Origin of the sequence: Streptomyces sp. BE20, assembly GCF_036322525.1 — a bacterium.
Classification (GTDB): domain Bacteria; phylum Actinomycetota; class Actinomycetes; order Streptomycetales; family Streptomycetaceae; genus Kitasatospora.
Window position 1 is genome coordinate 1 of the sequence record NZ_JAQYWW010001016.1, and the last position, 56713, is coordinate 56713.

Here is a 56713-nt window from a genome sequence, read left to right on the forward strand (position 1 = left end):
GTGGCGCCGGTGACGGCGTCGCCGACCGCGACCTCGACCGGAACCGACTCGCCGGTCAGCATCGAGGCGTCCACGGCGGAGGCGCCCTCGACCACCACCCCGTCGGTGGCGATCTTCTCGCCCGGGCGGACCACGAAGCGCATGCCGACGGCGAGCTGCGTCACCGGCAGGCGGACCTCGCGGCCCGACTGGAGGACGGTCACGTCCTTGGCGCCGAGGTCCAGCAGCGCGTGCAGGGCGGCTCCGGCGCGGCGCTTGGAGCGGGCCTCCAGGTAGCGGCCGAACAGGATCAGCACGGTGACGGCGGCGGCCGTCTCCAGGTAGAGCATGGAGGAGGCGTCGGCGTCGCCGACCGAGAACGAGAACTCGTGCCGCATCCCGGCCATGCCCGCGTCGCCCCAGAACAGGGCCCAGAACGACCAGCCGAAGGCGGCCAGGGTGCCGAGCGAGACCAGGGTGTCCATGCTCGCCGCGCCGTGCTTGAGGTTCGTCCAGGCGGCGCGGTGGAACGGCAGTCCGCCGTACACCACCACCGGGCCGGTGAGGGCGAACGCCAGCCACTGCCAGTTGGTGAACTGGAGCGACGGGATCATCGACAGCATGGCCACCGGCACGGTGAGCACGGCGCTGATCAGCAGCCGGTCGAGCAGGGGATCGGCCGGGGGCGGTGCGCCGGCCGCGGACGCCCCGGTCCCGGTGGTCGGGGTGGCGGGGGCGGCCACCGGCGGCGGGGGGAGCTCGGCGGTGTAGCCCGTGTTCTCGACGGTGGCGATGAGGTCGGCCACGGTCACTCCGGGCGCGTAGTCGACCCGCGCCTTCTCGGTGGCGTAGTTGACGGTGGCCTCGACGCCGTCCATCCGGTTGAGCTTCTTCTCGATCCGGGCCGCGCAGGCGGCGCAGGTCATGCCGCCGATCGACAGTTCGACGCGCTCCCGGACGTCTGCCGGGCCGTCCTGACCGGCTATGGCGGTGGCCGCGTCCGGGGATGCGGAGCCCGAGGTGGAGGTGCTCATGTGCTGATCAGCTCCTTGGGGAGGGGCGCGGCGGGGGAGCGGGGGTCGCCCGCCGCGCGGCGGGGGCTCAGACGGACCGGCCGACCAGTTCGTAACCGGCCTCGTCGACGGCGGCGCGTACCAGCTCGTCGTCCAGCGGGGAGGCCGCGGAGACGGTGACCGTGCCGGCCTTGGCGTCGGCGGACACGTCGGTCACGCCGGCCAGGGTCGAGAGCTCCTTGCTGACCGAGTTCTCACAGTGGCCGCAGCTCATGCCGGTCACGGAGTAGGTGATGGTGCTGGACATTCGGGGCCTCCGAAAGGTTCGTTACGGCCGCGAGCGTACGCCCGGGTCCTGCTTCTGATGACACCATACCCACAGGGGGTATTCCGTAGGGATACGGATAATGTGGTGTGGATCGCATTCGGGATCTTCCCGGAGTGCGGTCCGAGAGCAGAGCGTAGGCGTCCGGGCACGCTGTGCCCGAATCCGCGCCGCGACGTGGGCGGATTCGAGTGCCGTGGGCCCGGGTGTTCGAACCGTGGCGTCGTCGGGGCGCCGCCGGCGTGCGCGGCCGTGGCCGGCCCGTCGGGTCAGCCCCTGGTCGGGGCGGCCGGGTACTGGGCGGGGATCGGGCTGGGTCGCTCGCCGCGGACCAGCAGCCGCAGCCAGAGCAGCCCGCCGAGCGAGACCGCGACCAGGCCGGCGGTGTCGTAGAGGGTGTAGAGGTGGGCCTGCTCGCCGGTCGGGGCGGGGATGTGGCCGAGGTCGAACAGGGCGCGCTGCCAGTCGGCCGCGGTGGTCTTCGCGACCAGCCAGACCGCGATGCCGCTCATCGAGTCCCAGAGCGCGTGCAGCAGTGCGACGCCCAGGTAGGTGAGCGCGACGGGGGTGGTGAAGCGGAAGCGCCCGGCGCGCCGCTCGCGGAAGAGCACCCCGCCGAGGATCGCGGTCCAGAGGATGTGGCCGACGGGCGCCAGGACGCCGCGCAGGATCTCCGTCTCCACCAGGTTCCTGAGGGAGAGTCCCTGGATGCTGAGCACCGCGTTGAACGCGTAGCCGGCGCTCTCGAAGGCGGCGAAGCCGGCGCCGACGGTGGCGCCCAGGACCAGGCCGTAGCGCAGGCCGCTGACCCGCAGCCGTCGGCTGACCATGATCAGGGCGCCGAGTTTGACCGCCTCCTCGATCAGGCCGACGCCGACGTACATCCAGACCGACGGGGAGAGCAGGTACGTCTCCAGGACGGAGGCGCCGAGCACGCCGATGACGCCGCCGATCCCGAAGCAGGCGAAGATCCGGTCGGCGCCGAGGTCGGCGGCGTACCGCTCGTACGCCCAGACCGCCACGGTGGCGGGGACGAGGAAGCTGCCGAGCAGGACGACGGTCGGCACCAGGTTGCTGTTGCCCGTGAGGAAGGTGACGGCGACGGTGGCGATCCAGAGCAGCGCTCCGACCAGGAAGATCCTGGGCCACTGGGCGGGGCGGGCCGCCGAGCGGGCGGGGGGTGCGGAGGTGCGGGGGGTGTGGCGGTATCCGGACACCGGTGGAGGCCTCCCTTGCGTGAGCCGCTTTCGTCGCACTGTATGACAAATCGGACTCTTTGGTACCTTTTGGACGAGTGGGAGGGGTGCGGTCGGGCTAGCCGGGGCCCGCCGGGCCGGGGTGCGCAGGTGGGGTTGTTGATCGTCCGTTATGTTCGATATGTGTCTCCGTACCGCCGAGCCCAGTCGCCCTCCGTCCCGACGGGCAGCGGGCTGTCCTGGGCCCGACGACGCGGCGTCCTGCTGGCGGTCGACCTCCAGGACATCCCGTTCTGGCGCCGCGCCTCGCCCGCGCTGATCGCGATCCTGCTGGTCGGGCTCACCGACCTGATCTCCGGCCGGGACCGCTACCTCGCCCCGCTGATGACGGTCGTGCCCAGCATCGCCGCCCTCACCCTGCGCCCGCTCGAACTGCTCGCCGTCTGCCTCCTCGGTCTGCTCGCCGTCTTCGGCCTCAGCCACTACGACGAGGTCGACACCCTCAACGACGCCCGCTTCCTCTGGGGCGCGATGATCAGCTACCTGCTCCTCACCCTCTTCTCCGCCCTGGTCGCCAAGATCCGCATGAACCGGGCGGCGGCGTTCGCGGCCGTCAGCTCCGTCGCCGAAGCCGCCCAGCGGGCGCTGCTCCGGCTGCCCGGTCCGGTCGTCGGACCGCTGCACCTCGCCGTCCGGTACGTCTCCGCCGCCGACGCCTCGGGGATCGGCGGTGATCTGTACTCGGTGCTGGAGACCCCGCACGGGACCCGGGTCGCCGTCGGCGACGTCCGGGGCAAGGGACTCGGGGCGGTGCAGACCGCCGCCGTCGTGCTCGGCGCCTTCCGCGAGGCCGCGTACGACGAGACCGGGCTGCGCGGCGTGGCGGCCCGGGTCGAGGCGAGCGTCGACCGGCACGTGCCGGACGGTGAGTTCACCACCGCGCTGTTCGCCGAGTTCCGCACGCCCGGGGTGGTGGAACTGCTCCAGTACGGTCACGTCCCGCCGATCCGGGTGGACGCGGACGGCGGGGCGCACGTCCTGGACGCGCCCGACCCGTGGGTGCCGCTCGGCCTCGGCCGGCTCGCCACCGGTGAGCCCGCCAGCTGGGGGCAGCCGTTCGGCACCGAGGACGTGCTGGTGCTCTGCAGCGACGGCGTGATCGAGGCCAGGCATCGTCGCAACGGCGAGTTCTACCCGCTGGCGGAGCGGGTCGGCCCGCTGGTCCGGGGCGCGGCCCGCTCCTCGGCGGAGCTGGAGGCGGCGGTCGGCCGGGTCTACGCCGACCTGCTGGAGCACACCGGCGGGGAGCTGCGGGACGACGCGCTGCTGCTCCTGATCACCCGGACGGACGGCGGGTAGGCCGGTCCTGCCGCCCGCCGTCCTGCCGCCCGCCGTCCTGCCGCCCGCCGTTCGTCGCCCGTGGTTCGTCGCCGGCCGTCCTAGCCGGCGCGCGAGGCAGCCTCGGCCAGCGCCCGGAAGACCAGCGCGGTGGAGGTGGCACCCGGGTCCTGGTGGCCGACGCTGCGCGGGCCCAGGTAGGAGGCGCGACCCTTGCGGGCCTGGAGCGGCACGGTGCCCAGGGCTCCCCGCTCCGCCCCCTCGGCCGCCGCCGCGGCGGCCTCCGGCAGACCGGCGCCGCCGGCCACCGCGTCCCGGTAGGCGGCCAGCGCGGGCGTCCAGGCGTCGACGATGGTCTTGTCGCCGGGCTCGGCCTTGCCGAGGTCCCGCACCGCGCGCAGGCCGGCGGCCAGGGCCTCGCCGAGCGCCGCCGCGTCGACCGAGCCTCCGCCGGGCCCGGGCAGCGCGGCCCCGACCGCCCGGAACGCCTTGCCGTACAGCGGGCCGGAGGCGCCGCCGACCTTCGAGATCAGCGTGGTGCCGGTCCTGGTCAGCACCGCGCCGGGCCCGGCCGGCTCCAGGCCGTCCAGGGCGGGCAGCACGGCGGCGAAGCCACGCTGCAGATTGCTGCCGTGGTCGCCGTCACCGATCGCGGAGTCAAGCTCGGTGAGCCGACCCTGCTCCTCCTCGACCGAGGCCGCGATCGCGCGGATCCACGCCTCGGCGAGCGGGGTGTCGAATTCCATGCCGGGCATTCCTCCTCTTCCTTCCCCCGTGCCGCGGGTCAGGCGCGCTTCAGGGCCGGGGTGTCCACCGGGGCGTCCCACAGATCCAGCAGTTCCTCGTCGGCCTTGGTCAGGGTGACCGAGAATCCCGCCATGTCCAGGCTGGTCACGTAGTTGCCGACCAGGCTGCGCGCCACCGTGATGCCGTGCTCGGCCAGCCTGGCGACCACCTCGCCGAAGACGATGTACAGCTCCAGCAGCGGCGTCCCGCCCAGGCCGTTGACGAGGGCGATCACCTCGTCCCCGGCGGTCAGGTGGCGGTCGGCGAGGATCGTCTCCACCACCTCGGCGGCCAGCTCGCGGGCCGGGCGGAGCTTCTCCCGGCGGCGGCCCGGCTCGCCGTGGATGCCCACGCCGACCTCGATCTCGTCCTCCGGCAGGTCGAAACCGGGCTTGCCCGCCGCCGGGACGGTCGCCGCGGTCAGCGCGATCGCGAACGAGCGGGAGGCCGCGTTCACCCGGCCGCCCAGGGAGGCCACCTCGTCCAGCGTGGCACCGCGCTCGGCCAGCGCGCCGGCGATCTTCTCGACCAGCACCGTCGCGCCGGTGCCGCGGCGGCCGGCCGTCCAGGTCGAGTCCTCGACCGCGACGTCGTCGTCGACCAGCACGGTGCGGACCTCCAGGCCCTCCTCGGCGGCCAGCTCGGCGGCGAGCTCGAAGTTCATCACGTCGCCGGTGTAGTTCTTCACCACGAGGACCACGCCCGCGCCGGAGTCCACCGTCCGGGCGGCGGCCAGCACCTGGTCGGGGACGGGGGAGGTGAAGATCTCGCCCGGGCAGGCCGCGTCCAGCATGCCGGGGCCGACGAAACCGCCGTGCAGGGGTTCGTGGCCGGAGCCGCCGCCGGAGACCAGGGCGACCTTGGACGTGCCCGGCCGCGCGGCGCGGGTGATCACCCGGTTGGCCACGTCCACCGTCAGCTCCGGGTGCGCGGCCGCGAATCCGGTCAGCGCGTCCTCCAGGACGGTCTCCGCGGAGTTGATGAGCTTCTTCACGGCGTTGCGCTCCCCTCGGTAGACGGTGCTGACCCGACGCTACGCCAGGCGGGTGGTGCGGGCACGGATTCCGACACGCGGGGGAACGGCCGGTCCGGCTCACCCGGGTGGAGCAGCGCCGTAGGGTCGGGCCATGAGCGACTACGTGGGCATCGTCCTGGTCTCGCACAGCGCGCGGCTGGCCGCCGGGCTGAAGGAACTGCTGGGGGAACTCGCCTCGGACACGGTGCGGGTGGTGGTGGCGGCCGGCACCGAGACGGGCGGGCTCGGCACCAGCTACGACCTGATCGCCCGGGCCGTCGCCGAGGCGGACGCCGGGGCCGGCGTGGTGGTGCTGCCCGATCTCGGGAGCTCGGTGCTGACCGCCGTGACCGTGCTGGAGGACGACCCGCGACCCGGCGTCGTCCTGGTCGACGCGCCGTTCGTGGAGGGCGCGGTCTCCGCCGCGGTGACCGCCTCGACCGGCGCCGCGCTGTCCGAGGTCGTCGCGGCGGCCGAGGAGGCCCGCGGCTTCCGCAAGCTCTGACGCCCGCCCCGGGCCCGGTCGCCCTGCCCGCCCCGGGCTACTTCGCGTCGGCGTAGCACTCGACCACCGCGGTGGTGAGCGGGAACCGCACCGGCGTCTCCCCGAAGACCAGCCGCCGTGCCTCCTCCGCGGCCTCGCCGACGGCGGCGGCCACCTCGTCGGCCAGGTTGGCCGGGGTGTGCACCACCACCTCGTCGTGTTGGAAGAAGACCAGGTGCGGCCGGTCGCCCGGACCGGCGACCGGCAGGGCGTGGAGACGGCGGCGCAGCGCGGCCAGCAGGGCGAGGGCCCAGTCGGCGGCGCTGGCCTGGATGACGAAGTTGCGGGTGAACCGGCCCCGGGCGCGGGCCGAGCGCCCGCCGGCGTCGCCCGCCGTCTCCGGCGCCTCGGTCAGGTCGAGGAAGTCCGCCGAGGGCGGCGGGCAGGGCCGGCCCAGCCGGGAGGCGACCACGCCGCCGTCCTCGCCGGTGCGGGCGGCCGCCTCGACGTAGCCCATCGCGGCCGGGTAGCGGTGGTGCAGCGTGGCGAGCAGCGGGCCGATGTCGCCGCTGGTCTGGCCGTACATGGCGCCGAGCAGGCCCAGCTTGGCCTTCTCGCGGTCGCCCTGGAAGGCGTTGGCGGCGAGCGCCTCGTACAGGTCGCCGCCGGCCGCGGTGCGGGCCAGCCCGGCGTCCTGGGAGAGGGCGGCCAGGACGCGCGGCTCCAGCTGTGCGGCGTCGGCGACGACCAGCAGCCAGCCCGGGTCGGCGACCACGGCGCGGCGCAGGATGCGCGGGATCTGCAGCGCGCCGCCGCCCCGGCTCGCCCAGCGGCCGGAGACCACGCCGCCGACCACGTACTCGGGGCGGAACCGGCCGCCGCGCGCCCAGGCGTCCTGCCAGGCCCAGCCGTGCGCGGCGTGGATCCGGGAGAGCTCCTTGTAGCGGACCAGCAGGCTCGCGGCGGGGTGGTCCACGGCCTTCAGCTCCCAGGACCGGGTGGAGCCGAGCTGGATCCCGGCGTCGGCGAAGGCACGCAGCACCTGGCTGTGCGAGTCGGGGTTGAACGGGCGGCCGCCGAGCGCCTGCTGCAGTTCGGCGGCCAGCTCGGCGAGGAGCCTCGGCCGGCTGCCGGGCACGGCGGGGCGGGGGCCGAGCAGTTCGGTGAGCAGCCGGTCGTGGACGTCGGCGCGCCAGGGCAGACCGTCGTGCGCCATCTCGGCGGCGACCAGGGCGCCGGCCGACTCCGCGGCGATCAGCAGGCGGAACCGGGCCCGTGCGACCGGATCGGCGATCGCGGCGAGCCGGCGCTGCTGCTCGGCGTGCACGGCGACCACGGCGGCCAGCGGGTCGGCGCCGGGCGGCAGTTGCAGCCGGTCCGGGGCGAACAGGGTGTCCTGGCCGTCGCCGGCCTCGGCGGAGCCGGGCTCGGGCAGGTCGGCGGGGACGGGCCGGCCGAGGAGCCGGGCCCAGGCGGCGCCGAGCGAGCGCGGCGCGCCGAACCGGCCCTCGTGGGCCAGCAGCAGGGCCTCGACCAGCCGCAGGTCGTGACAGCGGGCGAGCCGGTCGGGCAGCTGTGGGAGCAGCGGCGCGTAGCCGGAGTCGGTGGCGGCCCAGACCCAGCGCGGGTGGTCGGCGGCCTCCCGTGCGGCGACGGCGGCGGCGAGGTCGGGCGCGGGGACGGGCGGGCCGAGCGGGGTACCCGCGTCGTCGAGCGGCTGGAGCCGGCCGCCGCGGCCGTGCGGGTCGGGGACGAGGGCGATCCGGGGCGTCACGGGGGGCTCCTTTCGTCGGGACGGGTGCTGTACGAGGGGCGTACGGCGGGCGGAACTCGACGGTAGCGGGTGGGTGTGACAACCGGAGCGAGGCGGTCCGGGGCCGGTTCCCGGGCGTGGCCCCCGGACGATCCCGCGGCCGGCCGCGGGATCGTCCGGGGGCCACGGAGGAGGGGAGCGGCGGGTCCGGGAGGTGCTTGCGCGGGCCGGCCCCGGGGGTCCGGGCGCACGGCGGGAGCGGTGCGCCCGGCGGGCGGGCGGGGACGTAGGCAGGGCCGATGACACCGCGTAGGGTCGGCGGAATGACCGAGAACCCGTTCTTCAGGCCGAGCACGCTGGCCTACGAACTGCCGCCGTTCGCCGAGATCCGGCCGGACCACTACCTGCCCGCCTTCGAGCGCGGGATGGCCGAACAGCTCGCCGAGATCGCCGCGATCACCGCAGACCCGGAGTCGCCGACCTTCGACAACACCCTGATCGCGCTGGAGCGCTCGGGGGCGCTGCTGCGCCGGGTCCGCGGGGTCTTCGACAACCACTCCTCCGCCGACACCACCCCCGAGGTGGACCGGATCGACGCCGAGATCAGCCCGCGGCTGGCCGCGCACCGGGACGCCGTCCACCTGGACGCCGCGCTGTTCGCCCGGATCGAGGAACTGCACGGGCGCCGCCACGCGCTCGGACTGGACGAGGAGTCGCTGCGCCTGCTGGAGCGCCGGCACACCGCCTTCGTCCGGGCCGGCGCCCGGCTCGGCGCCGAGCAGCAGGACCGGCTCCGCGAGCTCAACGCCGAACTGGCCGTCGGCGCCTCGGCGTTCCGCCAGAACGTGTCGGCGGACTCCAAGGCCCGGGCGCTGGTGCTGGACTCCGCCGATCAGCTGGCCGGCCTCTCGCCGGACGCGGTCGCCGCGGCGGCGGAGAACGGCCGCGCGCTCGGCCTGGACGGCACGTACGTGCTCAGCCTGAAGAACTTCTCCAACCAGACCGAACTCTCCTCCCTCACCGACCGCTCGGTGCGCGAGCGCCTGCTCGCCGCCTCGCTCGGCCGCGCGGTGGACACCAACGGCCCGCTCGCGATCCGGATGGCCGCGCTGCGCGCCGAACGCGCCCGCCTGCTGGGCTTCGACACCCACGCCGCGTACGTGGTGGCGGACGAGACGGCCGGTTCGGTCGGTGCGGTGGACGCGCTGCTGGCCCGGCTGGTGCCGCCGGCGGTCGCCAACGCCCGCCGGGAGGCGGCCGAGCTGGGCAAGCTGGCCGCCGCCGACGGCATCGAGGAGATCGCCGCGCACGACTGGGCCTACTACGCGGAGCAGGTGCGGCAGGCCTCGTACCAGGTGGACGCGGGGGCGCTGCGCCCGTACTTCGAGCTGGAGCGGGTGCTCCGGGACGGCGTCTTCTTCGCCGCGAACCTGGCCTACGGGGTGACCTTCACCGAGCGGCCGGACCTCGTCGCGTACCACCCGGACGTCCGGGTCTTCGAGGTGTTCGAGGAGGACGGGGCCCCGCTGGGCCTCTTCCTCGGCGACTTCCACGCCCGGGAGTCCAAGCGCGGCGGCGCCTGGATGGACGAACTGGTCACCCAGTCGCACCTGCTGGGCCGGCGGCCGGTGGTGTACAACAACCTGAACGTGGCCAAGCCCGCGCCCGGGGAGCCGGTGCTGCTCTCCTGGGACGAGGTCCGCACGCTGTTCCACGAGTTCGGGCACGCCCTGCACGGGCTCTTCTCGGACGTGCGGTACCCGTACTTCGCGGGGACGGCCGTGCCGCGGGACTTCGTGGAGTTCCCCTCGCAGGTGAACGAGATGTGGATGGTCCGGCCGGAGGTGCTGGCCAACTACGCGAAGCACCACGAGACGGGCGAGCCGCTGCCGGCCGAGCTGGTCGAGCGGATCGGGGCGGCCGAGTCCTTCGGACAGGGGTTCCGGACCGTCGAGTACCTGGCGGCGGCGCTGCTGGACTGGGCCTGGCACACCCTGCCGGAGGGCCAGGAGGTGGCCGACGCGGAGGAGTTCGAGGCGGCGGCGCTGGCCGAGGCCGGGCTGGCGGTGGCCGCGGTGCCGCCCCGCTACCGGACCAACTACTTCGCGCACATCTTCGCCGGCGGCTACAGCGCGGGCTACTACGCGTACATCTGGTCGGAGGTGCTGGACGCCGACACCGTGGAGTGGTTCGAGGGGAACGGCCGGAGCGTGCGGGAGAGCGGCGAGGTGTTCCGCCGGGAGCTGCTCGCGCGCGGGGACGGCCGGGACGCGCTGGCCTCGTTCCGCGCGGTGGTCGGGCGCGACCCGGAGACCGGCCCGCTGCTGGCGCGGCGCGGGCTGGCCTAGGAACGCCACCGGGGGCGCTGCCCGGCGGCGGACCCGCCGCCGGGCGTCAGCGCCCTTCGAGGGTGACGGTGACCGCGGTGCCCGGCCGGGCGCCCGGGAGGCGGATCCGGGCGGTGCCGGCCCGCTCCCCGGTGGGCTGGTCGAGCGCGACCAGTGCGCCGGCCGGTCGCACGGTGATCCGCACGCCGGCCGGGAACGCGGCGGCGGGCAGGACGAGTTCGGTGGCGTGGCCGGTGCCGTCGGCGGCCCACCGGACGGTGTGCGCGGCGCCGTCCGCGGTGGTGCGCGCGGCCGTCCCGGCCACCGCGGCCGGGTAGGGGCCGAAGGCCGGTCCGTGGCCAGGGGCCGGCCGCCCGGCCGGATCGAGGGCGCAGTAGCCGCCGTCGCCCCGGCACCAGTACCACATCGCCCAGCCGGCGGCGAAGCCGTCCATGGCGTCGACCTGGCGGCGGACCAGCAGGGCGTTCCCGGGCCTGCGGGCGTCGGGCGGCCCCCACTCGCCGACCAGCACCGGCAGCCGGTGCGCGGCCGGGTACGCGGCGATCGCGGCGGTGTAGTCCTCCACGAAGCCGCCGGCCGGGTCCCAGTCGGCGCCGGACTCGACGGCGGTGTCGTAGAAGTGCGGCGCGTAGCCGAGCCGGGGGGCGCCGGTGCGGGGGTCGGTGAAGCCCGGCAACCGGGTCGGCACGCCCTGGCCGACCAGGACGGTCGGTTCGACGAACAGCCAGGCGCGCCGGTCGACCCGGCGCACGGCGGCGATCAGCCGGCGGTACATGTCGGCGAGCCGGCCCTGCTCCAGCGCGGCGGAGGCGGCGGCGAGCGCCGCGGGGTCGGTCGGGTCGCCGTCCACCGGGCCGAACGGTTCGTTGAACAGGTCGTAGCCCAGGAGCGAGCGGTGGCCGCGGAGTTCGCGGGCCAGCCGGGTGTAGAAGTCGGCCTGCCAGGCGCGGAGGTCGGGGTCGTCGTAGAGGTGGCGGAAGGCGGCCTGGACGGCGGGCTGGAAGTAGCCGGCGAACCAGTCGTCGGGGTCGGCCTCGAAGGGCAGGCCGTCGTCGCGGGTCGCCCAGAGCGGGATGCCGCGGTCGCCGCCGCCGAACTTCGGTCCGTAGACGTCCTGGTGGAAGTCGACCAGGGCGAGCACGCCGTACCGGTCGGCCCAGTCGAGGAGCCGGTGCAGGCGGCCCAGCTCGGCCTGGTCCGGCCGGCCGCGGCGGGGCTCCAGTCTGGTCCACGAGACGGCCACCCGGATCAGCGTGAAGCCCTGGGCGGCGAGGGACTCGACGTCCTGCTCGGTGGCCTCGGCGTACTTGTCGAGGTTGAAGCCGCGCAGCCGGAGCCGGCGGCCGTCGGCGTCGACCGGGTCGGTGCGGCCGTCCGGGCCGGTGACGGCGGCGGTGGGGAACGCCGCCTGACGGTGCGGTGGCCGGGCCGCGGCGGGTGGGGCGGACAGCGCGGTGCCGGCGGTGGTGGCGGCGAGGAGGAGGGCAACGGCGGTGCGGCGCAGGCGCATCGGGACCTCCGGAGCGGGGGAGGGTGGGGCCCGATGATGCCGGGGCCGGCACGTCCGGCACAAGGGTGCGGTGGGGAGTCGGCGCCGGGCCGGCGGGGTGTGGCGGAGGCGGGGCGGAGGCGGGGCCTCAGCCGGCTGTCGGCTCCGGCGCCGCCGAGCCGGTGGACAGGGCGGTCGGCAGGTCGGCCGCGGCGGCCAGCCGGCCCCAGAGCAGGTCGGCGAGCGCCTGGACCATCCGGGCCCGGGAGCAGGGCTTGGACTCCAGCCACCAGTCCCCGGCCGCCAGCACCATGCCGGTGATGCCCCGCCCCCAGGCCTCGGCGAGGAGTTCGCGGTCGGCGCCGAGGTCGACCTGGCCCGCGACGGCCCGGGTGATCTCCTCGGCGATCTGGCGCAGCGCCGGCGCGAGCGCGTTCCCGGCTCCGCTCGGGTCGCCCGGCTCGGGGTGGGTGAGCAGCCGGTACACCTGCGGGCGGGACTCGATCCCGGCCAGGTAGGTGTCCAGCACGTGTTCGACCCGGTCGCGCCGCTCCAGCGGTTCGGCGAGCGCGGCGCGGACGGCGGCCAGCAGCCCGCCGGTGTGCCGCTCGGTCAGCGCCCTGATCAGGCCGTTCCGGTCGCCGAAGTGGCGGTAGAGGATCGGTTTGGTGATGCCCGCCTCGGCGGCGATCGCGTTCATGCTGGCGCCGGGCCCGTCGCGCTGGACGACCCGGTCGGCGGCGTTGAGCAACTGCTCCCGGCGGGGCTCTGGGGACATGCGCTGTTCCTTCGCTAGGGCGTTGACACCGGTTACCAAGCAGTAGCAGACTCCGACGATGTTACCCGAGGTAACACCCCGGTCGGCCGCACCCTTCTCCGGAGGCACGCACCCATGAGCACCTTCTCGCTGGACCCGGGCGAGGACCAGCTCGCCGTACGCGACTGGCTGCACGGCTTCGCCGCCGACGTGATGCGGCCCGCCGCCGCCGCGTGGGACGAGCGCGAGGAGACCCCCTGGCCGATCATCCAGGAGGCCGCCAAGCTCGGCATCTACTCGCTCGACTTCTACGCCCAGCAGTACTTCGATCCCTCCGGCGTGGGCATACCGATCGCCATGGAGGAACTGTTCTGGGGAGACGCCGGCATCGGCCTCTCCATCGTCGGCACCACACTGGCCGCCGTCGCCGTGCTCGCCAACGGCACCGACGAGCAGATCGGCACCTGGGCGCCGCAGATGTTCGGCACCCCGGACGACGTCAAGGTGGCCGCGTTCTGCTCCTCCGAGCCGGACGCCGGCTCCGACGTCTCCGCGCTGCGCACCCGGGCCGTGTACGACGAGGCCACCGACGAGTGGGTGCTCGACGGCACGAAGACCTGGGCGACCAACGGCGGGATCGCCGCCGTCCACGTGGTGGTGGCCACCGTCGACCCGGCGCTCGGCGCGCGCGGGCAGGCCTCCTTCGTGGTGCCGCCGGGCACCCCCGGGCTGAGTCAGGGCCAGAAGTTCAAGAAGCACGGCATCCGGGCCTCGCACACCGCGGAGGTGGTGCTGGACGCCGTCCGGGTGCCCGGGCACTGCCTGCTCGGCGGCCGGGAGAAGCTGGACGAGCGCCTCGCCCGGGCCCGGGAGGGCGTCCGCAAGGGCGGGCGGAACGCGGCGATGGCCACCTTCGAGGCCTCCCGCCCGGCCGTCGGCGCACAGGCGATCGGCATCGCCCGGGCCGCGTACGAGGTGGCTCTCGACTACGCGAAGACCCGGGTGCAGTTCGGCCGTCCGATCATCGACAACCAGGGGGTGGCCTTCCAGCTGGCCGACATGAAGACCCGGATCGACGCCTCCCGGCTGCTGGTCTGGCGGGCCTCCTGGATGGCCGCGAACAACCTGCCGTTCACCTCGGCCGAGGGCTCGATGTCCAAGCTGTACGCGGGTGAGACCGCCAAGTGGGTCACCGCGCAGGCGATGCAGATCCTCGGCGGCAACGGCTTCACCCGGGAGTACCCGGTCGAGCGGATGCACCGGGACAGCGCGATCTACTCGATCTTCGAGGGGACCAGTGAGATCCAGCGCCTGGTGATCGCCCGGGCGGTCTCCGGACTTCCGATCCGCTGAGCGGCGGGGTCCGCGGGGTCCGCCGGTCCGCGGGGTCCGCTGTGCCTGCGGGGTCCGCGGTGCCCGGTGGGGCGGACCTCAGCGGGCGGCCCAGAAGGCGAGCCCGGCGGACAGCGCGCCCACCACCGCGCCGACGACGGTCTGCGCGGTGGTGTGGTCCCGCAGCACCACCCGGGACCAGCCGATCGCCGCGACCAGCGGGTAGAGCAGCAGCCACCAGGGCCCGAGCGCGATCGCCAGGCACACCGTCGCGCCGCTCGCCACGGCGGTGTGCACCGAGACCTTCCACCAGACGGTGATCACCAGGATCGGGACCAGCGAGGCGAACATCGCCAGCACGATCGCGGTGAGGTCGGCCGGCGCGTCCAGGCCGAGCATCACGCCGAAGGCCGTCGCGACCGAGCCCATGACGAACGGGAGGACCGTCAGCCGCCGCTGCCGCTGGCCGACGTGCCGGTCCTCAAGGGTGCCCCTGCGGATGCCGTGCCGGATGAACAGGGTCGGGATCACGGCTGCGAAGAGCGCCGCGAACGCCGCCCAGCCGAGCCCGCTCCAGCCGTACCGCACCCCGCCGAGCAGGAGGAGCAGGCAGATGATCACGTTCTTCGGCTCCAGGCCGTCGGTGATCTGCCGGGCCCGGATCGTCACGGGCGTGGGCTCGGTCATCGCGGTGGGGCTCCAGGACGGACTCGGCGGCGGAACGGTCGGATGATCATATCGACGGCGGCGCGGCGGTCCGGCGGCACGGCGGCACGGTGACGCCGCGAGGGCGGCGGACCGAGGTGCGGCGGGGCTCAGAACCGGGGCGGCCGGCGCTCAAGGAAGGCCGCGAGCCCCTCCCGGACGTCGGGCGACTCGCGGGAACGGCGTTCCCAGGGCGCGAGGGCCGCCGCCGCCTGCTCCGGGGCGACGGCCAGGGCGGCCTTGACGGCGCCGATGGTCTGCGGCGAACGGGTGGTCAGCAGGCGGGCGAAGTCCAGCGCGGCGGCGTCCAGTTCGGCGGCCGGGAGGACCCGGTCGGCCAGGCCGAACGCGGCGGCGTCCGGGGCGGGCAGCAGCTCGCCGGAGAACAGCAGGTACTTGGCGCGGGACGGTCCGACCAGCCGGGCCAGCCGCAGCGTGGGCACCGCCGGGTAGACCACGCCGAGCTTGGCCGGCGTGATGCCGAGCCGCGCGTCCTCGGCGACGAACCTCAGGTCGCAGGCGACCGCGAGCTGGCAGCCGCCTCCCACGCAGGCGCCGTGGACCACGGCGATCGTCGGGTGCGGGAAGGCGGCCAGCGCCTCCTCGGCGGCGACGTTGATCGCGTGGTACTCGTCGGCGAGGTCCGGGTCGCCGTAGACCCCGGCGAGTTCGTCGATGTCGGCACCGGCGCTGAAGGTGCCGCCCGCGCCGGTCACCAGCAGGGCGCGCAGGCCCGGCTGTTCGGCCAGGCGCAGCAGCACCTTCGGCAGGGCCTGCCAGATCTCCAGGGTGACGGCGTTGCGCCGGTGCGGGCGGTCGAACTCCAGGACCGCCAGGCCGTCCTCGCCGAGGTGGGCGTTGAGGCCGTCGACGTGGGTGGGCAGCGGGGTGCGGTCCCGCGTCAGCAGCGGCCTGGCGGCCATGGGCACCTCCGGGAGGGTGGACGGGTGCGGCCACTCTCTCAGGACCGGATGCCGCGGTGCGGTCCGGGGCCGCAGGCCCGACGGGTGCACCCACCGGGCCGGGGGTCCCGGACCGACGGCGCGGTCAGGGCGTCCCCGAAACCCCGGGTGTCCCCGAAGCCCCCGAAACTCCCTACGCCCCGGCAGCCTCCGGCGCCCCGGCCGGGCCGCCCGCGGGCTTCCACTCGTGGGTGAGCATCGACCAGACCTCGCCGTCGTGGTGGACGCCCCGGTGCAGGTAGCTCTCCCGCATGACGCCCTCCAGCGTGAAGCCCAGCCGCTGGGCGACCGCCCGGCTGCGGACGTTGTCGGGCCGGTTGTGCCACTCGATCCGGTGCATGCCCCGGGTGGTGAAGGCGTAGTCGATCAGGAGCCGGACGGCGGTGCCGATCAGGCCCCGGCCCTCGGCGGCGGGTTCGGTCCAGACGCCGATCTCGCAGGTGCCGGTCTTGGTGTCCCACTGCACGAACATCACGCCGCCGACCAGCGTGCCGTCCAGCCAGATCCCGAAGAGCCGGGCGGAGTCGGCGGCCTGCCGGTCGGCGTAGCGCTGCAGGACGGCGCGGGCCGACTCGAGGTCGGTGGCCAGGGCGGCCCAGCCGATCCACCGGTCGATGTGCGCCCGGCCGCGCTCGATGTGGGCCAGGTACTCGGGGGCCTGCCACGGCTCCAGCGGGCGGAGCACGGCGTTCTCGGCGAGGGGAAGGGCGAACATGGGCTGGCCTTTCGTGGCGCGTCGGGCGGACGCGGTCGGTCCGGGTCGTTCGTACGGGTGATCGTGCTTCGTCCATACATAACAAACGTTTGGTACGTAAGATAGCCCCATGACGCCGGCCCGTGGAGATCATGAAGCCCGCCGCACCGAGGTCTCGCAGGCGGTGTGGGGGGTGCTGTCCACCCGCGGCTTCGAAGGGCTGACGCTGCGGGCGGTGGCCGCCGAGATGGGGGCCAGCACCGGGCTGCTGACCCACTACTTCCCGAGCAAGAAGGCCCTGGTCGCGCACGCGCTCGACGTCCTGGAGCGGCGCTCGGGCGCGCGGCCGAGGCGTGCCGCGCCGGCCGACGGCAGCCCGCCGCCCCCCGAGGGGCTGGCCCGGCTGCGGGCGGCGCTGCTGGACATCCTGCCGCTGGACCCGGCCGCGGTGGCCGGCAACCGGATCTGGGTCGGTTCCTGGGACGTCGCGCTGGCCGATCCGGACCTGGCCGACGCGCACGCGGCGCGGTACGGGCGGGCCCGTGCGGCGATGACGGAGCACGTCGAGGCCGCGCAGCGGCTCGGGGAGCTGTCGGCGGAGGCGCCGGCGGCGCAGCTCGCGGCCGGGGCCCAGGCCTTCGCGCTGGGCCTGGTGGTGCAGGCGCTGTTCGCTCCGGCGGAGTTCCCGCCGGAGCGGCAGGTGGCGCTGCTGGACGCCTATCTGGTGGGCCTGGCGGCCTCGGCGGCGGCGGGTGCCGCCACCGCGGGCGGTGCGGGTGCGGGTGCGGGTGCGGCGGGCGGTGCGGGCGGTGCGGGCGGTGCGGGCGGGGTCGTCGGGGCCGTTCGTCGGGGCTGATCGGCGGTCGGGCGGTGATGTCCGGCCGCGGCGTAAGGCCCGAAACGGGCATTCCGCCGGGTGTAGTTCGGGGTATCCCCTTTTCGCCGTGTTTTTGTCCGCGGTCATGACACGGATGGTCACGGCATATGCGCGGTGGGTACCCGGGATTCACGGCGACGGGGGGCGCGATGACGGGTCCGGCGCCTGCGGTGGCCTGCGGGAAAAACAGTGTGGCGCCCCCAGCAGGATTCGAACCTGCGACCTACCGCTTAGAAGGCGGGTGCTCTATCCGCTGAGCTATGGGGGCGGGACGGGCGGCACCCTGATGGGCGTGACCGTTGCCGGGACCGGGCGGCGGGCGCGTGGCGCCCGTTGTCCGTGCCCCGTGCCTGAGGGTGGGGTGTGGGGGTTGGCGGGCCCTTGCCCTGTCGGGACAGGATAAGGGTGTCTCGATCCTCGGTCGGGCGTAACGACACCGCCGTTGGTGTGTCGGCCTCGGTGGAGCGGTCCGATAATCGCAGGTGAAGACCGTGAGTGCAGCGGTCTGACGGTGTTCCGCGCCGGACGTTGTGCAGTCGTTACGGGGCTGTCTCCCCACCCGTTATGGATTCGGCACGGAGAAAGCGCCGCGGTCGAGGCCGGCCCCGGCGTGGGTGGGGGGCCGCATTCGGGTTCGTTCGGTCGGATGACGTGCGCGGACGGTCGGCGGGCCGCCCGTGGGGGTGTCCGGGGTCGGGCGGCGATCCGGGGCGATTGTTGTCATGGACCCGCAGATCGGGGGCCTGATGGTCACACAAAGGCTGAAATTCACCCCTGAGAGTGACAGTGGTTTTCCACAGCCCCGAGTTGTCCACAGGATTTCCGATCCCCCTGGTACGGATTTCCCCGAGAAGCGCACTCTCAACGCGCACCGGTCGATTCCGTACGGTGCAACCGGGAGAGCGGAGCGTGGCTGTGTACGAGACCGTCATGACGATGATCGGGAATGCCGCGGCGGCGGCCGGTCGCATCCGGGCGTCCGGCGGAGTGCGACCGCGCACGTCCGACCGGCGCCGACCGGGCGGCGGCCCGACCCGGCCGGAGAGCTCCGGGTGGACGGCGGGGTGTCGCGGGTGGCGGCGCGGTCCGAGGCGGGCGCCGGCCTGTGCGGGTGGGTACCGGCGGGCCTCGGCGGGGCGTCCGTCCGGCGCGCTGACGAAGGGTGACCCGGCGGTGGTGGGCGGGAGGCTGAGGGGGCGGGAGTGGGCGGCGGAGGCGGCCGGTGGGCCGGAGGCGAGATCGCCGAACGGTCGGGCGGACACGATCCGAGCTGCGGGGCGGTGACGTTCGCGCGGGGGAGGGGCGTTCCGGGCGGGCCCGCGGGTGGTGCCGGGGCTGCGGAGCGTGGGCTCGGACTCGTCGCGGGGAGGCCGCGCCGGGGCGGATCGTGGGCGCCCTACGGGCGGGGAGGGGCTTGATGGCGGCGGTGTTGGGCGTCGCGCAGGTGTCGTGCGAGGGAATCAGGGGTGTCCACCGGCGGCGGGCGGGGCGGCGGGCGAGCGCCTTGACTGTCGACAAATATGTTGATCGAGAAGGTTGTTGGGACCACCCATGCAATCCCGTTCCGGTTAAGAGAAAGATCCAGACTTTCTGGCAGGGCGTCAGCTTGTGTGGATACTGGGAGTGTTGATAACGATACAGATACGGAATCGTCCTAATTTCGCATGGGGGTTTCCGGGCCCCTGGGGCTCAATAGGATTCGTCTGGTTCACATCGTGAAGCAGCGCCACAGGGGGCGCGGCAAGCAAGGCGGGCTGCCATCGGCAAGGCCCGGCCCGGAGGGATCCCAGATGTTCCAGAGGCATGGGCGGAGTCTTCCGCGCATCACCACTGTCATGCTCACGACCAGCGTTGCGCTGGGCGGAAGCCTGTTCGCAGCCGGTGCGGCGGCTGCGGCCGACGCGCCGGGAGACGGTGTCACGGCAGTGGTCCAGCCGACCATGATGAGCGAGGAGATCGCCATCGAGGGCGGCCACTCGATCCAGGGCGGGCTGTTCACCCTCAAGACGGCCGACGGTGAGATCAAGACGTACTGCATCGACATCGACCACCCGGTCGACATCACCAAGGCCATCGAGTACCGCGAGTCCGACTGGAAGTCGAGCTCGCTCGGCCGCCCGGAGAAGGCTCAGGACGCCTCCAAGATCCGCTGGATCCTGGAGAACTCCTACCCGCAGGTGACGGACCTCAAGAAGCTGGCCGCCGACGCGGGCGTCAAGGGCGAGCTCACCAAGGAGGACGCCGCCGCCGGCACCCAGGCCGCGATCTGGAAGTTCTCCGACGGCAAGAACGCCACCCCGGTCGACGCCGAGGCCAAGCAGCTCCGCGACTACCTGGTCAGCGAGAAGAACAAGGGCATAGCCGCGGAGCCCAAGCCGTCGCTGAGCCTCACCCCGGACTCGGTGTCGGGCAAGCCCGGCACCAAGCTCGGCCCGTTCACCGTCAACTCCAGCGCCAACGAGGTGAAGCTGGCGCTCGCCGGCGACGCCGCCGACAAGGTCAAGCTGGTCGACAAGGACGGCAAGCCGGTCGCCGACCTGGCCGGCCCGGTCGCCAAGGACACCCAGCTGTGGCTGGACGTCCCGGCCGACACCCCGGACGGCACGGCCACGGTCAACGCCGCCGCCGAGACCGTGGTCCCCAGCGGCCGCGTCTTCCTCAGCAAGGGCTACACCCCGGAGAAGCACAGCCAGACCATGATCCTGGCGGGCTCCACCAAGCTCAGCGTCAAGGACTCCGCCAAGGCGACCTGGAAGGCCGCCAAGGGTGCGCTGATCGACAGCACCGCCGTGGTCGAGTGCGTCGCCAACGGCGTCAAGGTGTCGGTCGCCAACGGCGGCGACGAGGCGGCCACCGTCTCGGTGAAGCCGGGCAAGGACCTCACCGTCCAGCCGGGCAAGATCGAGACCGTCGTCGTCCCGGTCGCCGAGGACACCGCCTACGACATCACCGTCACCGGCCCGAACGGCTTCACCAAGAACTTCAAGGGCATCCTGGACTGCAAGACGGTCAGCGTGACCACGCCGACCCCCACCCCGACGGCCAAGCCGTCGACCCCGGCGCCGACCACCCCGGCCCCGAGCACCACCCCGTCGGCGACCAAGAGCGCCACCCCCACCCCGTCGGCGACCGTCAGCACCACGGCCGCCCAGCCCGCCCCGGCGGTCACCAGCTCGGCCCCCGGCACCACCGGTGGCCTGGCCGCGACCGGCGGTAGCGACGCCACCCCGATCATCGCCGCCGTCGCCGGCGGTCTGGTCGTGGCCGGCGGTGCCGCGGTCTTCCTGCTGCGCCGTCGTGGCCGCCACGGTGGCACCGCCGCCTGAAGCACCTCCACCTGAAGCGCCTCTGCTACCCGAGGCGCCTCTACCTGGGGCTCCTCCGCCCGAGGCGCCGAGGAGCTGACACCCGGCCCGGCCCCCCGCACCACGTGTGCGGGGGGCCGGGCCGGTCCGCGTCCGGGGGCCCCGGCGGCGGGGATCGCGTGCACGGCGGGCCGTCCGCATACCCCCCGGGGGCACGGTGCGCGGTTCTGGGCTCCCGGCCGGTGCGGCACAATGGAACGCTGCAAGCCGAATACTCCCGACGACGCCGGAGCGATCTCACGTGGCGGAATACATCTACACGATGCGCAAGGTGCGCAAGGCGCACGGCGACAAGGTCATCCTTGACGACGTGACGCTCAGCTTCCTCCCCGGGGCGAAGATCGGCGTCGTGGGCCCCAACGGCGCGGGCAAGTCCACCGTGCTGAAGATGATGGCCGGCCTGGAGCACCCCTCCAACGGCGACGCCTTCATCTCGCCCGGGTACACCGTCGGCATGCTGCTCCAGGAGCCGCCGCTCGACGAGACCAAGACCGTCCTGGAGAACGTCGAGGACGGCGTCAAGGAGATCAAGGGGAAGCTCAACCGCTTCAACGAGATCGCCGAGCTGATGGCGACCGACTACTCGGACGCGCTGCTGGACGAGATGGGCAAGCTCCAGGAGGACCTGGACCACGCCAACGCCTGGGACCTCGAAGCCCAGCTGGAGCAGGCCATGGACGCGCTGGGCTGCCCGCCCGGCGACTGGGCGGTCACCAAGCTCTCCGGTGGCGAGAAGCGCCGTGTCGCGCTCTGCAAGCTGCTGCTGGAGGCCCCCGACCTGCTGCTCCTCGACGAGCCCACCAACCACCTGGACGCCGAGTCGGTGAACTGGCTGGAGCAGCACCTGGCCAAGTACGCGGGCACCGTCGTCGCGGTCACCCACGACCGGTACTTCCTGGACAACGTGGCCGGCTGGATCCTGGAGCTCGACCGCGGTCGCGCCATCGGCTACGAGGGCAACTACTCCACCTACCTGGAGTCCAAGCAGTCCCGCCTCAAGGTCGAGGGCCAGAAGGACGCCAAGCGCGCCAAGCGGCTCAAGGAGGAGCTGGAGTGGGTCCGCTCCAACGCCAAGGGCCGTCAGGCGAAGTCCAAGGCGCGTCTGGCCCGCTACGAGGAGATGGCGGCCGAGGCCGACAAGATGCGGAAGCTGGACTTCGAGGAGATCCAGATCCCGCCGGGCCCGCGTCTGGGCAGCGTCGTCATCGAGGTGGAGAACCTCAACAAGTCCTTCGGTGAGAAGGTCCTGATCGACGGCCTCAGCTTCACCCTGCCGCGCAACGGCATCGTCGGCATCATCGGCCCGAACGGCGCCGGCAAGACCACCCTGTTCAAGATGCTCCAGGACATGGAGACCCCGGACAGCGGCACGGTCAAGGTCGGCGACACGGTCAAGATCAGCTACGTCGACCAGAGCCGCGCCAACATCGACCCGAAGAAGACGCTCTGGGAGGTCGTCTCCGACGGCCTGGACTGGATCAACGTCGGTCAGGTCGAGATGCCGTCCCGCGCCTACGTCTCGGCGTTCGGCTTCAAGGGCCCGGACCAGCAGAAGCCGGCGGGCGTGCTCTCCGGCGGTGAGCGCAACCGCCTCAACCTGGCGCTCACCCTGAAGCAGGGCGGCAACCTGCTGCTCCTCGACGAGCCGACCAACGACCTCGACGTCGAGACCCTCTCCTCGCTGGAGAACGCGCTGCTGGAGTTCCCCGGCTGCGCCGTGGTCATCTCGCACGACCGCTGGTTCCTGGACCGGGTCGCCACCCACATCCTCGCCTACGAGGGCGAGAGCAAGTGGTTCTGGTTCGAGGGCAACTTCGACTCGTACGAGAAGAACAAGATCGAGCGGCTGGGTGCGGACGCGGCCCGTCCGCACCGGGCCACGTACAAGAAGCTGACCCGAGGCTGACACCCAACCGTCACAACGGCCCGGCAGACTCGCCCTCCTGGGCGGCCTGCCGGGCCGCGGCCCACCGGCACCGAAGCCCGGCCGGGTCACCGGACGTCGAGGAGAACACCCGTGGCACGCCACATCTACGCCTGTCCGCTGCGCTGGTCCGACATGGACGCCTTCGGGCACGTCAACAACGTGGTCTTCCTGCGCTACCTGGAGGAGGCCCGGATCGACTTCATGTTCACCCAGGCCGCCGCGGCCGGTGCGGGGGAGTTCGCGGGCGGTTCGGTGGTGGCCCGCCACGAGATCGACTACAAGCGCCCGCTGGTCCACCGGCCCGAGCCGGTGACCGTCGAGACCTGGGTCACCAAGATCGGCGGCGCCTCGCTGACGGTCGGCTACGAGATCAAGGACACCGCCGAGGACGGCACCGAGACGGTCTACGTCCGGGCGTCGACCGTGGTCGTCCCCTACGACCTGGCCGAGGGCCGGCCCCGCCGGATAAGCCCGGTCGAGCGGGGGTTCCTGGAGCGTTTCATGGACGAGGAGCCGGTCGTCGCGGCGGTCTGAGCGGACCGCAGGACCCCGCCCCGCTACCGGATGTGAGCTGAAGCGTTGATCAGTACCGCCCCCCTCGCCCTCGCCGGCACCGGGGAGGCCGCCGACCTGGCCGCCTTCCTGGTCCGCCTGCTGCGTTTCGACAGGGCGGCGGCGGTCCGGTTGCAGGGGGTGCCGCGGCCCGGGGCCGGCGGCGGCGTGCTGGCCGTCTTCGGACGGCTGCCGCTGGGCGGTTCGGGCGCGCTGGCGGTGCGGACCGCGCGGCTGGTCGAACTCGGCGGGCCGGTCGACCTGACCGTCTCGGCCGGGCAGCTCCTGGACGGCGTCGACACGGAGGCCGGCACCGTCACCCTGCCCGGGCCGGTCACCGGCCCGGCCTGGGCCGGTCTGCTGCCGCCGCGCACCGGCTGGCGGCCGGTCGGCGAACCGCCTGCGGCCCGGGTGTATCCCGAACTGATGGCCGCGGTGCGGGAGTTCAGGGAGCGTAGCGAGGCCGTCCCGGATCATCACCGGACCCGTGCCGTGCTGGACGCGCTGGCCGACGAGATCTGGTCCCGCCCGGTCACGGCGCTGCCCGAACTGCCGCTGCGCGCCGCCCACGCGGCCTACGTGATCGGGTTCCTGGCCCCGACCGCCCCGCTCACCGTGCACCGGGCCGGCGGCTGGCTGAGGCTGAGCGCCCCGGCCGGGTCGGTGGCGGTCCGTACGGCGGCCGCGCCGGGCGCGGGGCTGGGGCTCAGCCCCGTCCGCTGAGGTGGGTCGGGCCGTCCGCCGGACCCGGCCCGGCCCACCGGGTCGGCCCACCGGGTCGGGCCATCGGGTCGGCCGTGCGGTCAGCCCTCGGTGTTGATCATCGAGGCGGCGGCGTACGTGAGGTAGTCCCAGAGCTGCCGCTCCGCGTCGGCAGGCAGGGCGAGTTCGTCGACGGCCACCCGCATGTGCTTGAGCCAGGCGTCGTGCGCCGCGCGGTCCACCCGGAACGGCACGTGGCGCATCCGCAGCCGCGGGTGGCCACGCTGGTCGCTGTAGGTGCGCGGGCCGCCCCAGTACTGCATCAGGAACAGCGTGAACCGCTCCTCGGCCGGACCGAGGTCCTCCTCGGGGTACATCGGCCGCAGCAACTCGTCCTCGGCGACGCCCTGGTAGAACCGGTGGACCAGCCGCCGGAAGGTCGGTTCGCCGCCGACCTGCTCGAAGAACGTCTCCTCGCTGAGCGTGCCACGCCGGATCTCTTTCACCCGACCATGGTCGCAGACGGCGGCGGGGCCGTATACCGGGACCTGGGGACCAGGACCGGAGGTGTACGACCCCGCCGCCGATGCCGTGGCGGTGGCCGCGGCGCCGGCGCCGCCGCCGGAGGATCAGTCCTCCCAGCGGAAGAGCTTCCACGAGATGCCGGTCAGCACGGCGGCGAAGAGCAGCAGGCCGCCCATCGCCGGCAGCGCGTCCGTCACGCCGCCGCCCCGGGAGAGGACCGACTGGGCGGCGGTGACCAGGTGCTTGAGCGGCAGCGCCTCCGAGATCGCCTTCAGCCAGCCCGGCATGTCGTCGGTCGGGAAGAACGAGCCGGACAGGAACGACATCGGCAGCACGATGATCTGCGAGAGGCCGTTGGCTGCCTCCTCGGTCTTCGCGATCGAGCCGGCCAGCAGACCGATCGACATGAAGGCGATGGTCGCGCAGACCACCAGCGGGATGATCAGCCACCAGTTGCCGGTGAGCCGGAGGCCGAAGAACGGCGTGGTAGCCACCACCAGGAAGATCGCGGTCTGGGCCAGTGCCGTCACCACCGACACCGCGATCCGGGAGGCCACGATCGACCCGGCGCTCACCGGGGCCAGCCGCAGTCGCCGCAGCACCTTCTTCTGCCGCCAGCCGACCAGGGTCAGCGAGGCGCTGAACACCGCGCCGGTGGCCACCGCCCAGCCCAGCAGGCCGGGGGTGAGGAACTGGATCGGCTTCAGCGCCTCGTCCTCGACCTGGCTCGCGTCCAGGGTGTACGCCGGCGGTCGGCCGGACGCGGCCTGGTTGGCCTGCTGGACGACGGAGTTGACGATGCCCTGGACCGAGCCCGCGCGGACCTGGTCGGCGGCGCTGTAGCGCACGACGACCCTGCCGTCCGGCCCCTCCTTGATCATGGCGTCCAGGTCGCCCTTGCGGACCTTCTCCAGCGCGGCGGCCTCGTCGTCGCCCCGGGTGATGGTCAGGACCTTCTCCAGCCCGGCCCGGCCCTCGCCCTGCACCGCGTCCAGGACCTTGACCGCGCCGACCTGCTCCACCTTGGCGTGCGGGCTGGAGGCGCCCTTGAGGAGGGTGCCGAAGAGCAGCAGGAACATCAGCGGGAAGAGCATCACGAAGAACAGCGCGGTGCGGTCGCGGACGAACGAGACCAGCATGACCCGGGAGAGGCTCGCGAAGGCGGAGACCCGCTCGCGTTCGGCCGGTGCGCCCGCCCCGCCCGGTCCGGCGGGCGTGCCCGCCGGACCGGCGGACCGTTGGTCCGGGACGGCGGCGGACCCGGTGCGTTCGGTGGTCATGCGCGGTACTCCCGTCCGGTGAGCTGGAGGAAGACGTCCTCCAGGGTGGCGCCGCGGACCTCCAGGCCGCGCAGCGCGTTGCGCTCGGCCAGGACGGCGAGCACCGGGGCCGGCAGCCGGGTGGAGAGCGAGAGCGAGACGCCGTCGTCCTCCAGCGAGGTGATCTCCGCCCCGGCGGCGGTGAACAGCTCGCGCGCGGTGTCCACGGCCAGTTGGCCGGACTCCACGCTGATCCGGACGGTGTCGTCGATCTCGCGGACCAGCGCGGCCGGGGCGCCGGTGCGGAGGATCCGCCCGCGGTCCATCACCGAGACGCGGTCGCAGAGCACCTCGGCCTCGTCCAGGTAGTGGGTGGTCAGGACGACGGTGCGGCCCTCGGCGTTGATGTCCCGCAGCAGGTCCCAGAGGTTGCGGCGGGCCTGCGGGTCGAGGCCGGTGGTGGGTTCGTCGAGGAAGACCAGTTCCGGGCCGTGGACCAGCGCGCAGGCGATCGAGAGGCGCTGCGCCTGGCCGCCGGACATCTTGTCGGTCATGACGCCGGCCGACTCGGTCAGGCCGACCCGCTCCAGCATCGCGTCGGCGCGCTTGGGGCCGACGCCGTAGAAGGAGCCGAAGGTGCGGATGGTCTCGCGGGCCGTCAGCTTGGTGAAGAAGGCCGAGGCCTGGAACTGCACGCCGATGCGCGGCAGCAGCTTCGGGTTGCGCGGCCAGGGCGCCAGCCCCAGCAGTTCGACGCGCCCTTCGTCGGGCTTGCGGATCCCCTCCAGGATCTCCATCGTGGTGGTCTTCCCGGCGCCGTTCGGGCCCAGGATTCCGTAGAATTCGCCGGCCTCGACGGTGAGTGACACCCCGTCGACGGCTTGTACGTCCCCGTACCGCTGACGGATTCCGTCGGCGGATATTGCAGCAGTCATGGGCAGTGAGCGTACGGGCGCGGGGCAGCCTTGGGCAGAGATCCGGGGCTGATTTGATGATCATTTTTACAATGAACGCCGACCGCCCTGGCCGGACGGACGGTGACGTCCGTCCGGCCAGGGCGGTCGAGTGGCCGGACTGCCGGCCCGGGCGGGCCGGCGGGGCTCAGGCGCGGTGCAGGGTGATCGTCGTCCAGGCGCCGACGTGGACCCGGTCGCCGTCGCCCAGCGGGATCGCGGTGTGCGGGGCGATCGGCTCGCCGCCGCCGTTCACCGTGGTGCCGTTGGTGGAGTCCTGGTCGACCAGCACCCAGCTGCCGTCCGCCTGTTCGGCGAGCAGGGCGTGCTGGTGCGAGGCCCCCGGGTCCTCCGGCGGCACCGAGAGGTCGATCTCCGGCACGGTGCCGCGGTGCTGGCTGCGCCGGCCGATCCGCAGCTGGCCGCGCCCGGTCAGCGGGATCCGGCGCTCGGGGCAGTACGGCGGGAAGAACAGGCCGGCCGCCTCGGGGCCGCTGCGGGCCATCATCTCGGTGAAGTACTCGCGGTCCGCCGCGACCACCGCGAACCAGGTGCTGCGGACCTGCTCGGGGGCCTGCCCCTGCGGCGGCTGGGCCTGCTGCGGGGGCATCGGCGGGGCGAGGTGGAACGAGGTGCCGAACTCGTCGCCGCGCCGGGTCGGGCCGGGCTGGGCGTAGACCGGGCCGGAGTCCTCGCGCGGTGCGGTGCCGGGGTACGGCGCGCCCTGGTGCGGGGCCTCCTGGTAGGCGGCCTCCTGATAGGGCGCTCCCTGCGGGGGCGCGCCTTGGTGCTCCTGGTACGGCGCGCCCTGGTGCACGGGCTCCTGGTACGCGGCTTCCTGGTACGCGGGCTCCTGGTACGGGGCCTCCCGGTAAGGGGGCTCCGGGTACCCGGCCGCCTCCTGGTAGGGAGCCTCCTGGTACGGCGGAGCCGTGTGGGCGGGGGAGGGGCCCTCCGACCCGTGCGCGGGCGGCGGGTAGCCGTACCCGGCGGGCGGGCCGGGCTGCGGCGGGGCCGCCGGCGGCTGGGGGGCGGCGGGCGGCTGCGGCGGGCCGCCGTACGCCGCCGGGATGTTGAGTGGCGCCGGCGGGGGCGGCGGTGCCTGGGCGGGGACGCCGAAGGGCTGCTGGGCGCGCTGGGGCGCGGAGAGGTCGTAGTCGTACCCGCACTCCTCGCAGAACCGCCCGGTCTGCGGGCTGCGGCAGATCGGGCAGACCACGAGGCCCTCGGTGAGGTCCGGGAAGCCCCGCGGGTTCGACGGCGGCACCGCTCCGGGCGGGACGGCCCCCGGCGGGGCTGTCGGACCGCCGTACGGCGCGCCGTGGCCACCGTGCGCCCCCGGGCCGCCGGGTGCGCCGGCGAGCGTGCCGGGCGGCGGCGGTACCGGCTGCGGCGGCGTCATCGGGAAGCCGCAGAAGTCGCACCAGTCCTCGGCCTGCGACTCATGGCCCCTCGGGCAGATCGGCATCAGGTCCCCCCTCAATTCCAGCAAGCCGGGGCAGTGTCCGGCCGGGGTTGCGGCCCGGTCGGCTCGTCGGCGGTCACTTCTTCACACGGACGGTCTTGGTCGACCGGGTCTCAAGGGTCATCGAGTCGGCCTCGCTCACGTTCTTACGGAACCGAACGGTACCCTCCTTCGGGTCCACCACGTCCACCACCTTCTGCAGCAGCTTGAAGGTGCCCTCGTTGCCGGTCGCGTGGGCGATCCGGACGGCGGCGCCGAGCTTGGCGGTGGCCCGGTCGACGTCCCCGGCCCGGTGCGCCTCCAGCCCCTCCTGGATGGACGAGGCCAGCTCCGCCTGCCCGGTGTAGTGGGCGACCTGCGGGCTGATCCGGGTCGACGAGGCGAGGTCGTCGGTCCAGACCGCCTTGACCAGGCCCTGCGACAGCACCTCCGGCGTCCCCCCGGAGACCGACGGCGGCAGGACGAGGCTGATCCGGGCGGCGAGCATCTCGTTGCCGACGGCGGAGGACGGGACCTCCACGCAGACGTGGTAGTCGCGGCTCTCGTCGCCCCACGAGCCGGTCGGGTAGTCGCCGGCCCGCGGCCCGGCCTCGGTGCGGCGTTCGGTGAGGTCCTCGACCGAGGGGGCGACCTGCTTGACGAACCTGACGACCGCGTTGGCCGGCGTCCAGATCCGCAGCGCGACGTCGGCGACCTGCTTGCCCATCGCGCCGGCCATCATCGAGCGGAAGTCCTCGGCCAGGCCGGAGGGCTCGGCGACGATGTCGACGGTGCCGAGCAGCGCGGAGGAGATCCTGCGCAGCTCGTCGACCCGCCAGTCGGTGCCGACGCCCCGGCAGTCCGCCGTGAAGTGGCCGCCGACCCGCTCGATCGCGCGCTCCAGGTCGGCGGCGGTCTCGTGCTCGTTGTTGCCGTCGGTCAGCAGGATGGCGTGCCGGATGGCGATGTCGCGGCGGGTCAGGAACAGCTGGTCGGCCTTGGCCAGCCAGGTGCCCATGGCGGTGCCGCCGGCCGCGGTGAGGCGGCGCAGCGACTCCTTGGCCCGGGCCCGGGTGGCGTCCGAGGCGATGGCGAGGGTGCCGTCGCCGGGGAAGACGTCGCGGGCCTCGTGGGTGCCGGCGACCACGGCGAAGGCGACGCCGTCGCGGACGGTGTCGATGGCGGCGGCGGTGGCCTCGCGGGCGCCGCGCAGCTTGCTCGCCGGGTAGTCCATCGAACCGGAGCAGTCCACCAGGATCACCACGGCGGCCGACTGCGGGCCGGCGCCGCCCGGGCCGGCGTCGGTGACGCCGGGCGGGCGGGCGCCCTGGGTGCCGAGCGGGCGGCCGCCCGAGGTGCCGCCGCCGGTCGCGGTGACCGTCACGATGGCGTTCACCTCCCGGGCGCCGTCCGCGAGGAACTCGTTCTGGAAGATCTCCACGTCGAACCTGGGCAGGTTCGGCTTGGCCAGTGTTGCCATGGGCGGGTGGCTCCCGTCGGATGGTCGGATGGTGCGGGCGGTCGGTGGGCGTGCAGCGGGGTGGCGGGTGGCGGCGGTCCGCCGGCCCGGTCGGTGCGTGGCGTCCCGGCCTCCGGGCTCAGCTGGCCGCCGGGGGCCGGACCGGGCGCGGGGGGACGGCCGGCGGCTGCGGGGGGAGGGGCGGGACCGGGGGCAGCGGAGCGGCGGCGGAGCCGATCACCGGGATGTCCGGCAGGGTCGGGTCGTGGTCCTCGTCGTCCGCGCCCGCCGGCCCGGATCCGGCCGCGGTGATCACCGGAAGGTCCAGCGCGGTCGCGGTCCGGCCGTCCTCGGCCTCCGCCGGTTCGGCCGCCGGGGGCGGGTCGATCGGGATCACCGCGACGGTGATGTTGTCGTGCCCGCCGGAGGCGACGGCGAACTTGACCAGGGTCTGGGCGGTGGCGAGCGGTTCGGTGCGGGCGTCCGGACGGACGAAGTAGGCGAGGTCGGTGGCGGCCTCGGCGTAGTTCCAGAGTCCGTCGGTGCAGATCAGCAGCACGCCGGGGACGTGCGGGGTGAAGTCGAGGGTGTGCGGGACGACCTCCTCGGCGTCGGCGCCGAGCCAGCCGGTGATGGCGTGGGCGCGCGGGTCCGCGTAGGCCTCGGCCTCGCCCATCAGTCCGGCCTCGACCATCCGGGCGGCCCAGGAGTCGTCCTGGGTGAGCCGGAACGGCTCGGCGGAGACCCGGTCGTCCGGGATCCAGTACGCGCGGGTGTCGCCGACCCACCCGATGGTGACCCGGCCGCCGGCCGCGATCGCGCTGACGTAGGTGCAGGCGGGCGCGTTGACGTCGGGCCGGAGCGGCTTGGTGCCGTCGGTGGCCAGGGCGGCCACGGCGGCGGCGGCTTCGGCGATCGCCCGGCGCATGGCCGCGGTCGGTTCCTGGCCGGCCTCCAGCGAGCTGAGCAGCGACTCGGAGGCGGCGTCGACGGCGGTCTCGGAGGCCTGGTCGGGCCGGTCGGAGGAGGAGACGCCGTCGCAGACCACGGCCACCACGACCGGTTCGCCGCCGGGCAGCGAGGTGGCGGCGACGGTGAAGGAGTCCTCGTTGCGGTGGTGCCGGACACCCCGGTCGCTGACCCCGGCGACGCCGCCGAGCGCCTTCTCCATGTGGTCGCGGGGGCGCGGCTGGGCGCGGCCGCAGGCCTCGCAGTAGCCGTCGCCGGTGACCTGCTGGAGCCCGCAGTGTGCGCAGGCGGGTCCGCCGTGCGCAGCTGCGGCGCCCGGTGCACCCGCGGCGCCCTGGAGGCCCGGCGTGCCGTTGGCGCCCTGGGAGTTCTGCGCCGGGACGGTGGGCGTGTCGGGCAGGGTCGGTGCGTGGCCCTCGTCACCGTCCCGGGCTGCGGACCAGCTGGGCGGCATCGCGCCGGGGGCGGGACGGCCGTCGCGGCTCGCCCCGCAGGAGCCGCAGAAGACGTCCCCCGGGTCCATCGGCTCGGCACAGCTCTGGCACACGGTCTGCTGCGGCATCTCTTACACCCACGTCCTGGGGCGGGCGCGGTTGGCCCGCTCCACCATGTCGATCCTGTTCTCGGCCCGGTCGGCCAACCGGGCGAGTACCCGGTATGACTGCTCCAGGGCGAACCGCAGTTCCCGTTCCACCGCGGGCCGTCCCAGCACGCTGACCTCGCCGGTTGTCCGGCCCACGCCGGTCTCGCCGGGTGACCCGGCGGTGACCCAGCCGAGCGCGGCGCCGAGCACCTCGACGGCGAGCTCCTCGCGGCGGCGGTCGTCCAGGCGCAGCGCGGTCAGCTGCTCGGAGCTCGCGCCGAGGTCGGCGCCGAGCGGGTCGGTGGCGGGCCGCTCGCGCAGCCGGGCCCGGACGGCGGCGATCCGAGCGGGGGTGTACTGGCTGGAGGTGGCCGGCACGGACTCCAGGACGGCGACGGCGCCGGCCCGGTCCTCGTCGGCGAGCCGGACCCGGGCCAGCCCGAAGGCGGCGCTCAGGTAGCTCTGGTCGGTGCTCCACACCAGACGGTAGAACTCGGCCGCGTCGCCGCCGTCGCCGAGGAGTTCGGCGCAGGCGGCGAGGGCCAGCTTGGGGGCGGCCTCGCCGGGAAAGGCGTCGTAGACGGCGTCGAAGGCCTCGGCGGCGGCGCGCAGCGCCTCGTGGTCGGGCGCGCCGGGGTCGGCCGCAGCGGAGACCAGCGAGGTCAGGCCCCGGTACCAGACCACCCGCCAGTCGTCCGGGTACTCCTGGTCCAGTGCGGCGAGGGCCTCGACGGCCCGGGTGTGCCGGCCGAGTTCGAGCAGGGCGCGCAGCTCGCGGAGTCGGCGCTCGGCGGAGTCGGCGGGCGCGCCCTCCAGCGCGGCCAGCGCCTCCCCCGGGCCGGTGGCGAACAGGGCGGCGAGGAAGCCGGCGTTGGGGTCGGCCGGGTCGACCCGGGGGACGGGCAGGGCGAGCGCGGCGGCGGCGGGGTCGAGAGCGGCCAGCCGCAGTTCGCCGGGCCGGACCGTCGGTGCGACCAGCTCGGTGTCCACCACGCGCAGTTCGGGGCCGAACAGGGTGGAGGGCGCGGGTCGGGCCCGCCCGTCCTGGAGGGCCAGCACCTCGCGCAGGACGCCGGTGAGCTGGTCGGCCATCTCCTCGGCGGAGGCGAACCGGCGGGCCGGGTCCGGGTCGGTGGCGCGGACGAGGAAGCGGTAGTACGACTCGTAGGCGGCGAAGACCGGCACGGACTCCGGGCCGGGAAGGGTGTCCCGGTGGACGGTGGAGTAGCCCTGGAAGTCGAAGCTGAGCACCGCGAGGGTGCGGGCCACCGTGTAGAGGTCGGAGGCGGGGGAGGGGCCGTCGGTGGCGATCTCCGGTGCCTGGTAGCCGATGGTGCCGTAGATCGGGCCGTCGTCGTCGAGGCGGCGGACGGCGCCCATGTCGATGATCTTGAGCGTGTCGCCGCTCTGGATTGCGTTGTCGATCTTGAAGTCGCAGTAGACCAGCCCGCGGGCGTGCAGGTAGCCCAGCGCGGGCAGCGCCTCCAGCGCGTACGCGATCGCCTGCTCGACCGGTAGCGGCTCGCGCCGGCCGTCCGGGGTGCGGCGCTCGTTGGCGATGTCCTTGAGCGACTTGCCGCCGACGTACTCCATCACGATGTAGCCGTCGGTCGCGCCGGTGCGCAGGTCCGGGTGCTCGGCGAAGTTGATGATGCGGACGATGCTCGGGTGGTCCACCTCGGCCAGGAACCGGCGCTCGGCGACGGCCACCGCCAGCGCGTCCTCGTCCCCGGTGTCCAGCAGCCCCTTGAGCACCACCCACTTGTCGCTGACCCGCCGGTCCACCGCCAGGTAGATCCAGCCGAGCCCGCCGTGCGCCAGGCAGCCCACCACCTCGTACTGGCCGCCGACCAGGTCGCCCCGGCGCAGCTTCGGCGTGAATGAGTACGGCGTGCCGCACTTGGTGCAGAACCCCTCCGGGCGGCCCGGCGTGCCGTTCCGCTCCCGGCCCACCGGGGTGTCGCACTTGGAGCAGAACCGCTTGCGCTCCGGCACCTCCGGGTTCACCAGCACCGCCTGCGCGGGGTCGGCCGCGGCGACGGTCGGCACCGTCACGAGGCCGGCGCCCAGCCGGTGGCGGGTGCCCACGGTGCCGCTGCCCCGGCTGCTGCGCACCGAGACCGACCGGCCGCTGCCGGTCCGGGTCGAGCGGTGCGAGCGGGAGCGTCCGGACAGCGAACGGGACGAGCCGGTGCGGGTCGAGCCGGTGCGCGAGGACCCGGTGCGCGAGGACCCGGTGCGCGAGGACCCGGCGTCCGGGTCGAGGACGGCGCGCCCGGTCGGGGAGTGCGCGGAGGTGGTCCCGCCGGAGCCCTCGGGCGGCGTGAGGCCGCACTCGTCGCAGTAGCCGTCGGCGTCGATCGTCCCGGAACAGGCGCGGGGGCACGGCAGGCCCGGGCCTGCCGGGGCCCGGACGGCCTGCCGCGCGGCCGGTACGGCCGCGCCGGTGGCGGTCCTCACGGAGACGGAGGAGGTGCCCGCCGGGGCGAGGCCGCACTCGTCGCAGTAGCCGTCCGTGTCGATCGTCCCGCTGCCGGTGCACTCCGGCCGTACGCACGTCTCGCCCATCACCCTCAGCCCCCCAGTCCCTGTCCCTGTGCCGCCTGTCCGTCGACCGGCTCCCCGCCGGCCGACGCCTGTGCCGCCTCGCCCTGTGCCGGCCGCAGCGACTGCTGGAACCGGGCCACCGCGCCCGCCGCCGCGCGCAGGTCGCAGGGCGCGCTCCAGAGCAGCCAGCGCGCCTTCTCGTACCGCTCCACCACTTCCGGGTCCTCGGCCACCCGCAGCCGGGCGGCCATCGCCTTGTACGCGTCCAGGCGCCCGCGCAGTTCGGCCCGGAAGGCCAGCGGCTGGGTCACCTCGGTGAGCGACTGCCGGGCCCGGGCCAGTTCCTTGGCGGCCGCGTCCTCCAGCGCGTCCAGCAGCGGCGCGAGCCGGTACCACTGCCCGTTCTGCCGCAGCTCCAGGGCGACCACGATCCGTTCGCGCAGCGCCGAGGCCGGGCCCGGGACGGCGGGCACCTCGGTCGCGGCGATCTTCGCCAGCACCTCGCCGCGCGCGCGGCGGGCCTCGGCCAGCGTGACGTCGGCCCGCTGCAGCAGCTCGCCGACGCCCTGCAGGCGCTCCTCGGCGTCGTCGCGCAGCCGCAGCAGGTTCTCCAGCTCCAGCCGGACGCCGTCCAGCGCCCGCCCGGCCCGGTCGAACCGCTCGGTGTCCACCACCCCGGACGGGGTGGCCAGCGCGCCGCCGTCCGGGACGGTCCCGCGCTGGGCGGGGACCCGGGCCGGCCGCCAGAGCGCGAGCGGGTCGCTGCGCACCTCGGCCCGCAGCGCGTTCAGGTCGGTCTCCAGCCCGACCAGGTCGTCGCCGAGCGGGTGGCCGCCGGGGTGCACGCCGAGCGAGCCGGCCAGGGTCTGCACCCGGCGCAGCTCGGCGAGCAGCAGGTCGATCCGGGCGGGCAGCGCCGTCCAGACCGCGTCCGCGGCGGAGACCACCTCCAGCACGGTGGCGTACCAGGAGTTCATCCGGGTCATCAGCCCGTCCAGGCTGACCCGTTCGACCAGCCGGGCGGGCGCGCCGAGCAGTTGCGCGCCGTCCGGTGCGCCGCCGGGCACGGTCACCGCGTCGCCGGTGAGCAGCTCACTGAGTTCGGCGAGTTCGGGCCCGCCCGGCCGGGTTTTGCGGGCCCGGACCGCGCGGGCCGAGGCGAGCGCCTCCGAGTAGCGGTCGAACAGCGCCCAGAGCATCGGCAGGCCCTGCCCGGCGACGGACCACCGCTCCTGCGTCCGCCCGGACAGCGCGGCGCCGTCGAGCAGCCGCAGCCCGGGGTGGTCCTGGAGGGAGAGCAGCGCGGACTCGACCGCGTCGCGTTCCGCGCCGAGGCGCGCCAGCGCGCGGTCCACCTCCTCCCGGCTCAGCACCGGGCCAGCAGAAGCCGCCAACGCCCTCTCTCCTCCTCCGCCTGCTCCGTGGTTCCCTGTTCCGTGCTTCGCCGCTCCGCGGTCCCCGGCTCCGTCCCGTGCTCCGCAGGGCCTCCGCCGAGATCCGTCCCGACCCTAGCGGGTGCCTCCCGGGAGCCCGCCGTCCCGGCCCTCGGGGTCGTCACTGCGGCATCGGCCAGTAGTGCTCGGCGTCGTTCAGCAGGTACGGCTTGAGCCAGCGGTCGTACGTGCCGCGCCAGGCGCCGCTCGTGTGGTAGTCGCCGAGCACCTGGTTCACCCGGGCCGTCAGGTCGGTGCTGGTCTTCAGCATCGCGATGCCCATCACGCCCGGCCGGACCTCGCCGTCCACCACCCGGACGGTCTGGTCCTGGGCCGCCTGACTGGCCGCCAGGACGTCGTCCGTCATCGTCGCGTCGACCTTGCCCAGCTGCATCAGCACCAGGCAGTCCAGGTTGTTCTCCGGGGTGACGAGCTCCTTGATCGGGCGGTTCTTCAGCTCCTCCAGGGCCGAGGAACCGGCCGCGGCGCAGGCGGTCGTGCCCTTCAGCGCCTCGTCGAGGTTCTTCGCGGTGGACGACTTGGGCACCACCACCCGCTGGCTCATGGTGAAGTACGGCCGCGAGAAGGACACCTGCTCCATCCGCTCGCAGGTGATCGTCATCGTGCGGATGATCAGGTCGACCCGGCCCTCCTGGATGAACTTGATCCGCTCGGCGGTCGGGACCGCCTTGAGCGTCACCTTCTCCGGGTCGCCCATGATCGCGGTGCCGATCGCCCGGGCGAGGTCGATGTCGAAGCCCTCGATCTGACCGGTGTTCGGGTTGCGCGAGCCCCAGCGGTAGCTGTTCAGGTCAATGCCGATGACCAGGCTGCGCTTGGCCTTGATGGCCTTCACCGCGGGCCCGTCCTCGCCGCTCGGCGGCACGCTCCTGTACACGTCGCAGGCGCCCGCCTGCTCCTGCCGGGGCGCCGAGGCCGCCTGCACCTCCAGCGGCGCGCCGCCCGCCGGCGCCGCGCCAGGCGACCCGCTCCCGCCGAGGACCGCCGCGCCGGAGGCCAGCAGCGCCAGCGCCACCGCCGTCCGGGCCGCCCGTACCGTTGCCCTGCTCATCTTCCCGTCCCCCTCTACCGGTACTCGGCCAGTCGGCGGCCCAGCCCGCGGACCGCCGCGGCGGCCGCGAGCAGGCCCAGCACCGCGACGGCCACGGCCGCGGTGCGCAGGTCCCCGTCGACACCCAGGGCCGCGTCCCTGAACCGGCCCTCCTCCAGGGTGGCGGCCCTGGCCAACTGCTGGTCGACGGCGTTGAACGAGGCGTCGGCGGTCTTCGGCACGTCCGCCTCCTTGACCGTCACCGTCGCGTCCAGGGCGCCCTGGTAGTCGCCGTCCTTGTTCTCCAGGTAGCTCGCCGCGGTGTGCCGCTCGCGCCACTGCTGGTAGTCGAGCCGCGCCTGGTCGAGCGCTCCCCGGGCCTCCGGCGGTGCCAGCGTCTGCGCCTCCACCAGCGTGCCGCTCGGCGCGGTGCCGGGCTGGGGGTCGATCGCGACCAGGTGCCCGGAGGTCTTCGACCAGAGCTCGGCGTACTTGGCGCTGGAACCGCGCGCCACCAGGTGCAGGTTCTCCGCCAGCCGGGCGGTCAGTACGTCCACCCGGGCGGAGTTGAGCACCCGCAGGGGCGCCGCGCCCTCGCGCTCCGCGCGCCGGAGCGTGGAGCCGGCGCCGGTCGCGGCCACGGTCAGCCAGAGCACCCCGGCCAGCACGGCGGCGGTCGCGGCGAGCAGCCCCGGGTTGAACACCCGGTTGGTCCGCCGGAACAGCGCCATCTGCACCCAGACCAGCGCCGTCAGCACGATCACACCCAGCAGGTACCCGGCCCACGGGGTGGCCCGGGCGTCCGCGAGGTCGTCGGCCAGCGCCGCGTTCTCGGCCGCGATGAGCTTCTCGGCGGCCGGCAGCAGCCCGGTGCGCATCTGCTCGGAGGCGTACCGCAGGTAGGCGCCGCCGAGCGGGAAGCCCTGCCGGTTCTCGGCCCGCGCGTTCTCCACCAGCCCCGCGTACACCGGGACCTGCTGGTTGAGGGTGGAGAGCCACTCCTGCGCGGGGGAGGAGGTGGTGGTCCGGGCCGCCGCCTCGGAGATCAGCCGGGACGCCGTCCTGAGGTCCTGCTCGTAACGGGCCCGGACGGCCCTCGGCTCGGCGCCCGCCAGCAGGAAGCCGGTCGCCGCGGTGGTGTCCGCGTCGGCCAGCGAGAGATGGATGTCGGCGGCAGCCTGGCTGAGCGGCTGGCTGTACCCGACGACCCGCTTCGCGGCCTGCGCCCGGGAGTTCAGCTGGGCGGCGGTGAGCGCGCCGAACGCCAGGGTCAGTACCGCCAGCAGCGCCCCGGCCAGCCGCAGCCGGCCCGGGGCCGTCCGGGTGGCCTGCCCCAGCCGGGCGATCGGCCCGGCCGCCACGGCCACCGGACCCGGGCCGCCGCGCCCCGGCACGACCGCTGATGAACCGTCGGGCCGCCCCGGTGCGAGCGCGCCCGACCCCTTCGTACGAACCGGTGTCGCCACCAGCCTCACCCTCCCCTGTGGCCCGCACCCGCATTCGGGACCCGGCCGTTGCCAGCAGTATGGCCGTCACTCCCCGCGGCCACACCCGAGTTGCGCCGATCTTGAGCTTCTCCGTACCGCTGCGCGCCGCCGGACCGGGTGTCTCCCGGGCCCCGGGCCCCCAGGGTGCGGGGCGGGCGGCGATCGGGTCGACGCGGGAAGCACCCTATGCGGTTCCCCGGACAGTCGGAGGGCTGGGGTCCACTTGTGCCGGTCCGGTGACGGGGGCAGCCGCTCCGTACGATGGCGGCATGCGTCTTCTGGGAACGATCTCCGCCGACCGTCCGCTGCTCGTCGTCGCCGTCCGGGAGGAGGCCGCCCACCTCGGCGACCGGCTCCCGGTCCTGCTGACCGGCATCGGCAAGCTCAACGCGGCCGCCGCACTGGCCACCGTCCTCGCCCGGGAGACCCACCCCTCCGAGGTGGTCAACCTCGGTACCGCCGGAGCCCTGCGCCCCGGCTGGGAGGGCACCCACACCGTCACCCAGGTGATTCAGCACGACATCGACACCCCCGCCCTGTTCGCACTGACCGGCCGGACGTACGGCGCCCCCCTGGTCGTCGGCAAGGGCGACGGCCCGGTGCTGGCCACCGGCGACCTCTTCGTCTCGGACCCGGCCGCCCGTGACCGGCTGGCCGAGCACGCCGACCTGGTCGACATGGAGGGCTACGCCGTGGCGACCGTGGCCCACCGTGCCGGCGTCCCGGTCCGCCTGGTCAAGCACGTGAGCGACGAGGCCGGCGACGGTGCCGCCCACACCTGGCGCGAGTCCGTCGACACCTGCGCCCGTCACCTCGCCGACTGGCTCCACGGCCAGGGCTGGTGAGGACCGGTCGGCTCCGCCGGGGCCGTCGGGCCGGTGCCCGTGGTGAGGGTGGCGGCGCGACCGGCGAATCCGCGACCGGCGAATCCGTGACCGGCGATTCCGCGACCGGGGACGTGGCGATCGGGAGGTCGGCGGACGAAGGCCGTGCGGGCGGGCGGGCCGACCTGCGCCCGCCGGGGGTCGACGCCGACGAGCACACCACGCTGCTCACCTTCCTGGACTACCTGCGCGCCTGCGTGATCGCCAAGACGGACGGCCTGTCCGACGAGGACGCCCGGCGGCCCGGGGTGGCGTCCGGGACCAGCCTGCTCTGGCTGGTGCGCCACCTCACCGCCGTCGAACTGAACTGGTTCCTCTGGGCGTACCGGGGTGACGACGTCGAGCTGTGGGACGACGAAGCGGTCTCGCCCGGCGACGAGACGGTGGCGGAGTCGGTGGCCGCGTACCGGGAGGCGATCGTCCGGGCGAACGCGGTGATCGGTGCGGCGGCGGAGCTGGACCGCCCCGGGGTGCGGTCGCTGCGGCCCGACGGCGAGGCGCCGTCGATGCGTTGGCTGCTGGTGCACATGATCGAGGAGACCGGGCGGCACGCCGGGCACGCCGACATCCTCCGCGAGCAGCTGGACGGTGCGGTCGGTCGCTGACGGCCTCCGGCCGCGACCCGCCGTACCCTCCGTGCCCTCCGCCCGCGCGGGTCCCCGCCGTTCCCGCCGTCGACGGGGCGGGTGGACGCCTCGCTGACGGTCAGTGGAATACTCCCCCGCGCACCGTCGGCGCCGTTACGGCGGCGCCGTGCGTTTTCACACAGGGGGATCAGAAGTTCATGTCATCGTCAGGTAGAAATGCCCGTCGCTCCGCTCGCACCGCGGGGAGTGCGCTGGGGGCGTCCGTTCTCGCGCTGACCCTGCTCACCACCGCGGCCTGCGGTCCGGAGAACAGCTCGGCCGACGTCGCCGTCACGGCCGGCGCGCAGCCGAACCTCGGACTGCCGGCCAATCTGGACGAGCTGAAGAAGTGGAAGTTCGACGACTGGGAGAAGTGGGCGAAGGACTACGCCCTCCCGGCCGCCGCCAAGGGCTTCTGGACCTTGGACAAGCTGCTCAAGGCCAAGCCCGACGAGCCGATCGCGCCGCCGGCGCCGCCCACCGCGCCGCCGGCCCAGCCGCCCGCCCAGCCCACGCAGCCCGCCCCGCCGACGCAGGCCCCCGCCCAGCCGACGGCGCCGGGGGCGCCGTCCGTGCCGTCCGCACCGGGCACCAAGCCGCCGGCCGGCCAGCCCACCCAGCCGGGGCACCCGACCACCCCGGCGGCGCCGAAGCCGTCCAGTACCCAGCAGCCGGCCTCGCAGGCCCCGGCGCCGCCGGCCCAGCCGCCCGCCGCCCAGCCGACGCAGGCTCCCGCCCAGCCGGGACAGCCGTCCCAGCCCGCCCAGCCCGCCCAGCCGGCCGACAACGGCAACGACCCGCTGCCCAAGACGGTCAACGCCCAGCCCCTCCCGCACCCGTACACCAAGCTCGGCGTGCACGGGAAGCTGTTCGCCGACGAGCCGGGCAGCGGCGCGGCCGCCGCCGGCGGGCTCAACCACTTCCAGTGCTCCGCCACCGTGGTCGCCGACCCGGCCCACCCCGGCAGGAGCAACCTGGTCTGGACCGCCGGCCACTGCGTCCACCAGGGCCGGGGCGGCGCGTTCTTCAGCAACCTCTCCTTCATACCGGCGTTCAACAGCAACGGTGCGCTGAGCGGGGGCAAGCAGGCGGACGAGTCCCAGTACGCGCCGTTCGGCATCTGGAACGCCACCCAGGCGGTGACCTCCCCGCAGTGGAAGGCGGAGGGCGGCAAGGGCGGCGACCCGGCGACCCACTACGACTTCGCGATCATCCGGGTGAAGCCCGCCGACGGCGCCAAGTCGCTGGAGGAGACGGTCGGCGGCGCGGTGCCGGTCTGGTTCAACGCCCCGCGCGAGCAGCTGACCATCTCCGAGTACGGCTACCCGGCGGCCGCGCCGTTCGACGGCATGGAGCTCAACCGCTGCGAGAGCGGCCGGCCGTCCCGGCTGTCGTACGAGCCGAGCCGCCCGCCGATGCACGCCATCGGCTGCACCATGACGGGCGGTTCCAGCGGCGGCGGCTGGCTGGCGGTGAAGGACGGCCGACCGGTGCTGGTCAGCAACGTCTCGGTCGGCAAGCACACCGGCGAGCCGAAGTTCCAGGCCGGCCCCTACCTGGACGACGTCGCGGCGGGCGCCTACGACTTCCTCTCCAGGAAGGGCTGAGCCCCGCAGACCGCCGACGGCCGCCCCTCGCACCGGACTTCCCCGGGCGGGGGCGGCCGTCCGCCGCCCGGACGCCGTCGGCCCTACGCGCCGAACGCCGCCAGGTCCAGCGCGGCGAGCCGCTCCGGGTCGCTCAGCACGTCGATGGCCGCGATCGTGCCGCCGACCACCGTGAAGGCCATGATCGAGACCGGCCGTCCGTTGGCACCGACCACCACGACCCCCGCCGCGCCGTTGACGAGCGCCGGGCGCGCGTACGGCGAGAGGCCGCGGAACATGACCGCCTGGCCGGCCACCGTGCGGGCGCCGTTGAGGACCACCGGCCGGCGGTCCCGGCCGGCCGAACCGTCGGCGCGCAGCACCACGTCCGGGGCGAGGACGGCGAGCAGCGCGTCGAGGTCGCCGTCCCGGGTGGCGGCGAAGAAGGCGTCGACGGCCACCCGCTGCCGGGCGAGGTCCCGGTCCGGGGCGGGCGCCTGCCCCTGGACCTTGCGGCGGGCCCGGCCGGCCAGCTGGCGGGTGGCCGCCCCGGTCTTCTCGATCAGCGGCGCGATCTCGTCGAACGGCACCGCGAACAGGTCGTGCAGGACGAACGCGACCCGCTCGGCGGGCGACAGCGACTCCATCACGACCATCAGGGCCAGACCGACCGAGTCGGCCAGCAGCACCTCCTGTTCGGGGTCGACGGCGTCCGCGCGCCCGATCAGCGGGTCCGGTATCCGGGGCACCTCGGCGACACCCGCCTCGGCCCGCGACTCGAAGGACTCCTCGCGCCGCCGGGCGCGCGACCGGAGCTGGTTGAGGCAGATCCGCCCGGCCACCGTGGTCAGCCAGCCGCCGAGGTTCTCGACGTCGGTGGTGTCGGTTCGGTCGTACCGCAGCCAGGTGTCCTGGACGGCGTCCTCGGCCTCGCTGATCGAGCCGAGCATCCGGTAGGCGACGGCCCGCAGATGGGGCCGGTGCGCCTCGAAGAGTTCGGCCGGCAGTGCTTTCTCGTCCACCCGTGTCACATTCCTTCGTCGCCGTGGGCCGTCGCTCCGGAACCGCGCGACCCGGCGGCTCCGACCGGAAGATCAACTTCCGGCGGGGCGGCGAAGTGCCCGACGGCGGCGGTCAGGACCGGCCGGCGGTCACCGGCCCGCCGGTCCTCGCCGCCGTCACCACCGACTCCGCGGTGACCACCTTGGCGAACCGCATCGCGTGCAGCACCGCGCCGGTGGCCCGGGCCAGTTCGGCGGCCGGGACGGTGACCCCGTCGGGCCCGGCCATGTCGAACGCGTGCATCGCGTCGATCGGGAAGACCGCGTCGTACCCGAGGTTGCCGGCCATCCGCGCGGTGGTCTCGTTGCAGACGTTCGTGATGATGCCGACGATGACGACCTGCTCCGCGCCCCGCTCCTGGAGCCAGGCGTGCAGGTCCGGCGTGCCGTAGAAGGCGCTGTTCACGGTCTTGGTGATGTGCAGGTCCGGTTCGACCGCCGCCACGAAGTCCTTCAGCTCGTGGCCCGGGGTGCCCTCCGCGAGCGGCCCGGTGGGGGAGACGTGCTGCACGGTCACGATCGGCCGTCCGGTGGCCTGCCACACGTCGATCAGTTCGCCGATCCGTCGTTCGGCCCCGGGGTTGTCGCGTTCGCCCCAGAACGCGGTGTCCTCGAAGCCCTTCTGGACGTCGATGACCACGAGGACGGAGTCGGGGGCGATGGTGAGCGGGGCGTCGAAGGCGCTGGTGTTCGTCATGCGTCCATCGTGCGGCGGCCCCTCCCGGCGGAGTGAGGGGCGGTGGGGCCACCCATCGATATGATCCTGCCAACCGGCAGGGAGAGGGTGGACGGTCGTGCGCACGGTGGGGTGTCTGGTCTTCGACGGCGTCCGGGCCTTCGACTACGCGGTGATCGGGGAGGTCTGGGACAACCGGCCGAGCCGGCCCGGACTGCCCGACTTCGAGCTGCGGGTCTGCGGCCCGGCCGGCGCCCGGGTGCGGCTCGGCGGCGGCCTGGAGCGGGTGCCGGACCACGGCCTGGACGCGCTCGCCGAGTGCGACCTGGTCGTCGTCCCCGGGATGGAGCGGCCGTACGAGCCGCGCGACCCCGCCGTGCCCGCCGCGCTGCGCGCCGCGCACGAGCGCGGCGTCACCGTCGCCTCGCTCTGCGCGGGTGCGTTCGTGCTCGCGGAGGCGGGGCTGCTCGACGACCGCCCGGCCACCACCCACTGGGCGCTCGCAGGCGAACTCGCCCGGCGCTTCCCGGCGGTGGACGTCCGGCCCGAGGTGCTGTTCACGGGCGAGGGGCGGATCTGGACCTCGGCGGGGGTGGCGGCCGGCATCGACCTCTGCCTGCACCTGGTCCGTGCCGCCCACGGCGAACGGGCCGCCGCGAGCATCGCCCGCGCGATGGTCACCGCGCCGTTCCGCTCGGGCGGGCAGGCGCAGTTCATCCCGTCCCCGGTCCCGGAGGACGGCGGTGCGGACGGGGACGACCCGCTGGTCCGGGCCCGCGCCGAGGTCCTGGCCGCGCTGGACTCCCCGTGGACGGTCCGCCGGATGGCCGGACTCGCCCTGATGTCGGAGCGCTCCTTCGCCCGCCGCTTCGTCGCCGCCACCGGGACCACGCCGCTGCGCTGGCTGCTGGAACAGCGGGTGCTGACGGCCCAGCGGCTGCTGGAGGAGACCGACCTGCCGGTGGACACGGTCGCCGTCCGCTGCGGCTTCGGCTCGGCCGTCTCGCTGCGCCCCGCCTTCACCACCCGGGTCGGCGTGGCCCCGCGCGAGTACCGCCGCGCCTTCCGGGGCCGGGAGCTCTAGGCCCGGGGCCGGCCGCCACCGGTGATCCGGGCCGCCCGGGCGGCTCCGGCGCTCTCGATCCGGGGCGTCAGGCCGTCCAGGAGGTTGGCCAGGCCGAACTCGAACAGGGCGTCCAGGTCCAGGTCGTAGCCGCTCGCGAGGTCCGCCATCAGGCGGGTGAAGACCGGGAAGCGGCCCGAGTCGGCGAGCGGGCCGAGGGCGGGGACCCGGCTGTCCGTCCACTGGTCGGCGGTGACGCCGGTGGAGGACTGGGCCTGTGCCTCCCGCTCCAGGTTGACGGCGATGCCCTCGATGTAGCTGTACAGCAGGACGTGGACGTCCATCATCGTCGTGGGGTCCAGGCCGTGGCCGTCCAGCGCGGCGAGCGCCCACTCGGCGTGGGCCAGCAGGTTGGGCAGCATCAGCGGCCGGGTGACCGGGCTGAGCTGGGCGAGCCAGGGGTGACGCCGGAACAGCGTCCAGAGGGTGCGGGCGCCCAGTTCCAGGCGGGGCCGCCAGCCGGCGGGCGGCTCGGCGGGGTAGGAGGCGTCGCCGAACGCGGCGTCGGCGGCGAGCAGGACGAGTTCGTCCTTGCTGGTGACGTACCGGTACGGGGACATCGCCGAGACTCCGAGCCGGGCCGCCACGGCGCGCATCGAGAGGGCGGGGAGGCCTTCCGCATCGGCCAGGTCGAGGGCGGCCCGGACGATCCGCTCGCGGCTCAACTCGCCTTCCTGCGGGTGTTGGTGCCGAGAGGGCTGGTGCGGACGCGCGGGAGCCGGTGCGTCGGCCCCGGTGGCCGTGGTCGTCGCGGAGGGCGTGGGGGGCGTGGCCACCACGGTGCCGACCCGGGGGAGAGCCTCCACCAGGCCCTCCAGGCGCAGCACGGTCAGCGCCTTGGTGGCGGTGGCGAGGGCGACGCCCCACTCCTGGGCGATCCGTCGGGTCGAGGGCACCCGCTCGCCGGGCGAGAGCTCCCCGGTGCTGATGCGCCGCCGCAGTTCGGCGGCGATGCGCTGGAAGGGGGGCGGGGCTGTGTCCGGTGCCACGGGCAGGGCTCCTCGGGTGAGGTTTTTCGTGGGGGCGGCCGCCCTGTACTAGCTCAGACCCTAGCAGCGCCGATGGCGGTCCCGGCCGTGCTGTCCTAGCTCAGAACTGGGCTCAAGCGGCGGGGACGGCGCTTGCGGCGCCCTGAATTTACGTCGTACATTCAGGGCGCTTACAGCGTACGAATCCGAACAGGGAGCACCCGTGAAGACCGTCCTCATCTCCGGTGGCGGAGTCGCCGGCACCGCGCTCGCCCACCTGCTGCACCGCAACGGCTTCGCCCCGACGGTGGTCGAGCTGGCCCCCGGCCCCCGCGCCGGCGGCCAGGCGGTCGACATCCGGGGCGTCGCCCTCGACGTGGTCGAGCGGATGGGGCTGGGCGAGCAGGTCCGTGCCGTCCGGACCAGGATGCGCGGCATGTCCGTCGTCGACGCCGACGGCAACGAGGTGCACCGCTCCACCGAGGCGACCTACAGCAGCGGCCGTCTGGACAGCGGTGACGTCGAGCTGCTGCGCGAGGACCTGGTCGCGATCCTGACCGAACACGCCTCCGGTGAGGCCGAGTTCGTCCACGGCGACAGCATCGCCGCGCTCCGCGAGGACGAGCACGGCATCCACGTCGCCTTCGAGCGCGGGCGGCCCCGCACCTTCGACCTGGTGGTCGGCGCGGACGGACTCCACTCGCGGGTCCGCCGGCTGGCCTTCGGCCCGGAGGGGCGGTTCCTGCATCCGCTCGGCACCCACGTCGCGATCTTCGAGGCCGACAACTTCCTCGGCCTGGAGGACTGGCAGGTGTGGCACCGCGACGGGGAAGCCGGCTACGGCGTCTACCCCGTGCGCGACAACCGGGAGTTGCGGGTCACCTTCGGCTGGAGGAGCGAGGAGCCCGTCGAGCGGGACGGCGATGCGGCGCGGACGCTGGTCGCGGAGCGGATGGCGGAACTCCGCTGGGAGACACCCCGGCTGCTGGCGGCGCTGCACCGTTCGACCGGCTTCTACGCCGACGCGATGGCGCAGATCCACCTGGACCGCTGGTCCGCGGGCCGCGCGGTCCTGCTCGGGGACGCCGGGTACTGCGCCTCGCCGCTGTCGGGCCAGGGGACCGGCCTCGCCCTGGTCGGCGCCCACCTGCTGGCCGACGAACTCGGCCGGGCCCGCGCGGCCGGGGAGGGGCACGCCCCGGCCTTCGACCGTTACGAGCGGCGGATGCGCCCGTTCGTCGACCTCAACCAGGCGCTCGCCACCGAGAACCCGGGCGGCCCGGCGTCCGAGGAGTCGGTCGGGCGGGCGAAGAACGCGATCTCCCTGGACGCGAATTGACCCATGATTCCGACGGCCGAATGCACCATGTTCCTGGTCGCATCCGACATTAGAGTGATCATCACGAGGTCGCGGCAGGGAGCCGGGACCGCCCGATCCGGGGGAGCACCACCGTGACCGCCAGCCCGCTGAAGCCGCTGCTGACCCGCGCCGCCACCGCCGAGACCACCAGCGACCCGAGCAGCGTCATGACCCTGCTCGCCGACTGCGGGACCGACGGCAGCCCGATCACCAGCTACCGTTCCTCCTTCGCCGAGGGGGCCGTCGGCGCCCCGGCCCACTTCCACACCCGGGCCTCCGAGCTGTTCTTCGTCATCGGCGGCGCGCTCCAGGTGCTGGTCGAGGACACGGTGGAGACCCTCGGCGCGGGTGACTTCCTGCTCGTCCCCCCGCACGCCCCGCACGCCTTCGCCGCCGCACCCGGCTCCGCGGCCGACGTGCTCTTCGTGTTCACGCCGGGCATGCCCCGCTTCGACTACTTGCGGCTGCTCGGCCGGGTGATGCGCGGCGAGGCGAGCCCGCAGGAGATCAAGGACTCCTCCGAGCTGTACGACAACCACTACGTGGACAGCCCGCTGTGGCGCGCCACCCTGGAGGCCGCGGCCGGCGAGTGACCTGCCGGGAAACGCCTTCGGTCCCCGGGCCGGGCTCCGGCGTCAGTCGCGGGCCGGGCGGCTGCGGCCACGGGCGCCCCGCCGCGCGTCCGGGCGTCGTCGCGCACGCGCCGACGGCGGCGGCGGTGCGGGTCCCGGCCGGGCGGCCGGCGGCAGGCCGGGCGGTACGTCGGGCCGCGCGTCGGGAGGTGTGTCGGGAGGTCCGGGCTCGGGGTCCGGGCGGTGCCGAATCCGCAGTTCCACCGGGACCGCGGGGGAGAGCGCCGCGCGCAGCTCCCGATGCAGGGCGTCGGCGTCGGTGTCCGGCGGGAGCGACTTGGGCGCCAGCCGGTGGCGGGCGAACTGCGCGGTCAGGGTGACCGTGAGGGCGGCCGGGCGCGGGTCGTCCCCGTGGGGCGCCTCGGGCGAGCGGTCGATCCGGATCCGCCGCAGTTCGGTGACGGGCATGGGGCGCCCGACCCGTGCACCCCGGACGAGGGCGACCGTGGCCGGCCCGTCCGCGGGGGCGAAGCGGAGCCGGTGCACCTCGTGGAAGGCGCTGCGGGTGAGGAACGCCCACCCGGCGACCGCCGCCGCGCCACCGATGAGGGCGGCCACCGACCAGACCGGCCCCCATCCCGTGCCGGTGAGGAGCATGAGGACCGCCATGGGGCCGGAGGCGAGCGCGCCGACGAGGAACAGTGCGGGTACGGCCAGCGCCGACCCGAGCGAGGTCGTGAACGCGTAGCGGAGGGAACCGCCGCGCTCCCAGAGGACGAGGTCGAGCACGTCCGGGTCCGAACGATCGATCCGTACCGGCTGCATGACGCAACGTTAGGTCGGATTCGCCGGTCGGTGGAAGTGGGTGCCCGGCCGTCCGCCGGACGCGCGCGGCCGGGGCTGCCGGGGCCCGGCGGGACCGTCCGGACCCGCCGGGCGCGCCATCGGCCCCGGGGGCGGGGGGATGAGCCGAACCCCACCCCCCTGGGGGGCTCGGAGGAATGCCGGACTCCGGTCGGCTCGCCCCCGCCTCCCTCCGAAGCGGTGATTTTCCGCTCCTGACCGGTCCGTTCGGATCGCTTTCGACCAGTACCGGTCATGTTCTGGTGCGCTGTGTGATCGAGCCGTTACAGTCGCCCATCGTATGCGGATGATCTCCATTGGATCGGACTGAGGCGGTAGCCGTGGCACAGGAATCCAGGATCGACGTAGCCCTCGCACTCAAGGAGGGGCAGGCGGAGCCCGGTTCGGCGGAGGTGGCGGAACTTGCCGCCACCCTCGCACCCGAGGTGTGGTTCGCCGGTGCGCTGGAGCGTTCGGAGGGTGGCGGCCGGCAGGCCGACGTGGTCTGGGATCTGAGCGGCACCTACAAGGACAAGACCGCCCGCGGCAAGGCCGCGGTCTACTACGCCAACCCGAAGCTCGGCCTGCGCCGGCCGTTCGTCTTCGCGGACGGTTTCAACTACGGCCCGAGTGACCTTCCCGGCCTCTTCGCGTACTTCAACACCCCGTACGACGGCAAGCAGGGCCTCTTCGACCAACTGCTCGGCCAGGGCATCGACGTGGTCCTCCTCGGCTTCGAGGAGCGGCACACCTACATCCAGGCCAACGCCGAGGTCGCGATCGACGGCATCCTCCGGGTGATCGCGGAGCGCGTCGGCGACGAGCGGCTCACCGTCGGAGGGGTGAGCATGGGCGGCATCGTCACGCGCTTCGCGCTCGCCAAGCTGGAGACCCAGAAGGTGGATCACCAGACCCGGACGTACCTCTCCTACGACTCGCCGCACAACGGCGCCTGGATCCCGCTGATCCTCCAGCAGCTGGCGTACTTCTTCGAGGACGTCACCCCGGCCGGCCCCGACGGGGTGAAGCAGGCCGACCTGATCCGCAGCCCGGCCGCCCAGCAGCTGCTCTGGGCCTGGGTGGAGAACTCCAAGTACTCGGGACCGGTGGCCACGTCCAGCCCGCTGCGCAAGGAGTTCCTGGAGGACCTCCGGCGGTTCGGCGACTACCCGGCCGTCCCGCTCAAGCTCGGGGTCTCCAACGGCCGGCGCGACGGGGTCGGCCTCCCGCTGCCGGCGGGCGAGGTGGCGTTCGACTGGCAGGCCCTGATCGCCAGCGCGACGGCCCGGTTCCAGGCGGACAGGGGCGAGAAGCAGAAGATCGGCGGCATGCACCTGGGCCTGGCGGTCCGCCGCAGCACGACCACCGACGTCCCCGCGCTGGACGGGGCGCCCGGTGGCACGCTGGACTCCTTCGGCAAGGTCGCGGACGCGCTGAAGGCGAAGATCTCCGACGACTTCCGCAGCGGGACGTTCGTGCCGTCGGTCAGTGCGGCGGCGCTGGCCTTCGACCCGGTGACGTGGGACGTCGTCCCGACGCTGTCCATCACCGACGCCGACCTCGAGAACGGTCACCTGGACGAGGTCGCTTTCGACACGGACAACCACGAGCACAGCCACATCTCCGGCGGCCTGATCGACTGGATCGTGGCGCGCGTCGGGCGCTGACCTGGCACGCCTCGCCGAATTGGTTCGAAGCACCCCTGCGCATGGGCTATGGTTTACCCATCACCCAGATGCGCGGGTGGCGGAATAGGCAGACGCGCTGGATTCAGGTTCCAGTGCCCGAAAGGGCGTGGGGGTTCAACTCCCCCCTCGCGCACATTGGTCAACCGACCCGGAACGGCCGGTCGAACCGACTTCACGTCGGATCGACCGGCCGTTCTGCTGTCCGGGCGCGGCTGGGCAGGGCAGGCCCCGGAGGTCGGGGATCGGCCCCGGGGGTCGGTGCCTCAGCCCGCGGCTCCTCCCCGCAGGCCGTCCAGCACCATGTCCGCCAAGCGCTCCGGCAGGTCCGGCTCGATCGGGCGGTGGCCGAGCAGGGACCGGGTCTGGAGCGGGGAACAGAGGAGCTCCAGCGCCAGGGCCGTGTCGGTGCCCGCGGGGAGTTCCCCGCGGGTGACGGCCCGGTCGACGATGGCGCCGGCCTGGTCGAGGCGGGACTGCCAGAAGGTCTGCCAGGCCCCGGCGAGGTCGGGGTCGTCGGAGCTGAGTGAGGCCGCCCGGGCGACGGAGCGGCCGGCCGGGGTGGCGAGGTACTCGGCCAACGCGCGGGCGAAGGCGGCCAGGTCGGTGCGGACGGCGCCGGTGTCGGGGACCGGGACGCCTTCGCTGCTCCCGGTGAGCACGGCGTCCAGCACGAGCTTCTCCCGGGTGCCCCAACGCCGGTACACCGTGCTCTCGTTGACCCCCGCGCGGGCCGCGACCGCGGCGATGCCGAGCCGGGCGACGCCCTCCTCGGTCAGGATCTCCAGGGCGGCCGTCAGGACGGCCCGGCGGACGCGCTCGGCGCGGCCGCCCGGGCGGCGGCGGATCGGCTCCGGTGCTTCCTCGGTCATGTGTCGATCACCTCGGCCACCACCTTAACGCAGGTCTGCTTGCAATAAGCGCGACCCGGGCGCATAGTCGCTAAAGCAAGAGTTCCAGCTTTAAGCACAGCAGGAGGCACCACCATGTCCTTCACCTGGCCCCTGGACCCGCAGGACCTGTTCGTCGAGCGCTACCCGCAGATGACCCTCGGCCTGCCCGTCGACGAGGTGGACGCGGTCCGCGCCGCCGTCACCGAGATGTGGCCCGACCGGCCCGGCGGCTGGGTGTACGAGTGGTCGGCCCTCGCCGCCCGGCACGCCGGGGCCGGGCGCCACCGCCTGGCCGCGCAGGCGTACGGCTGGGCCAAGTTCCCCTCGCTGGCCGACGACCCGAAGCGCACCGCGCTCGCCCGCCAGGTCGAGCAGTACGTCCTCGCCGCCCCCGGCTTCCCGGTGGAGTTCGAGCGCCGCACGCTCACCCTGCCGTACCGCGGCGGCGAGGCCACCCTGCCGATCCACCTGATGGCGGCCCCCGGACTGCCCGCCGACGCGCCGGTCGTGCTGGCCAGCGGCGGGGTGGACTCCTGGAAGACCGACCTGCACGGCATGTGGGAGCAGCTCGCGTTCGCCCTGCCGGCACGGCTCCTGCTGTTCGACCTCGCCGGCACCGGTGAGAGCGCCCACCTGCCGATGACCCCGGACGGCGGGGCCGAGGTGGTTGCCGGACTGGTCTCCTTCGCCCGCACGATCGGGAACGGGAGGGTCGGCCACTTCGGCATCTCGATGGGCGGCTACTACTCCGCGCGGACCGGACTGACCGGCGCGGTGGACGCCTCCGTGGTGCTCGGCGGCCCGGTGGAGCGCTCCTTCGCTCCGGGCCGCGGCTTCGCCTTCGGCATGGATGGCATCGTCGGCAACGCCCTGGGCTTCGACGCCCTGCCGAGCACGGCCGAGCGCGAGGAGGCCTTCGCGGCCTTCGGCCTGCGCCCGCTGCTGGACCGGGACGACAACGGGCCGATGCTGGTGGTCAACGGCACCGAGGACGTCCACGTCCCGCTGGACGACACCCTGGTGTTCGAGGGCCGCCGGGACACCCGGGTCGAACTGATCCCGGACACCGGGCACTGCGCCATCTCGCGCTTCGGTGAGGCGATGGCCGTGATCGCCCCCTGGCTGAAGGACACCCTGGCCGGCTGATCCGGCCGATCCGGGACTCCTGTCGCGGGCGGCCCGCCGTGACGACCGGTCCGCAACGACCGGTCCGCAACGACCGGTCCGCAACGACCGGTCCGCAACGACCGGTCCGTGACGGCGACGGCTCCGCCGCGTGTCCGCCGACGGGCGGGGCGGCCCCCGGGAACGACCGCTGCCCCTCACCACGGTGAGGGGCAGCGGTCGTTCCCGGGGGCCGGGCGGGCGGGGGCCCGAGGCCCTCCGTTCTGTCCGTGGAGCGGTGTCAGGAGGCGGTGACCGCGAGCTCGCCGAGCGTCGGTGCGCCGACGGCGGCGCTCACGCTGGCCCACTCCGACCAGGCACCTCGGTCGTAGTCGCCGGTGGCGTTGTACAGGAGGCCGCCGACGACGGTGTAGAGGTGCAGCCGGTTGCCGATGGCCACGGCCGAGACCCGGTCGACGGAGCCGCGGTCGCCGGTGGCGGCGGTGACGTCGCCCCAGCCGGACCAGCGGCCGGCGGCGTAGTCACCGCTGGCCTGGTGGAGCCGGCCGCCGGCCGTGGCCACGACGTGCAGGGTGCTGCCGATGGACGCGGCCGACAGCTGGGTGACGGGCCCGCCGGAGGGCAGGCCGAGTGCCGAGGTCACGTCGCCGGAGCTCCAGGCGCCGCGGTCGTAGTTGCCTTCGGCGTCGTACACCCGGCCGTCGGTGCCGAGGGCCACCACGTGCAGGGAGTTGCCGTTGCGGGCGGCGGTGATCCGCGCGGCACCGTGCAGCCCGGAGGCCGAGGTCACGTCGCCCCAGCCGGACCAGGTGCCGGAGTTCCAGTCGCCGGTGGCCTGGTAGACCCTGCCGCCGACGAGGGCGAGGACGTGCAGCTTGCGGCCCATGGCGGTGACGGCGACCTGCTGGGGAGCAGCGGGCAGCGGCCCGGCCGCGTAGCCCGCGGTCACCTCGCCCCAGCGGCTCCAACTGCCGTCCGCCATGGACCGGTCGGTGATGTGGATCCGGCCGGCGGCCGCGACCACGTTGTGGACCACGCCGTCGTCGGTGGTGCCGACCGCGGTCGAGGTGACGGCGTTTTCGGGGAACGGCCGCCCGTCGGCGGGGACGGAGGTGAACGGCGCCCAGACGCCGTAGCCGTAGTGCGCGCCACTGTTCAGCAGCGAGGAGTAGCCGGTGGCCAGCACCTGCACCCGCTCACCGGGCTTGAGCACGGCGAGCGAGGGGGTCTCGGTGACCTGGAGCTCCCTGCTCACGGCCTGCTGCCGGGCCTCGTCGCGCGCCGTGAAGGTCACGGTGTAGGTGCCCGCCGCCGCGTAGCTGTGCGTGACGCGGTCGGTGTCCGAGTGCACCACGGCGGTGTTGCCGTCGCCGAAGTCGATCGTGCCGTCGACCAGGGCGTAGGGCGACATCCCGCTGAGCTCGAACTCGTAGGTGTACGGCCAGCCCGCGTTCTTGGCGTTGAAGCTGGCGAGCAGCGGGAAGTCCGGGTTCGCCTGGATCGTCGAGATGGCCGCCGCAGCCCGGCCGCCCGCAGCGTCGACGGCCGTGGCGGTCACCAGGTGGAAGCCGGTCGAGGTGTAGGTGTGCCGCACGGTGGCGTCCGTCGTGCGGACCGGCTCGCTGCCGTCCCCGAAGTCGACGAGGTAGGCACCCGGGCCGAGGTTCCAGGAGTTGTCGAAGCCGAGCCGGGCGACGACGGTGAAGGGCACCGGTCCCTTCGGGGTGGTGACGCCCTCGCCGGTGATCTCCAGACGGGTCTCGCCGACCATGCCGCCGAGCTCGTGGGCGCCGCGGTCGCGGGTGCCGGTCCCGGTGTTGGCGACGTCGGGGTGGTCGAGGGCGGGCTGGCCGAACAGGTCGGTGCCGACGCCGGGGGCGGTCGGGTCGGCGGAGTCGATCGCGCCGACGGCGGCCGGGGTCAGCCGGTTGAACGGGCGGTCCGGGGTCATCGCGGAGTACTCGATGTCGAGGTCCAGGTCGTGCGTGCCCTGCCCGGTGGCGGCGGCGAACGCGGCCGGGGACGCGTAGCGGGTGCCGGCCCACTTGTAGGGCTGCGAGCCGGACTTCGCGTGGACGACGTTGTAGTCGACGCTCGCGGTCGGGGCGGCCGCGGCCGAGACGGTGATCTGGGCCTGGTCGTCGCCGAAGGGCGAGCAGTACGGACGGTCGGCCTGGCCGCTCTTCGCGTTCCCGTCGACCGCGATGTTGTTCTTCACCACGGCCCGCGGCGAGTCGCCGTCCAGCAGGACGCTGCCGAAGCAGGTGAGCGCGAAGGTGTTGTTGGTGACGGCCAGGTCGGCCACGCCGGTGGCGGTGACGCCGGTGGTGCTGGTCCGGCTGAAGTCGTTGCCGGTCACCAGGACGTGGTGGGCGGCGCCGTCGACGACGAGGCCGTATCCGTGGTTGAAGGAGTTCCGGCTGACCGTGACGTGGTCGCTGCCCTCGCCGATGTGGAGGGACTGCTGGTAGCCCGAGCGGTCGTACCAGTTCTGGTCGATGACCACCCGTGTCGAGCCGAGGACCTGCACGCCGCGCGGGGCGAACGTCCGGAAGCCCCGGATCGTGACGTCGTGCACGCCGGTCAGGACGAAGGAGCTGCGGTCCGCCGGTCCGCGGACGGCCGGCGCATTGCGGAAGGGCGCGGTGTCGACGGGACCGCCGAGGAAGGTGATCGGCTGCTCCGGGGTGCCGGAGCGGGTGATCCGGACCTCCTCCGGGTAGTCGCCCGGCCAGACCCGGACGGTCTGCCCGGGCTCGACGACGGCGGCCGCGGCGGAGACGGTGCAGAACGGCCGCGCGACGGTGCCGGTGCCGGCGCCCTGGTCCGCGCAGTCTCTGGAAAGCTCGTTGACGTGGAGTGTGGTCGCGGTGGCGGCCGGGGCCGCGGTGGCCGGTCCCGGCAGTCCGAGTGCGGCGCTGGCCGTGGCGACAGTCAGTCCGAGGACGTGACGCAGACGCACGTGGTGCCTCCCCCTTCAGGATGTGACGGTGCGTTCACCGACGAGCCTGCACGCGTAGGTCCTGGGCGCGCTTCGGGCAGAGCCGGTGAAGATCGGCCCGAGTATGGCAGGGCTGATGCTCTGTGGGCGACCGTAAATCCGATCGTCGTACGGTCGTGATCTTGCTGGCCCGAATCGTTCACTTTCCCCCCGGAAAGCCCGTGAGCCCCCGGCCGAGGGTGCTCGGCCCGGGGGCTCACGGGTGGTGCCTGTGTGCCGTCAGGCGGCGGCGACCGAGAGGCCGGTGAGGCCGGGGGCCCCGACGGCGGTGGTGACGTTGCCCCAGCCGGACCAGGCACCTCGGTCGTAGTCGCCGGTGGCGTTGTACATCCAGCGCCGGGAGAGGGCGTACAGGTGGAGCTTGTTGCCGATGGCGACGGCGGAGACGTCGTCGATCGGGCCGAGCGGCCCGGTGGCGGTGGTCAGGTCGTGCCAGCCCGCCCAGTAGCCGGCGGCGTAGTCGCCGGTGGCCTGGTACAGGCGCTCGTCGGTCACGGCGATGACGTGCAGCTTGCTGCCGATCGCGGCGGCGGAGAGCTCGCTGATCGCTATGGCGGAGGGCAGGCCGATCACGGAGGTGGGTTCGCCGGAGCTCCAGGTGCCGCGGTCGTAGTTGCCGTCCGCGACGTAGACCCCGTCGTCGAGACCGAGGCTCACGACGTGCAGGGAGTTCCCGGTGACGGCGGCCGTGACCCGGGTGGAGAGGGGCAGGTCGGCGGCCGAGCTGACGTTGCCCCAGCCGGACCAGCTGCCGGCGCCCCAGTCGCCGGTGGCCTGGTAGACGTCACCGTCGACGAGGGCGAGGACGTGCAGCTTGCGGCCCATGACGGCGGTGGCGACCTGCTGGGGGGCGCCGGGCAGCGGCCCGGCGACGGCGGGCGAGGTGATCTCGCCCCACGAGGACCAGCGGCCGTCCGACATGCGCCGGTCGGCGATGAAGACCCGGTTGCCCGCGGCGGCCACGTTGTGGACCACGCTGTCGGTGGTGGTGCCGATCGCGGTCGAGGTGACGGCGCTCTCGGCGAAGGGCTTGTTGGTGGAGGCCAGCGAGGAGAACGTCGCCCAGACCCCGTAGCCGTAGTGGGCGCCGCTGTTCAGCAGGGAGGTCTCGTTGGTGCCCAGCACCTGTACCCGCTCACCGGGTTGGAGCACGGCGGTCCTGGGATCGACGCCGGTCCGGAGCTGGGCGGGCGCCCCGGCGACGGCGGTTCGCGCCTGTGCCTGGACGCGCTGCTCGGTGTGGAAGGTGGTCACGGCGGCCGCCGGTCCGGCGACGGCCGGGACGGACAGGCCGAGTACGGCGGTGGCCGCGACGACGGTCAGCCCGAAGGCGTGACGCAGGCGCATGGGGAATGTCTCCTCTGGGTGAAGTCGCGCCGAGTATCGCAGGCACCGGTCGGACGTGAGCGATCGGGTTGCCCGGTCCGGACCGGGCCCCCGGCGGTCCGGTCCGTGCCCGTCGGGGCCGGACCGCCGGTGTTGTGCGGGCAACTCGCTCCGGCCGTAGGGCTGTTACCGGTCGGTCGGGGTGGTGGCGGGTGTCCGCCCGGGGTGAGGTGTGCGGGAGGATGGGCGCCTCGTGGGTGGGGCGCCGCGGCCGTCCGTGACGTCGGGCGGTCGGTCCTCCCGCGCGCCTGCCGCCCGGCAGGGCGGAGTGTTCGGAGGCGGAGATGGCAGCGGCGGCGAGGACGGCGAGGACGGCGAGGACGGGGAGGACGGGGAGGTTCGGGAGGGCCGTGGCCTCGGCGGCGGTGGTCGTCGGGTTGGCGCTGGCCGGAACGGTGGGTACGGCCACGTCGGCCCAGGCCTTCAACTCGGTGTGGGAGCGCTGCTCCACGGAGGGGCCGCGCACCGATCCCACGCTCGGCGGCCCGTACCTGTGCGGCGGCAGGTGGGGCTCCCCCTGGTACGTCCACTTCCCGGACAAGGTGGAGCAGGTCTTCGCGGTCGGCACCGACTTCGCGGTGTGGAGTACGTGGACCGGCCCGGGCACGCGGCAGTGGGGCCCGTGGGTCTCGATGGGCGGGCGGGTGACCGGTGGGGTGTCCGTCGCCTCCGAGGACGGGTACGTGCTGCAGCTGGTCACGACCGGCACGGACGGCAAGCTCTGGTACAACACCCGCGGGAGGAACGGCGTCTGGACCGGTTGGTTCCGGTAGTCGCACCGGCGTCGCCCGGGCCTGTGGCCCGGGCGACGCGGGTGCCTTCGCAGGAGGTCAGGCGACGCAGTCGGGGACGGCGGGGGCGCTGCCGACACAGTTGTCGGGGACGTTGCCGCTGACGGGCGAGGTGGTGAGGGTCATCGCCCCGTTCCGGCGGTAGACACCTGCCGCGTTGGTGGCGCTGTTGGCGCCGACCGGGGTGCTGGTGAGGGTGGTCGAGGTCGCGTCGACCGCGGCGATCCCCCCTCCCTGGGCCCCGGAGCTGTTGCCGTTGACGGTGCTGCCGGTGGTGGTCAGCGAGCCGCGCAGGCCGTTGTAGACACCGCCGCCCCGGCCGGTGGCCCTGTTGCCGGACACGGTGCTGTCGGTGAAGGTCGCGGCCGGGCCCTTGGCGGGGGCCGCGATGTCGGCGTTGGCGAGGGCGCCGCCCCGGCCTGCGGCGGTGTTGCCGGTGAGCGCGCTGGCGGTGAGGGTCACGGCTCCGTGGTTGAGGATGCCACCGCCGTCCGTGGCGGCGCGGCCGTTGCGCAGGGTGACCTTGCCCTTGAGGGTCAGACTGCCGCCGGCGGAGACCTTGGCGATGCGGAAGGCCGGTGTACCCGGCGTCGACGAGCGGGTGATCGTGTCCGTGTCACCGGTCAGGGTAATGGCGGTGGTGATCACCGGGAGGGCGTTCGGGCCGTCGCCGTCACTGCTGTGGGGTGAGGTGATCGTGTACGTGCAGTCGGCGGCGAGGACGACATCGCCGCCGCCGGCCGTGTTGGCGGTGTTCACGGCGGCCACCAGCGCCCCCTCGTCGCAGGCCACGACGGCCTGTGCGGTGGACGGGGCGAGGGCGG

47 protein-coding genes and 2 tRNA genes (1 of these 49 cut by a window edge) are annotated in these 56713 nt (G+C 74.1%); 19 read left to right on the forward strand and 30 right to left on the reverse strand.

The window, feature by feature from the left end; all coding sequences use genetic code 11:
* The 3 genes from PUR61_RS26650 to PUR61_RS26660 all read right to left on the reverse strand — a co-directional run.
* On the reverse strand, window positions 1-1013 hold a 1013-nt coding region (locus PUR61_RS26650), incomplete at its 3' end, for a heavy metal translocating P-type ATPase (protein ID WP_329881952.1).
* Between the two features lie 67 nt (window positions 1014-1080).
* The gene (locus PUR61_RS26655; protein ID WP_329881953.1) at window positions 1081-1299 is read right to left on the reverse strand and encodes a heavy-metal-associated domain-containing protein; all 219 of its coding nucleotides are present in this window, start codon (window positions 1297-1299) and stop codon (window positions 1081-1083) included.
* A 287-nt stretch (window positions 1300-1586) separates the two neighbouring features.
* Complete coding sequence (locus PUR61_RS26660; protein ID WP_329881954.1) at window positions 1587-2534, reverse strand: PrsW family intramembrane metalloprotease; 948 nt, start codon at window positions 2532-2534, stop codon at window positions 1587-1589.
* A gap of 162 nt (window positions 2535-2696) precedes the next feature.
* Here PUR61_RS26660 and PUR61_RS26665 point away from each other — a divergent pair, with 162 nt between their 5' ends.
* Complete coding sequence (locus PUR61_RS26665; RefSeq protein WP_329881955.1) at window positions 2697-3872, forward strand: PP2C family protein-serine/threonine phosphatase; 1176 nt, start codon at window positions 2697-2699, stop codon at window positions 3870-3872.
* A gap of 80 nt (window positions 3873-3952) precedes the next feature.
* Here the strand turns inward: PUR61_RS26665 and dhaL are convergent, their stop codons facing one another.
* Together dhaL and dhaK are read right to left on the reverse strand one after the other, a co-directional pair.
* A complete protein-coding gene (gene dhaL, locus PUR61_RS26670) occupies window positions 3953-4606 on the reverse strand; it encodes a dihydroxyacetone kinase subunit DhaL (protein WP_329881956.1) in 654 nt (217 codons plus the stop codon).
* Between the two features lie 29 nt (window positions 4607-4635).
* Window positions 4636-5631, reverse strand: coding sequence for a dihydroxyacetone kinase subunit DhaK (gene dhaK / locus PUR61_RS26675; protein ID WP_329881957.1), 996 nt, complete (start codon window positions 5629-5631; stop codon window positions 4636-4638).
* Window positions 5632-5764: 133 nt separating this feature from the next.
* Here dhaK and dhaM point away from each other — a divergent pair, with 133 nt between their 5' ends.
* Complete coding sequence (gene dhaM, locus PUR61_RS26680; RefSeq protein WP_329881958.1) at window positions 5765-6157, forward strand: dihydroxyacetone kinase phosphoryl donor subunit DhaM; 393 nt, start codon at window positions 5765-5767, stop codon at window positions 6155-6157.
* A gap of 37 nt (window positions 6158-6194) precedes the next feature.
* On the opposite strand, the gene PUR61_RS26685 is transcribed toward dhaM, so the two are convergent.
* The gene (locus tag PUR61_RS26685) at window positions 6195-7910 is read right to left on the reverse strand and encodes a bifunctional 3'-5' exonuclease/DNA polymerase (RefSeq protein ID WP_329881959.1); all 1716 of its coding nucleotides are present in this window, start codon (window positions 7908-7910) and stop codon (window positions 6195-6197) included.
* 302 nt (window positions 7911-8212) lie between these two features.
* Between PUR61_RS26685 and PUR61_RS26690 the strand changes: the two genes are divergently transcribed.
* Window positions 8213-10237: a M3 family metallopeptidase gene (locus PUR61_RS26690; RefSeq protein WP_329881960.1), complete on the forward strand. Its 2025-nt coding sequence runs from the start codon at window positions 8213-8215 to the stop codon at window positions 10235-10237.
* Between the two features lie 46 nt (window positions 10238-10283).
* Here the strand turns inward: PUR61_RS26690 and PUR61_RS26695 are convergent, their stop codons facing one another.
* On the reverse strand, window positions 10284-11747 hold the full coding sequence (locus PUR61_RS26695; protein WP_329881961.1) for a cellulase family glycosylhydrolase: 1464 nt from the start codon (window positions 11745-11747) through the stop codon (window positions 10284-10286).
* Between the two features lie 127 nt (window positions 11748-11874).
* Window positions 11875-12504: a TetR family transcriptional regulator gene (locus tag PUR61_RS26700; RefSeq protein WP_329881962.1), complete on the reverse strand. Its 630-nt coding sequence runs from the start codon at window positions 12502-12504 to the stop codon at window positions 11875-11877.
* 114 nt (window positions 12505-12618) lie between these two features.
* Between PUR61_RS26700 and PUR61_RS26705 the strand changes: the two genes are divergently transcribed.
* Window positions 12619-13836, forward strand: coding sequence for an acyl-CoA dehydrogenase family protein (locus PUR61_RS26705; RefSeq protein ID WP_329881963.1), 1218 nt, complete (start codon window positions 12619-12621; stop codon window positions 13834-13836).
* A 78-nt stretch (window positions 13837-13914) separates the two neighbouring features.
* On the opposite strand, the gene PUR61_RS26710 is transcribed toward PUR61_RS26705, so the two are convergent.
* The 3 genes from PUR61_RS26710 to PUR61_RS26720 form a co-directional block, all read right to left on the reverse strand.
* Complete coding sequence (locus PUR61_RS26710) at window positions 13915-14502, reverse strand: hypothetical protein (RefSeq protein WP_329881964.1); 588 nt, start codon at window positions 14500-14502, stop codon at window positions 13915-13917.
* A 128-nt stretch (window positions 14503-14630) separates the two neighbouring features.
* On the reverse strand, window positions 14631-15443 hold the full coding sequence (locus tag PUR61_RS26715) for an enoyl-CoA hydratase/isomerase family protein (protein WP_329881965.1): 813 nt from the start codon (window positions 15441-15443) through the stop codon (window positions 14631-14633).
* A 172-nt stretch (window positions 15444-15615) separates the two neighbouring features.
* Complete coding sequence (locus PUR61_RS26720) at window positions 15616-16197, reverse strand: GNAT family N-acetyltransferase (RefSeq protein WP_329881966.1); 582 nt, start codon at window positions 16195-16197, stop codon at window positions 15616-15618.
* Window positions 16198-16306: 109 nt separating this feature from the next.
* Between PUR61_RS26720 and PUR61_RS26725 the strand changes: the two genes are divergently transcribed.
* Window positions 16307-17032 carry a TetR/AcrR family transcriptional regulator gene (locus tag PUR61_RS26725; RefSeq protein ID WP_329881967.1) on the forward strand — a complete coding sequence of 242 codons (726 nt, stop codon included), beginning with the start codon at window positions 16307-16309 and terminating at the stop codon, window positions 17030-17032.
* 213 nt (window positions 17033-17245) lie between these two features.
* Here PUR61_RS26725 and PUR61_RS26730 read toward each other — a convergent pair.
* A tRNA-Arg gene (locus PUR61_RS26730) sits at window positions 17246-17321 on the reverse strand.
* Window positions 17322-18888: 1567 nt separating this feature from the next.
* Between PUR61_RS26730 and PUR61_RS26735 the strand changes: the two genes are divergently transcribed.
* The 4 genes from PUR61_RS26735 to PUR61_RS26750 all read left to right on the forward strand — a co-directional run bounded on the left by PUR61_RS26735 (window position 18889) and on the right by PUR61_RS26750 (window position 23620).
* Window positions 18889-20379: a Cys-Gln thioester bond-forming surface protein gene (locus tag PUR61_RS26735; protein ID WP_329881968.1), complete on the forward strand. Its 1491-nt coding sequence runs from the start codon at window positions 18889-18891 to the stop codon at window positions 20377-20379.
* Between the two features lie 280 nt (window positions 20380-20659).
* Window positions 20660-22324, forward strand: coding sequence for an energy-dependent translational throttle protein EttA (gene ettA, locus PUR61_RS26740; RefSeq protein WP_329881969.1), 1665 nt, complete (start codon window positions 20660-20662; stop codon window positions 22322-22324).
* A 111-nt stretch (window positions 22325-22435) separates the two neighbouring features.
* Entirely contained in the window at window positions 22436-22879 is a 444-nt protein-coding gene (locus tag PUR61_RS26745; RefSeq protein WP_329881970.1) for an acyl-CoA thioesterase, read from the forward strand.
* A 45-nt stretch (window positions 22880-22924) separates the two neighbouring features.
* Window positions 22925-23620 carry a hypothetical protein gene (locus PUR61_RS26750; protein ID WP_329881971.1) on the forward strand — a complete coding sequence of 232 codons (696 nt, stop codon included), beginning with the start codon at window positions 22925-22927 and terminating at the stop codon, window positions 23618-23620.
* An 80-nt stretch (window positions 23621-23700) separates the two neighbouring features.
* Here the strand turns inward: PUR61_RS26750 and PUR61_RS26755 are convergent, their stop codons facing one another.
* The 10 genes from PUR61_RS26755 to PUR61_RS26800 all read right to left on the reverse strand — a co-directional run bounded on the left by PUR61_RS26755 (window position 23701) and on the right by PUR61_RS26800 (window position 37288).
* Complete coding sequence (locus PUR61_RS26755) at window positions 23701-24105, reverse strand: globin (protein ID WP_329881972.1); 405 nt, start codon at window positions 24103-24105, stop codon at window positions 23701-23703.
* A gap of 123 nt (window positions 24106-24228) precedes the next feature.
* Window positions 24229-25404 (reverse strand): ABC transporter permease, encoded by a 1176-nt coding sequence (locus PUR61_RS26760; protein WP_329881973.1) that lies wholly within the window; start codon window positions 25402-25404, stop codon window positions 24229-24231.
* Window positions 25401-26318, reverse strand: a complete 918-nt coding sequence (locus PUR61_RS26765) for an ABC transporter ATP-binding protein (RefSeq protein ID WP_329881974.1) — start codon at window positions 26316-26318, stop codon at window positions 25401-25403. Before PUR61_RS26765 ends, PUR61_RS26760 begins: the two co-directional genes overlap by 4 nt.
* Before the next feature lie 166 nt (window positions 26319-26484).
* Window positions 26485-27804 (reverse strand): FHA domain-containing protein, encoded by a 1320-nt coding sequence (locus PUR61_RS26770; protein ID WP_329881975.1) that lies wholly within the window; start codon window positions 27802-27804, stop codon window positions 26485-26487.
* A 73-nt stretch (window positions 27805-27877) separates the two neighbouring features.
* Entirely contained in the window at window positions 27878-29260 is a 1383-nt protein-coding gene (locus PUR61_RS26775; protein ID WP_329881976.1) for a vWA domain-containing protein, read from the reverse strand.
* Between the two features lie 118 nt (window positions 29261-29378).
* Window positions 29379-30770 (reverse strand): PP2C family protein-serine/threonine phosphatase, encoded by a 1392-nt coding sequence (locus PUR61_RS26780; RefSeq protein ID WP_329881977.1) that lies wholly within the window; start codon window positions 30768-30770, stop codon window positions 29379-29381.
* A gap of 3 nt (window positions 30771-30773) precedes the next feature.
* Entirely contained in the window at window positions 30774-33359 is a 2586-nt protein-coding gene (locus PUR61_RS26785; RefSeq protein ID WP_329881978.1) for a serine/threonine-protein kinase, read from the reverse strand.
* Window positions 33360-33364: 5 nt separating this feature from the next.
* Window positions 33365-34732, reverse strand: a complete 1368-nt coding sequence (locus PUR61_RS26790; protein ID WP_329881979.1) for a hypothetical protein — start codon at window positions 34730-34732, stop codon at window positions 33365-33367.
* Between the two features lie 160 nt (window positions 34733-34892).
* Window positions 34893-35843: a glutamate ABC transporter substrate-binding protein gene (locus PUR61_RS26795; RefSeq protein WP_329881980.1), complete on the reverse strand. Its 951-nt coding sequence runs from the start codon at window positions 35841-35843 to the stop codon at window positions 34893-34895.
* Window positions 35844-35857: 14 nt separating this feature from the next.
* Window positions 35858-37288, reverse strand: coding sequence for a hypothetical protein (locus tag PUR61_RS26800; RefSeq protein ID WP_329881981.1), 1431 nt, complete (start codon window positions 37286-37288; stop codon window positions 35858-35860).
* Between the two features lie 290 nt (window positions 37289-37578).
* Between PUR61_RS26800 and PUR61_RS26805 the strand changes: the two genes are divergently transcribed.
* From PUR61_RS26805 to PUR61_RS26815, 3 genes are all read left to right on the forward strand, one after another.
* Window positions 37579-38154 (forward strand): nucleosidase, encoded by a 576-nt coding sequence (locus PUR61_RS26805; protein WP_329881982.1) that lies wholly within the window; start codon window positions 37579-37581, stop codon window positions 38152-38154.
* 86 nt (window positions 38155-38240) lie between these two features.
* On the forward strand, window positions 38241-38798 hold the full coding sequence (locus PUR61_RS26810) for a DinB family protein (protein ID WP_329881983.1): 558 nt from the start codon (window positions 38241-38243) through the stop codon (window positions 38796-38798).
* A gap of 179 nt (window positions 38799-38977) precedes the next feature.
* Window positions 38978-40426, forward strand: a complete 1449-nt coding sequence (locus tag PUR61_RS26815) for a trypsin-like serine peptidase (protein WP_329881984.1) — start codon at window positions 38978-38980, stop codon at window positions 40424-40426.
* A gap of 83 nt (window positions 40427-40509) precedes the next feature.
* On the opposite strand, the gene PUR61_RS26820 is transcribed toward PUR61_RS26815, so the two are convergent.
* Window positions 40510-41427 (reverse strand): sigma-70 family RNA polymerase sigma factor, encoded by a 918-nt coding sequence (locus tag PUR61_RS26820; protein ID WP_329881985.1) that lies wholly within the window; start codon window positions 41425-41427, stop codon window positions 40510-40512.
* A 112-nt stretch (window positions 41428-41539) separates the two neighbouring features.
* Window positions 41540-42163 carry a cysteine hydrolase family protein gene (locus PUR61_RS26825; protein WP_329881986.1) on the reverse strand — a complete coding sequence of 208 codons (624 nt, stop codon included), beginning with the start codon at window positions 42161-42163 and terminating at the stop codon, window positions 41540-41542.
* 97 nt (window positions 42164-42260) lie between these two features.
* Between PUR61_RS26825 and PUR61_RS26830 the strand changes: the two genes are divergently transcribed.
* Window positions 42261-43226, forward strand: coding sequence for a GlxA family transcriptional regulator (locus tag PUR61_RS26830; protein WP_329881987.1), 966 nt, complete (start codon window positions 42261-42263; stop codon window positions 43224-43226).
* On the opposite strand, the gene PUR61_RS26835 is transcribed toward PUR61_RS26830, so the two are convergent.
* Window positions 43223-44260: a TetR/AcrR family transcriptional regulator C-terminal domain-containing protein gene (locus PUR61_RS26835; protein WP_443035241.1), complete on the reverse strand. Its 1038-nt coding sequence runs from the start codon at window positions 44258-44260 to the stop codon at window positions 43223-43225. The genes PUR61_RS26830 and PUR61_RS26835 overlap by 4 nt on opposite strands.
* A 196-nt stretch (window positions 44261-44456) precedes the next feature.
* On the opposite strand from PUR61_RS26835, the gene PUR61_RS26840 reads away from it, so the two are divergent.
* Complete coding sequence (locus tag PUR61_RS26840) at window positions 44457-45572, forward strand: FAD-dependent monooxygenase (RefSeq protein WP_329881989.1); 1116 nt, start codon at window positions 44457-44459, stop codon at window positions 45570-45572.
* 113 nt (window positions 45573-45685) lie between these two features.
* Window positions 45686-46186, forward strand: a complete 501-nt coding sequence (locus PUR61_RS26845; protein WP_329881990.1) for a cupin domain-containing protein — start codon at window positions 45686-45688, stop codon at window positions 46184-46186.
* A 42-nt stretch (window positions 46187-46228) separates the two neighbouring features.
* On the opposite strand, the gene PUR61_RS26850 is transcribed toward PUR61_RS26845, so the two are convergent.
* Complete coding sequence (locus tag PUR61_RS26850) at window positions 46229-46990, reverse strand: hypothetical protein (RefSeq protein ID WP_329881991.1); 762 nt, start codon at window positions 46988-46990, stop codon at window positions 46229-46231.
* A 359-nt stretch (window positions 46991-47349) separates the two neighbouring features.
* Between PUR61_RS26850 and PUR61_RS26855 the strand changes: the two genes are divergently transcribed.
* Entirely contained in the window at window positions 47350-48675 is a 1326-nt protein-coding gene (locus PUR61_RS26855; RefSeq protein WP_329881992.1) for a hypothetical protein, read from the forward strand.
* A 70-nt stretch (window positions 48676-48745) separates the two neighbouring features.
* Window positions 48746-48829 (forward strand) — tRNA-Leu (locus tag PUR61_RS26860).
* Between the two features lie 130 nt (window positions 48830-48959).
* On the opposite strand, the gene PUR61_RS26865 is transcribed toward PUR61_RS26860, so the two are convergent.
* Window positions 48960-49565 (reverse strand): TetR/AcrR family transcriptional regulator, encoded by a 606-nt coding sequence (locus PUR61_RS26865; RefSeq protein ID WP_329881993.1) that lies wholly within the window; start codon window positions 49563-49565, stop codon window positions 48960-48962.
* A gap of 114 nt (window positions 49566-49679) precedes the next feature.
* Here PUR61_RS26865 and PUR61_RS26870 point away from each other — a divergent pair, with 114 nt between their 5' ends.
* Entirely contained in the window at window positions 49680-50732 is a 1053-nt protein-coding gene (locus tag PUR61_RS26870) for an alpha/beta hydrolase (protein ID WP_329881994.1), read from the forward strand.
* A 259-nt stretch (window positions 50733-50991) separates the two neighbouring features.
* On the opposite strand, the gene PUR61_RS26875 is transcribed toward PUR61_RS26870, so the two are convergent.
* Both PUR61_RS26875 and PUR61_RS26880 read right to left on the reverse strand, forming a co-directional pair.
* The gene (locus tag PUR61_RS26875; protein ID WP_329881995.1) at window positions 50992-53673 is read right to left on the reverse strand and encodes a PKD domain-containing protein; all 2682 of its coding nucleotides are present in this window, start codon (window positions 53671-53673) and stop codon (window positions 50992-50994) included.
* 258 nt (window positions 53674-53931) lie between these two features.
* Complete coding sequence (locus tag PUR61_RS26880; protein WP_329881996.1) at window positions 53932-55059, reverse strand: hypothetical protein; 1128 nt, start codon at window positions 55057-55059, stop codon at window positions 53932-53934.
* Window positions 55060-55448: 389 nt separating this feature from the next.
* On the opposite strand from PUR61_RS26880, the gene PUR61_RS26885 reads away from it, so the two are divergent.
* Window positions 55449-55871 carry a hypothetical protein gene (locus tag PUR61_RS26885; RefSeq protein ID WP_329881997.1) on the forward strand — a complete coding sequence of 141 codons (423 nt, stop codon included), beginning with the start codon at window positions 55449-55451 and terminating at the stop codon, window positions 55869-55871.
* Between the two features lie 57 nt (window positions 55872-55928).
* On the opposite strand, the gene PUR61_RS26890 is transcribed toward PUR61_RS26885, so the two are convergent.
* Window positions 55929-56713: the 3' portion of a hypothetical protein gene (locus PUR61_RS26890; RefSeq protein WP_329881998.1), read on the reverse strand. It continues 61 nt past the right edge of the window; only the last 785 of its 846 coding nucleotides appear in the window; its start codon lies beyond the right edge, outside the window; it ends in the stop codon at window positions 55929-55931.

Coding starts and splice junctions, on each gene's coding strand:
- PUR61_RS26655 (WP_329881953.1), bottom strand. CDS start 1,299: ATGTCCAGCACCATCACCTACTCCGTGACCGGCATGAGCTGCGGCCAC.
- dhaL (WP_329881956.1), bottom strand. CDS start 4,606: ATGCCCGGCATGGAATTCGACACCCCGCTCGCCGAGGCGTGGATCCGC.
- dhaM (WP_329881958.1), top strand. CDS start 5,765: ATGAGCGACTACGTGGGCATCGTCCTGGTCTCGCACAGCGCGCGGCTG.
- PUR61_RS26690 (WP_329881960.1), top strand. CDS start 8,213: ATGACCGAGAACCCGTTCTTCAGGCCGAGCACGCTGGCCTACGAACTG.
- PUR61_RS26695 (WP_329881961.1), bottom strand. CDS start 11,747: ATGCGCCTGCGCCGCACCGCCGTTGCCCTCCTCCTCGCCGCCACCACC.
- PUR61_RS26700 (WP_329881962.1), bottom strand. CDS start 12,504: ATGTCCCCAGAGCCCCGCCGGGAGCAGTTGCTCAACGCCGCCGACCGG.
- PUR61_RS26705 (WP_329881963.1), top strand. CDS start 12,619: ATGAGCACCTTCTCGCTGGACCCGGGCGAGGACCAGCTCGCCGTACGC.
- PUR61_RS26710 (WP_329881964.1), bottom strand. CDS start 14,502: ATGACCGAGCCCACGCCCGTGACGATCCGGGCCCGGCAGATCACCGAC.
- PUR61_RS26715 (WP_329881965.1), bottom strand. CDS start 15,443: ATGGCCGCCAGGCCGCTGCTGACGCGGGACCGCACCCCGCTGCCCACC.
- PUR61_RS26720 (WP_329881966.1), bottom strand. CDS start 16,197: ATGTTCGCCCTTCCCCTCGCCGAGAACGCCGTGCTCCGCCCGCTGGAG.
- PUR61_RS26725 (WP_329881967.1), top strand. CDS start 16,307: ATGACGCCGGCCCGTGGAGATCATGAAGCCCGCCGCACCGAGGTCTCG.
- PUR61_RS26735 (WP_329881968.1), top strand. CDS start 18,889: ATGCTCACGACCAGCGTTGCGCTGGGCGGAAGCCTGTTCGCAGCCGGT.
- PUR61_RS26760 (WP_329881973.1), bottom strand. CDS start 25,404: ATGACCACCGAACGCACCGGGTCCGCCGCCGTCCCGGACCAACGGTCC.
- PUR61_RS26765 (WP_329881974.1), bottom strand. CDS start 26,318: ATGACTGCTGCAATATCCGCCGACGGAATCCGTCAGCGGTACGGGGAC.
- PUR61_RS26770 (WP_329881975.1), bottom strand. CDS start 27,804: ATGCCGATCTGCCCGAGGGGCCATGAGTCGCAGGCCGAGGACTGGTGC.
- PUR61_RS26775 (WP_329881976.1), bottom strand. CDS start 29,260: ATGGCAACACTGGCCAAGCCGAACCTGCCCAGGTTCGACGTGGAGATC.
- PUR61_RS26780 (WP_329881977.1), bottom strand. CDS start 30,770: ATGCCGCAGCAGACCGTGTGCCAGAGCTGTGCCGAGCCGATGGACCCG.
- PUR61_RS26785 (WP_329881978.1), bottom strand. CDS start 33,359: ATGGGCGAGACGTGCGTACGGCCGGAGTGCACCGGCAGCGGGACGATC.
- PUR61_RS26795 (WP_329881980.1), bottom strand. CDS start 35,843: ATGAGCAGGGCAACGGTACGGGCGGCCCGGACGGCGGTGGCGCTGGCG.
- PUR61_RS26805 (WP_329881982.1), top strand. CDS start 37,579: ATGCGTCTTCTGGGAACGATCTCCGCCGACCGTCCGCTGCTCGTCGTC.
- PUR61_RS26815 (WP_329881984.1), top strand. CDS start 38,978: ATGTCATCGTCAGGTAGAAATGCCCGTCGCTCCGCTCGCACCGCGGGG.
- PUR61_RS26825 (WP_329881986.1), bottom strand. CDS start 42,163: ATGACGAACACCAGCGCCTTCGACGCCCCGCTCACCATCGCCCCCGAC.
- PUR61_RS26850 (WP_329881991.1), bottom strand. CDS start 46,990: ATGCAGCCGGTACGGATCGATCGTTCGGACCCGGACGTGCTCGACCTC.
- PUR61_RS26865 (WP_329881993.1), bottom strand. CDS start 49,565: ATGACCGAGGAAGCACCGGAGCCGATCCGCCGCCGCCCGGGCGGCCGC.
- PUR61_RS26870 (WP_329881994.1), top strand. CDS start 49,680: ATGTCCTTCACCTGGCCCCTGGACCCGCAGGACCTGTTCGTCGAGCGC.
- PUR61_RS26880 (WP_329881996.1), bottom strand. CDS start 55,059: ATGCGCCTGCGTCACGCCTTCGGGCTGACCGTCGTCGCGGCCACCGCC.